This is a genomic window from Enterococcus plantarum (genome assembly GCF_001730295.1).
Lineage (GTDB): Bacteria > Bacillota > Bacilli > Lactobacillales > Enterococcaceae > Enterococcus_L > Enterococcus_L plantarum.
The window spans coordinates 1-52,389 of record NZ_MIKA01000014.1 but is presented as its reverse complement, the minus strand read 5'-3'; the positions used below and the strand labels follow the sequence as shown (position 1 = coordinate 52,389).

Annotated in this window: 48 protein-coding genes; 15 read left to right on the top strand and 33 right to left on the bottom strand. The window is 35.6% G+C overall.

Going from position 1 to position 52,389, the window contains the following annotated elements; translation table 11 throughout:
- Positions 1–387: 387 nt before the first annotated feature.
- The 8 genes from BCR22_RS07395 to BCR22_RS07360 all read right to left on the bottom strand — a co-directional run bounded on the left by BCR22_RS07395 (position 388) and on the right by BCR22_RS07360 (position 8,279).
- The gene (locus BCR22_RS07395; RefSeq protein WP_069654311.1) at positions 388–1,572 is read right to left on the bottom strand and encodes a spr1629 family repressor/antitoxin; all 1,185 of its coding nucleotides are present in this window, start codon (positions 1,570–1,572) and stop codon (positions 388–390) included.
- A 32-nt stretch (positions 1,573–1,604) separates the two neighbouring features.
- Entirely contained in the window at positions 1,605–2,369 is a 765-nt protein-coding gene (locus BCR22_RS07390) for a spr1630 family ClpXP-sensitive toxin (RefSeq protein ID WP_069654310.1), read from the bottom strand.
- A gap of 625 nt (positions 2,370–2,994) precedes the next feature.
- Complete coding sequence (locus tag BCR22_RS07385; protein WP_069654309.1) at positions 2,995–4,068, bottom strand: ABC transporter substrate-binding protein; 1,074 nt, start codon at positions 4,066–4,068, stop codon at positions 2,995–2,997.
- Positions 4,065–4,901 carry an ABC transporter permease gene (locus tag BCR22_RS07380; protein ID WP_069654308.1) on the bottom strand — a complete coding sequence of 279 codons (837 nt, stop codon included), beginning with the start codon at positions 4,899–4,901 and terminating at the stop codon, positions 4,065–4,067. Before BCR22_RS07380 ends, BCR22_RS07385 begins: the two co-directional genes overlap by 4 nt.
- Positions 4,898–5,707 (bottom strand): ABC transporter permease, encoded by an 810-nt coding sequence (locus BCR22_RS07375; protein WP_069654307.1) that lies wholly within the window; start codon positions 5,705–5,707, stop codon positions 4,898–4,900. The genes BCR22_RS07380 and BCR22_RS07375 overlap by 4 nt, the downstream gene beginning before the upstream one ends.
- Before the next feature lie 11 nt (positions 5,708–5,718).
- Positions 5,719–6,804, bottom strand: a complete 1,086-nt coding sequence (locus tag BCR22_RS07370) for an ABC transporter ATP-binding protein (protein WP_069654306.1) — start codon at positions 6,802–6,804, stop codon at positions 5,719–5,721.
- Positions 6,805–6,920: 116 nt separating this feature from the next.
- Positions 6,921–7,463, bottom strand: coding sequence for a helix-turn-helix domain-containing protein (locus BCR22_RS07365; protein WP_069654305.1), 543 nt, complete (start codon positions 7,461–7,463; stop codon positions 6,921–6,923).
- Between the two features lie 273 nt (positions 7,464–7,736).
- Positions 7,737–8,279 (bottom strand): FUSC family protein, encoded by a 543-nt coding sequence (locus BCR22_RS07360; protein WP_069654304.1) that lies wholly within the window; start codon positions 8,277–8,279, stop codon positions 7,737–7,739.
- Between the two features lie 243 nt (positions 8,280–8,522).
- Here BCR22_RS07360 and BCR22_RS07355 point away from each other — a divergent pair, with 243 nt between their 5' ends.
- Genes BCR22_RS07355 through BCR22_RS07340 form a run of 4 tightly spaced genes read left to right on the top strand, consistent with a single transcriptional unit; the run spans position 8,523 to position 11,504 of the window.
- Complete coding sequence (locus BCR22_RS07355; protein WP_069654303.1) at positions 8,523–9,515, top strand: oxidoreductase; 993 nt, start codon at positions 8,523–8,525, stop codon at positions 9,513–9,515.
- A gap of 15 nt (positions 9,516–9,530) precedes the next feature.
- The gene (gene coaB, locus BCR22_RS07350) at positions 9,531–10,301 is read left to right on the top strand and encodes a phosphopantothenate--cysteine ligase (protein WP_069654302.1); all 771 of its coding nucleotides are present in this window, start codon (positions 9,531–9,533) and stop codon (positions 10,299–10,301) included.
- Entirely contained in the window at positions 10,301–10,843 is a 543-nt protein-coding gene (gene coaC, locus BCR22_RS07345) for a phosphopantothenoylcysteine decarboxylase (protein ID WP_069654301.1), read from the top strand. Before coaB ends, coaC begins: the two co-directional genes overlap by 1 nt.
- 16 nt (positions 10,844–10,859) lie before the next feature.
- The gene (locus BCR22_RS07340) at positions 10,860–11,504 is read left to right on the top strand and encodes an ECF transporter S component (protein WP_069654300.1); all 645 of its coding nucleotides are present in this window, start codon (positions 10,860–10,862) and stop codon (positions 11,502–11,504) included.
- Between the two features lie 36 nt (positions 11,505–11,540).
- Here the strand turns inward: BCR22_RS07340 and BCR22_RS07335 are convergent, their stop codons facing one another.
- Entirely contained in the window at positions 11,541–12,746 is a 1,206-nt protein-coding gene (locus BCR22_RS07335) for an aminoacyltransferase (protein WP_069654299.1), read from the bottom strand.
- Positions 12,747–12,919: 173 nt separating this feature from the next.
- Positions 12,920–13,426, bottom strand: a complete 507-nt coding sequence (locus BCR22_RS07330) for a QueT transporter family protein (protein ID WP_069654298.1) — start codon at positions 13,424–13,426, stop codon at positions 12,920–12,922.
- Between the two features lie 247 nt (positions 13,427–13,673).
- On the opposite strand from BCR22_RS07330, the gene BCR22_RS07325 reads away from it, so the two are divergent.
- The gene (locus tag BCR22_RS07325; RefSeq protein ID WP_069654297.1) at positions 13,674–14,633 is read left to right on the top strand and encodes a diacylglycerol/lipid kinase family protein; all 960 of its coding nucleotides are present in this window, start codon (positions 13,674–13,676) and stop codon (positions 14,631–14,633) included.
- Between the two features lie 55 nt (positions 14,634–14,688).
- Here the strand turns inward: BCR22_RS07325 and BCR22_RS07320 are convergent, their stop codons facing one another.
- The 3 genes from BCR22_RS07320 to BCR22_RS07310 all read right to left on the bottom strand — a co-directional run bounded on the left by BCR22_RS07320 (position 14,689) and on the right by BCR22_RS07310 (position 19,185).
- Positions 14,689–15,804: a PLP-dependent transferase gene (locus BCR22_RS07320; RefSeq protein WP_069654296.1), complete on the bottom strand. Its 1,116-nt coding sequence runs from the start codon at positions 15,802–15,804 to the stop codon at positions 14,689–14,691.
- A 145-nt stretch (positions 15,805–15,949) separates the two neighbouring features.
- Positions 15,950–18,529, bottom strand: coding sequence for an SF1B family DNA helicase RecD2 (gene recD2 / locus BCR22_RS07315; protein WP_069654295.1), 2,580 nt, complete (start codon positions 18,527–18,529; stop codon positions 15,950–15,952).
- A gap of 32 nt (positions 18,530–18,561) precedes the next feature.
- Positions 18,562–19,185 (bottom strand): histidine phosphatase family protein, encoded by a 624-nt coding sequence (locus tag BCR22_RS07310; RefSeq protein WP_069654294.1) that lies wholly within the window; start codon positions 19,183–19,185, stop codon positions 18,562–18,564.
- Positions 19,186–19,392: 207 nt separating this feature from the next.
- On the opposite strand from BCR22_RS07310, the gene gloA2 reads away from it, so the two are divergent.
- Positions 19,393–19,773: an SMU1112c/YaeR family gloxylase I-like metalloprotein gene (gene gloA2, locus BCR22_RS07305; RefSeq protein ID WP_069654293.1), complete on the top strand. Its 381-nt coding sequence runs from the start codon at positions 19,393–19,395 to the stop codon at positions 19,771–19,773.
- Between the two features lie 76 nt (positions 19,774–19,849).
- Here the strand turns inward: gloA2 and trmL are convergent, their stop codons facing one another.
- Entirely contained in the window at positions 19,850–20,356 is a 507-nt protein-coding gene (gene trmL / locus BCR22_RS07300; protein WP_069654292.1) for a tRNA (uridine(34)/cytosine(34)/5-carboxymethylaminomethyluridine(34)-2'-O)-methyltransferase TrmL, read from the bottom strand.
- Between the two features lie 243 nt (positions 20,357–20,599).
- Positions 20,600–21,445 carry a methyltransferase domain-containing protein gene (locus BCR22_RS07295; RefSeq protein WP_069654291.1) on the bottom strand — a complete coding sequence of 282 codons (846 nt, stop codon included), beginning with the start codon at positions 21,443–21,445 and terminating at the stop codon, positions 20,600–20,602.
- A 138-nt stretch (positions 21,446–21,583) separates the two neighbouring features.
- Here BCR22_RS07295 and BCR22_RS07290 point away from each other — a divergent pair, with 138 nt between their 5' ends.
- Positions 21,584–22,219 (top strand): copper homeostasis protein CutC, encoded by a 636-nt coding sequence (locus BCR22_RS07290; protein WP_069654290.1) that lies wholly within the window; start codon positions 21,584–21,586, stop codon positions 22,217–22,219.
- Positions 22,220–22,284: 65 nt separating this feature from the next.
- Here the strand turns inward: BCR22_RS07290 and mgtE are convergent, their stop codons facing one another.
- Genes mgtE through yjbM form a run of 4 tightly spaced genes read right to left on the bottom strand, consistent with a single transcriptional unit; the run spans position 22,285 to position 26,055 of the window.
- Entirely contained in the window at positions 22,285–23,646 is a 1,362-nt protein-coding gene (mgtE, locus tag BCR22_RS07285; RefSeq protein WP_069654289.1) for a magnesium transporter, read from the bottom strand.
- Between the two features lie 19 nt (positions 23,647–23,665).
- Positions 23,666–24,559, bottom strand: a complete 894-nt coding sequence (locus tag BCR22_RS07280) for an RluA family pseudouridine synthase (protein ID WP_069654288.1) — start codon at positions 24,557–24,559, stop codon at positions 23,666–23,668.
- A gap of 7 nt (positions 24,560–24,566) precedes the next feature.
- Positions 24,567–25,364 carry an NAD kinase gene (locus BCR22_RS07275; protein WP_069654287.1) on the bottom strand — a complete coding sequence of 266 codons (798 nt, stop codon included), beginning with the start codon at positions 25,362–25,364 and terminating at the stop codon, positions 24,567–24,569.
- A gap of 10 nt (positions 25,365–25,374) precedes the next feature.
- On the bottom strand, positions 25,375–26,055 hold the full coding sequence (gene yjbM, locus BCR22_RS07270) for a GTP diphosphokinase (protein ID WP_069654286.1): 681 nt from the start codon (positions 26,053–26,055) through the stop codon (positions 25,375–25,377).
- Positions 26,056–26,250: 195 nt separating this feature from the next.
- Between yjbM and BCR22_RS07265 the strand changes: the two genes are divergently transcribed.
- On the top strand, positions 26,251–26,835 hold the full coding sequence (locus BCR22_RS07265; RefSeq protein ID WP_069654285.1) for a CYTH domain-containing protein: 585 nt from the start codon (positions 26,251–26,253) through the stop codon (positions 26,833–26,835).
- Between the two features lie 117 nt (positions 26,836–26,952).
- Positions 26,953–27,603, top strand: a complete 651-nt coding sequence (locus BCR22_RS07260) for a DsbA family protein (protein WP_069654284.1) — start codon at positions 26,953–26,955, stop codon at positions 27,601–27,603.
- 44 nt (positions 27,604–27,647) lie between these two features.
- On the opposite strand, the gene pepF is transcribed toward BCR22_RS07260, so the two are convergent.
- From pepF to spxA, 4 genes are all read right to left on the bottom strand, one after another.
- Positions 27,648–29,465 (bottom strand): oligoendopeptidase F, encoded by a 1,818-nt coding sequence (gene pepF, locus BCR22_RS07255; RefSeq protein WP_069654283.1) that lies wholly within the window; start codon positions 29,463–29,465, stop codon positions 27,648–27,650.
- 36 nt (positions 29,466–29,501) lie between these two features.
- On the bottom strand, positions 29,502–30,692 hold the full coding sequence (locus BCR22_RS07250) for a competence protein CoiA (RefSeq protein WP_069654282.1): 1,191 nt from the start codon (positions 30,690–30,692) through the stop codon (positions 29,502–29,504).
- A 96-nt stretch (positions 30,693–30,788) separates the two neighbouring features.
- The gene (locus BCR22_RS07245) at positions 30,789–31,439 is read right to left on the bottom strand and encodes an adaptor protein MecA (RefSeq protein ID WP_069654281.1); all 651 of its coding nucleotides are present in this window, start codon (positions 31,437–31,439) and stop codon (positions 30,789–30,791) included.
- A 253-nt stretch (positions 31,440–31,692) separates the two neighbouring features.
- On the bottom strand, positions 31,693–32,091 hold the full coding sequence (gene spxA, locus BCR22_RS07240) for a transcriptional regulator SpxA (RefSeq protein WP_069654280.1): 399 nt from the start codon (positions 32,089–32,091) through the stop codon (positions 31,693–31,695).
- Positions 32,092–32,455: 364 nt separating this feature from the next.
- On the opposite strand from spxA, the gene trpS reads away from it, so the two are divergent.
- Positions 32,456–33,472, top strand: coding sequence for a tryptophan--tRNA ligase (trpS, locus tag BCR22_RS07235; RefSeq protein WP_069654279.1), 1,017 nt, complete (start codon positions 32,456–32,458; stop codon positions 33,470–33,472).
- 121 nt (positions 33,473–33,593) lie between these two features.
- Here trpS and BCR22_RS07230 read toward each other — a convergent pair whose 3' ends face one another.
- Positions 33,594–35,309, bottom strand: coding sequence for an ABC transporter ATP-binding protein (locus BCR22_RS07230; RefSeq protein ID WP_069654278.1), 1,716 nt, complete (start codon positions 35,307–35,309; stop codon positions 33,594–33,596).
- Positions 35,310–36,112: 803 nt separating this feature from the next.
- Here BCR22_RS07230 and BCR22_RS07225 point away from each other — a divergent pair.
- Positions 36,113–36,823 (top strand): HAD family hydrolase, encoded by a 711-nt coding sequence (locus BCR22_RS07225; RefSeq protein WP_069654277.1) that lies wholly within the window; start codon positions 36,113–36,115, stop codon positions 36,821–36,823.
- A gap of 50 nt (positions 36,824–36,873) precedes the next feature.
- On the opposite strand, the gene BCR22_RS07220 is transcribed toward BCR22_RS07225, so the two are convergent.
- The 4 genes from BCR22_RS07220 to BCR22_RS07205 all read right to left on the bottom strand — a co-directional run bounded on the left by BCR22_RS07220 (position 36,874) and on the right by BCR22_RS07205 (position 45,155).
- The gene (locus BCR22_RS07220; protein ID WP_069654276.1) at positions 36,874–40,071 is read right to left on the bottom strand and encodes a DEAD/DEAH box helicase; all 3,198 of its coding nucleotides are present in this window, start codon (positions 40,069–40,071) and stop codon (positions 36,874–36,876) included.
- A 20-nt stretch (positions 40,072–40,091) separates the two neighbouring features.
- Positions 40,092–43,235 (bottom strand): AAA family ATPase, encoded by a 3,144-nt coding sequence (locus tag BCR22_RS16080; RefSeq protein WP_069654275.1) that lies wholly within the window; start codon positions 43,233–43,235, stop codon positions 40,092–40,094.
- A 1-nt stretch (position 43,236) separates the two neighbouring features.
- Complete coding sequence (locus BCR22_RS07210; RefSeq protein ID WP_069654274.1) at positions 43,237–44,376, bottom strand: exonuclease SbcCD subunit D; 1,140 nt, start codon at positions 44,374–44,376, stop codon at positions 43,237–43,239.
- Positions 44,377–44,534: 158 nt separating this feature from the next.
- A complete protein-coding gene (locus BCR22_RS07205; RefSeq protein WP_069654273.1) occupies positions 44,535–45,155 on the bottom strand; it encodes a lysophospholipid acyltransferase family protein in 621 nt (206 codons plus the stop codon).
- A gap of 215 nt (positions 45,156–45,370) precedes the next feature.
- On the opposite strand from BCR22_RS07205, the gene BCR22_RS07200 reads away from it, so the two are divergent.
- Together BCR22_RS07200 and BCR22_RS07195 are read left to right on the top strand one after the other, a co-directional pair.
- Complete coding sequence (locus BCR22_RS07200) at positions 45,371–46,105, top strand: tRNA1(Val) (adenine(37)-N6)-methyltransferase (RefSeq protein ID WP_069654272.1); 735 nt, start codon at positions 45,371–45,373, stop codon at positions 46,103–46,105.
- Positions 46,095–46,391 (top strand): GIY-YIG nuclease family protein, encoded by a 297-nt coding sequence (locus BCR22_RS07195; protein ID WP_069654271.1) that lies wholly within the window; start codon positions 46,095–46,097, stop codon positions 46,389–46,391. The genes BCR22_RS07200 and BCR22_RS07195 overlap by 11 nt, the downstream gene beginning before the upstream one ends.
- 178 nt (positions 46,392–46,569) lie before the next feature.
- On the opposite strand, the gene BCR22_RS07190 is transcribed toward BCR22_RS07195, so the two are convergent.
- The 5 genes from BCR22_RS07190 to BCR22_RS07170 all read right to left on the bottom strand — a co-directional run bounded on the left by BCR22_RS07190 (position 46,570) and on the right by BCR22_RS07170 (position 49,726).
- Positions 46,570–47,118: a cysteine hydrolase family protein gene (locus BCR22_RS07190; protein WP_069654270.1), complete on the bottom strand. Its 549-nt coding sequence runs from the start codon at positions 47,116–47,118 to the stop codon at positions 46,570–46,572.
- A gap of 30 nt (positions 47,119–47,148) precedes the next feature.
- Positions 47,149–47,841, bottom strand: a complete 693-nt coding sequence (locus BCR22_RS07185; RefSeq protein WP_069654269.1) for a 5'-methylthioadenosine/adenosylhomocysteine nucleosidase — start codon at positions 47,839–47,841, stop codon at positions 47,149–47,151.
- 16 nt (positions 47,842–47,857) lie between these two features.
- Positions 47,858–48,154 carry a cell wall synthase accessory phosphoprotein MacP gene (gene macP / locus BCR22_RS07180; protein ID WP_069654268.1) on the bottom strand — a complete coding sequence of 99 codons (297 nt, stop codon included), beginning with the start codon at positions 48,152–48,154 and terminating at the stop codon, positions 47,858–47,860.
- Positions 48,151–48,735, bottom strand: coding sequence for an NUDIX hydrolase (locus tag BCR22_RS07175; RefSeq protein ID WP_069654267.1), 585 nt, complete (start codon positions 48,733–48,735; stop codon positions 48,151–48,153). Before BCR22_RS07175 ends, macP begins: the two co-directional genes overlap by 4 nt.
- Positions 48,736–49,042: 307 nt before the next feature.
- A complete protein-coding gene (locus BCR22_RS07170) occupies positions 49,043–49,726 on the bottom strand; it encodes a hypothetical protein (protein WP_069654266.1) in 684 nt (227 codons plus the stop codon).
- Positions 49,727–50,001: 275 nt separating this feature from the next.
- Here BCR22_RS07170 and BCR22_RS07165 point away from each other — a divergent pair, with 275 nt between their 5' ends.
- Together BCR22_RS07165 and BCR22_RS07160 are read left to right on the top strand one after the other, a co-directional pair.
- Positions 50,002–50,667: a 5-bromo-4-chloroindolyl phosphate hydrolysis family protein gene (locus BCR22_RS07165; protein WP_069654265.1), complete on the top strand. Its 666-nt coding sequence runs from the start codon at positions 50,002–50,004 to the stop codon at positions 50,665–50,667.
- Between the two features lie 144 nt (positions 50,668–50,811).
- Entirely contained in the window at positions 50,812–52,002 is a 1,191-nt protein-coding gene (locus tag BCR22_RS07160) for a toxic anion resistance protein (protein ID WP_181429559.1), read from the top strand.
- Positions 52,003–52,389 lie beyond the last annotated feature (387 nt).

The window sequence follows — 52,389 nt, the reverse complement described above, 5'->3', positions numbered from 1 at the left end:
GTTTTTTTCCTTCAGCAGAACGAATAATACACGCAACAATTACTTTTTGATGGATGTCTAATCCAGCACAACAAGAACGAAGTACATCTTCCATTTTCAACATTCCTCCTTGAAAAAAAGTACAGAAGAGGCTATTCTACTTATAGAAACAATTTATTTTTATACGCAGGTTCTACGACCTAATGATTGGTGCAAATAAGTAGAATGATCTAGTTTGTCCCTCAAGGTTACTTGGAGAAGAACCTCAATAAGCGATCGACCTACAAGCCACTTCTGTCATCTCTAGTATGACAGGAAATAGCCTGTAGGTCGATCACTTTATTTTCATTCTGTTTGGTGAGGGCGGTAGCCCTCATGAGTGTTTGTCCCAACCTCCTTCAATGTTAATTAGTTTTCCTTAGTGAACAAAGAAACAACATTTGGGTTATTAAAATATTCTCTATTAGACTCTTCAGAGTACTTGCTTAGAAATTTATTTTCAATCCCGAATAGAGATTCTAAAAATGAACGGTCAATATAATAGTCATTTAGAATATCATTTAATGAAAATAAGTGATTTTTAAAAATTAAGTCTAGCAAAGAACGAACTTTTCCGGGTCTAATAATCGCGATATCTTCATCCAAAGGTTCATTTTTTTTGTAGTCTTTTCGATTTAGAGTCGCGTAAAAGTAACGATTTTCTTCAAATGTTAGTAGTCCCATTTTATAAGCACGATACTCTAAAGCGCCAATTGAAACCATATATTTCATTTTCAAATCCAGATATGATTCTGGATTTGATTTCTTTGAAATAGTTGCAAAGTCCGTTAAAAATTGCTCTTTCGGAAGAAGGAAAAAAGAGGCAAAGTCATTGGCTTCTTTTTCAATTATTTTATGTTCATCTTTTGTTAAGCTATCCATATCAATCTTGTAATGCAACAACAAGTGCCCTAATTCATGGGCTAAATCAAAATTTCTTCGAACTGCTGATTTTTTTTTGTTACCAAGAATAATAAACGGTTTTTCTTGACGAGTCCAAGTACTATACGCATCAATACTTGTTCCCATATTTTTTTCTAAAATATATATTCCTGAAAGTTCAAGCTTGTAAAGAAGCTCTGAATTTGATTGTACATCCAATTTTTTTCTAGCATTTTCAGCAATATTCTCTAGTTGTAAAAGCCTGTCATTTGTTTCCATTGACCTATTATAAAGTGGAATTGATTCGTCTCTTAATAGTGGAAGGGGACTAGTTGGCAAATTGAGTTTACTTTCAAACTTATCTAAAAAATAACTAGCAAAATCAATAAAAGTTGTTTCCATTTTTGTTTTTTTACGAGCCTCTCGATCCTCAGCACGGTAGGCAATACTTTCAACATTGGAAATATTAGTTACAAATGGTTCTGTATAGAAAAATTGAGCTTTTACATTAAAAACTTTTTTTAATTCATTAGCCACTTCAAATTTTGGTACAGTATATTGATTTTCATACTGCCAGATTGCTTGTTCACTTAAACTTAATTTGTCAGCAAGTTCCTTTCTGGAGAGACCATTTAATTCTCTGACACTTTGTAATTTCTCTCCGAAAAACATTGTAATCACATCCTTGCTTATTTGTTGGAAAATTAGTTTCCAGATGCTTCTTTTTCTTCTTCAGGGATGGAATAACCAAATGCGTTTGAATCACCTGAGAAAATAGTCTGATCAGACACTTTTTCATTCATAATTGGTTCTACATCTTCAGTAGTAATTTCATACTCACTATCTTGAATAAGATAACTTAAATCTTCAATTAGCTCTAAGTTCATCGTTTGACGATTAGGCATGGTTAATCGAATGGATTCAACGAATTTAGTTTCATCATCAATTTCGTAAGTCACAATATAAAAACGTGAGTATTTTTGAGTAACGTTCAGTTGCTTGCCTTCTATAACAGCCCTTACTTCTTCTGGGTCATTTAATTCAAGTTGAATTTGTTCTGGTTGAGCAACAAAGTTTTGGTCGCTATTTTTTAAAACATTTGTATTTATGTCAGCTAAATTTACCAAATAATTATCTTCATTGGCTTTCTTTTTTTGATCATTAAAAGATTTTTTCACTCGTCTAGCGTTTTTTACGATAACCATATAATTTTCAGCATTTTCGCTAACTGTAAACTGTAAATATTCCCAAGTATAGCCAGCTTTTTCAATTTTAAACTGTACATTGTGGTTTTGTCCAATTTTAGAAACTTGATCATCGATGTGATTTCCTTTTGTCCAAGCGTATGCACCACTAACACTCATTGACTCTTTTTTGCTTTTTCGTTCTTCAAGATACTGTAAGTACCCTTTCAAAGTACCATCAACTATTGCTTTACTAATTGTTTTATCTAATTTAAATTCATCCATACATAAACCTCCAATCTATTTGACTCTGTTAGTATACAACATTTTTAAAGTAAAAACATTAATTTCCGTTTTTTTTTAAAGTAGAAATATTGGATTAAAAATTTGGATGAATAAAACGCTTATTTTCAAAGTGATGAAACAATGATACAGAGATAAAGTACAATTTTCTCTGTTCGCTATAAAAACTTACTACTCAACTAGTTACTCTACCTCATAACATTACCTCACTAATACACTTCTCAAAATATTCTTACTCCCTTAGTTAAAATAATATAAAGCGAAATCAAAACTACCTAATTTGATAGAATTCAGAGGATACAATATTATTAACTAGAAAAACTTAATTATTTATTTCTAACATATTCTATTAATAGAATATGAACATTTTCAGCGTTTACAGTAGATGTTTTTAACCCCCTTTTTAAATGATGGTTTTTCTCTTAAAGAGTATCTACGTTTTACTCTACTTACATCAAGCTTTCTAGCTAAAAAATCTCTGATAGAAAACACCAAAAAAGCGACAATTTCGTCGCTTTTGGTAGAATTTTGGAAAACTGGCAGTAAAAACGGTAGCTTACTCTCCTAGATTTTTGTTGGTTTAACGCGTTTTTACTGAGTTATCCAATCATCGGCGGTACATCTTAAACTCAAGGAACAAGTCATTATAAATACCCAAATATTTCCCACCTAAGTCTTCATAAACTTCCAAATGCTTAATCACTTCATCACTGGGATAAAACTGTTCATCGCTTGAAATTTCTTTAGGTAACAACGTTTTCGCTGCTTTATTAGGTGTAGAATAACCAATATACTCTGCATTTTGAGCAGCATTCTCAGCTCGTAGCATAAAATTGATAAATTCGTAGGACCCTTTAATATTTTTTGCTGTTTTAGGAATCACAATATTATCAAACCACAAGTTAGAGCCTTCTGATGGAATCACATAATGTAAATGTTCATTTCCATCAAGCATTTCAGCGGCTTCACCCGAAAAGGTTACAGCAGCTGCACTTTCCTCGTTGATCATATACATTTTGATTTCATCTGCAACAATTGCTTTCACATTCGTTGTTAGTTTGTTTAATTTATCCGTTGCTTTACGCAACTCTTGATTATTTTTGCTGTTCAAAGAATACCCTAAACTATTTAAGGATAATCCTAATACTTCACGAGCACCATCAATCAACATCACATTATCTTTCAATTCTGGTTTCCACAAGTCGTCCCAATGCTTAATTTGATCTTCACCGATAAATTTGTCATTGTAGATAATGCCTAATGTTCCCCAAAAATAAGGAATCGAGTATTTATTTTGTGGATCGAAATCCAAATTTAAAAAACGTTCATCAATATTTTCTAAGCCTTTCAGCTTCTTATGATCGATCGGTAATAGCATTTTTTCTTTCATCATTTTTTGAATCATATATTCAGAGGGAATCGTGATATCATAGGCCGTACCACCTTGCTGGATTTTCGTAAACATGGCTTCATTCGAGTCAAACGTTTCATAATTGACCTTATATCCTGATTCTTGTTCAAATTTACGTAATAAATCTGGATCGATATAATCGCCCCAATTATAAATCGTCAACGTATCAGCTCCAGCCATACCACTGGCCTTTTCTAATTGACGAACTCCAAAAAATAAAATCAGAATGATGGCTAAAATACCGATAAACAAAGATTGTAGTTTTCTCATTTAAGGTTCGCCACCTCACTTTGTTCTCGCCGTATTTTTTTGACACGTTTAGACGTATTATCTTGACTGATAAAATAATAACCAATCACTAAGATCATAGAGAAAATGAAAACTAGTGTACTTAAGGCATTTATTTCTAAACTGATCCCTTGTCTTGCTCTAGAGTAGATTTCAACGGACAGTGTTGAAAACCCGTTTCCTGTAACGAAAAAGGTCACGGCAAAATCATCTAGCGAGTAAGTAAATGCCATAAAATAACCAGCGATAATGCCTGGTGATAAAAACGGCAAAATAATATTTTTGATTACTTGTAGGTTATTGGCACCAAGATCACGAGCAGCATCTACCATCGAATCATTCATCTCTTGTAATTTCGGTAATACCATCAATACAACAATCGGAATACTAAATGCAATATGAGACAATAGCACACTTGTAAAGCCTAAACTAATAAATCCAACAGCTGTGAAAAAGATCAAGAAACTGGCACCAATAATAACATCTGGTGACACCAATAAAATATTATTGAAACTCATTAGTGTTGTTCTTGTTTTTCTTCGTCTTGTATAATAGATTCCCATCGCACCAAATGTTCCAATGATCGTTGCTAACAACGCAGATAAAAAGGCTAACAAGAACGTATTCAACATAATAATCAACAAACGAGTGTCTTCAAAGACCGCTGTATAATTTGCAAGTGTGAAACCTGTAAAGGTATTCATTGTGTCTGTATCATTAAATGAATAGAAAATCAGGTAGAAGATTGGCGCATACAGTAAAGCAAAAACGATGATCAAATACAAGTATGACCATTTAAATTTTTTCTTTGTCATTTCACCCGCCCCTTTTTCTTCTTCTCACCGGTCAGTAACATCACAATAAACATTGCCACGATCAAAATCACACCAATCGTTGAACCCATCCCCCAATTTTGTGTCACCATAAAATGCTCTTCTATGGCAGTTCCAAGTGTGATCACACGATTTCCACCAATCAAACGGGTCAACATGAATAAAGAAAGTGAGGGTATAAAAACCGCTTGAACCCCACTTTTCACTCCATTTAATGAAAGAGGAAAGATTACTCGTTGGAATGTCTCAATACTATTGGCACCCAGATCACGACTAGCACTGATCAACGAAGGATTTAACTCTTCTAACGCATTAAAAATCGGTAAAATCATAAATGGTATCTCAATATAGGTTGCAACAAATAGAAAACTAAAATCTGTAAATAAAATTTGGTGAGAACCGATACCAAGAAAACTTAAAAACTGATTCACATTACCGTGAATACTAAAAATTCCAATAAATGCGTAAGCTTTCAGTAAAAGATTGACCCACGTCGGTAAAATCACCAACATCAACCACAATTGTTTATGCTTTAATTTCGTTAAAAAGTACGCTGTTGGATAACTGATCAAAAATGTAAACAATGTTATCAAAAAGGCATACCAAACTGAATTAAGTGTCATAGTCAAATAAGTTCCTGAAGTAAAATACGTTTGATAATTTTCTAACGTAAACTGCCCATTCATATCAAAAAATGACTGATAAATAATCATCAAAACGGGCGCAATCACAAACAATAACAGCCACATCATATAAGGAATCGAATAAATCCGACGCATTGTTTTCATTAATATTCCTCCTATTCTTCGTAGCTTTCTAAACGAGCATCAAAATCTTCCTCCGACTCATTAAAGCGCATCACGTGAATGTCCTCTGGTTCAAAAAAGAGACCCACTTTCGCGCCTTCAGTGGCTTTTCTAGTTGAATGAACCATCCATTCATTATGGTCTTCATCGTAACAGATGATTTCATAGTGAACCCCACGGAACAATTGTGTATCCACAGTAACGACTAATTTCCCTTTATCCGCAGTGGTGATCGTTAAATCTTCTGGACGTAGCATTATTTCAACAGGCTCAGCTTGACGCATACCACCATCCACACATTCAAAACGTTTGCCGACAAACTCAACTAAATTATCTTCGATCATCGTGCCGTTAACAATGTTACTTTCTCCTACAAAATCAGCCACAAAATGATTGATTGGTTCATCATAAATATCCACAGGGGTGCCACTTTGTACGATATGGCCTTTGTTCATAACAAAAATTTCATCACTCATTGCCAAGGCTTCTTCTTGATCATGCGTAACAAAAATGAAAGTAATCCCTAAACGTTGCTGTAGTTCACGCAATTCATATTGCATATCGGTCCGTAATTTTAAATCCAACGCAGAAAGTGGTTCGTCTAATAACAACACTTTTGGTTCATTGACGATTGCACGAGCAATTGCCACCCGCTGACGTTGACCACCAGACATTTCACTGATTTCACGTACTTCATAACCAGGCAATTGCACCATGCGTAGTGCATCTTTGACTTTCTTTTCAATTTCTTTTTTCGGTATTTTTTTGATTTTTAACCCGAACGCGACATTATCAAACACATTCATGTGAGGAAATAAGGCATAATCTTGAAATACGGTATTAACCTGACGTTTATTCGCTGGAATATCATTGATTCTTTGCCCATCAAAATAAATATCCCCTTCGGTGGCATCGGCAAAACCTGCTAAAATACGCAAAATCGTTGTTTTCCCACAGCCTGAAGGACCCAATAGCGTATAAAATTTCCCTTGTTCAATTTCAAAACTGACATTTTTTAACACTTTTTCATCATCATACTGTTTAACGACATTTTCAAATGTAATAATATTTTTTTTCACCCGCTGATGCCTCCTCTATTAAAATTGAACTATTTTTTTAACACAGTCACAACGTTCCGCTTCGCTATAACTTGTACTTTTTAACATCTGCTCATTTCACTTCGCCTTACCTATACTTATAAATAAGATTCTGTCGCTACAATCAATACTCGACTTTTTCCTTTTGAATGATTGATCAATTGATGAGGTTCTGCTGCTTGATAATACATTGCTTCCCCTTTTTTGGCTGAGTAGGTTGTTTCACCTAGTATCAATGATACAGAACCATCGATTACATAAATGAACGTTTCAGATAAAGAAGGCTCAAATGTTTTATACTGACCACCTTTGTCAAAAGTTAAAACAATGGGTTCCATTTCTTTTTCATTGGATTCAGGAATCAGCCATTTTAATTCATAACCATTTTCTTCATCATAGTAAAGCGTACTATCTTGATCTTTATAAACAATTTTCTGCTCTAAAGTTCGTTCACTAAAAAATTGTTCGGGGCTAATACCCAGAACTTCTAAAATATTAAAAAAAGTTTCCATAGATGGCGAGCTTAAATCACGCTCCAGTTGAGAAATATATCCTTTCGTCAGATCTGTTCGTTCGCCTAACTCTTCTTGCGTTAAATTTTTCTGTACACGTAAATTCCGCAACTTCTCACCAATTTCCATCAGACCACCTCATTTCTTTTAAAAAAACATATAAAAGTTTGCTAATACTAAACTAGAAGTTTAATTTTACTTTTTCTAGTATACGAATTTTTCAAAAAATAGCAACAAATTTCTACAATAATTTTGTATTTTTTTAATTCAATCTCATACTAGTATACTAGCATCGATCGAGTTATTTTGACAAAATAAAAAAAGGGGTGGGACATGACTCTATTCGTCACACCCCAGCCCTAAGCAATCTGGATAAATGGAGGAAGCAGGAGCAACTTCCTCTTATTTCTCAGAGTTAACCACTTCTACCCCAACCTCTTCCTTGTCTTCTATCGTTTGGCTACCCCTTTTTCTATCAAGTTTTAACGGAATCAAGTAATTTACCAACAAGGCAATCCCCATTCCAATAAAACTATCTACTACTCTAGCAAATGCATAACCATAAGAGCGATCAGCAGGAATCATAAAAACGATCGTCAACAAAGTTGCACATGCCCCAACGGTTCCTTCTTGGTAACCTAAAGTAGCTAACAAAGCGATCATCAGAGTGATGATTACAGGAATAAAAATCAACTGCACAAGCTCTGTTCTACCTAACAAATTAAATACACCAATCACAACAACCGACATCAGTGCGCCCATTACATTGCCAATAATACGATGCTTACCATATTTCAGCGTATTCTCCATATCTTCTCTTAACGTAAAAACAGTGGTAATTGCCGCAACGACATATGTTTCTCGTTTTAACAAGATACTCACTAAAATACAAAAAAAGACACTCAACCCTGTTTTAAATGTTCGCATACCAATTTTTAATTTCACCAAACTATATTCCTTTCAAACGTTATAAAACTATACTATAAGATATTTTCAGCTTATGACAACTAAGCTTGACTCCCTTATTTTAACTTATTTTGCGGTTATTAAGAAGGGGTCTTCAAGAAGAATTTGCTAAAGATAAAAAGAGAATATGTTATGATAGTAACAATCATACTAAATTGTTTAAAAGACATGCTATCTCTAAACTAAAGTTAGCCTAATTTTTTAAATACAAGGAGGATATTTATGGACCAATTTTCTGGATTTCGTGTTAATGAAATAGATGGTCAAGTTACGACAACGATAGAAAAATTAGCACTCAATGACTTATCTAAAGGGGATGTGCTCATCAAAACAGCCTACTCCTCAGTCAACTATAAAGATTCATTAGCGATCAAAGAAAATGGCGGTGTTATTCGTGATTACCCGATGATTCCTGGAATCGATTTGAGCGGAACTGTTTTATCTTCCAAAGATGATCGCTTTGAAGCAGGTCAACCTGTTTTAGTCACTGGTTACGGTCTAGGTGTAACCCATACAGGAGGATTTGCCGAAGTCGCTCGTGTTCCCGGTGATTGGATTGTTCCTTTGCCTAATGAATTAAGCTTAAAAGAAGCTATGATTTTTGGTACGGCTGGCTTTACCGCTGCTTTGTCTGTACAAGCACTTGAAAATCATGGATTAGCGCAAAATAAAGAGGCAGAGATTTTAATTACAGGAGCCTCAGGTGGTGTAGCAAGTTTAGCAATCGCGATGCTAAAAAAAAGAGGCTATCACAATATCACTGCGTTAAGTCGGAAAAAATCAGCAATCGATACGTTAAAAAAAATCGGTGCAACTAGGGTGCTTTTAATGAATGAATTTATGCCTGACAAAATAAAACCGTTAGCAAAACAAACGATCGACTTTGCAATCGATACAGTTGGTGGTGAAATTTTGGCAGCAATATTACCTCAACTTCGATATGGTGGCTGCATCGCAATGTGCGGCAATGCAGCTGGGATCAAATTAACTACAACTGTTTTACCGTTTATCTTAAGAGGGGCGAATCTACTTGGAATTGATTCAGTTAATGTGCCCATGAAACAACGTCTAGCTATTTGGCAACGTTTAGCTACCGATTTAAATGTTTGTCATCATGAACTGGTCAATGAGATCACTCTACAAGCCCTACCTCAAACCTTAGAACAATTACAAGCTGGCACTCACGTTGGCCGTACGATTGTTAAAATAAGCTAAAGGAGCAACCCATAAATGAATATTTTAATCACAGCAGGTGGAACTTCTGAAAAAATTGATACTGTCCGTTCAATCACGAATCACTCAACAGGACGTTTAGGAAAAGAAATCGGTGAACTGTTCTTAGCACAAGGTCATCGTGTTACTTACATTACTACACCTCAAGCTGTCCAACCTAAGAAAGAATCAAACTTAACTATTATTGAAATCGACTCTACAAAAGAACTAGAAACGACTTTACTTGAACAGTTTGACCACCAGAAATTTGATGGGATCATTCACAGTATGGCGGTTAGTGACTTTACGACTGAAACAACCCTTTCGGAAGATCTTTTCATTGAAAAACTTGCAGCTAAATTAACGGCAGATGGGCACTTACCTGATGCAACAGATTTAAGAGAAACACTGTATCGCAGTTTAGATGAAATCGGTAAAACGATTCAACAAGAAAAAAAAATTCCTTCTGGAACTGATCGCCTCTTGCTTTTTTTGAAGAAAAACCCTAAAATAATTGCAATGCTGCGAAAGCAACAACCACACGCGGTTCTTGTTGGTTTCAAATTATTAGTTGGTGTTTCTACCGAAGAATTGATTCGCGTGGGACAATCGATCTTAATTAAAAACAACTGCGATTTGGTTTTAGCCAATGACCTTGAAGAGATTCAGGGCAGCCAACATAAAGGAATTTTGATCGACGCCTTGGGGCAAACAGAAACTGCTCAGACAAAAAAAGAAATTGCCCAATTAATCGTGAAAAAGGTTGAAGAAAAATGGAGGAACCAATGATGAAAACAATCTTATTAGGTATTTCCGGTAGCATTTCTGCCTATAAAGCAGCTGACATCACTAGCCAATTAACTAAATTAGGTTACAATGTCGATGTAATCATGACCACCAATAGCACAAAATTTATCACGCCATTGACATTGCAGTCTTTGTCAAAAAATCCAGTTCATACAGACGTTATGGAAGAAATCGCACCTGAAAAAATCAATCATATCGAATTGGCAAAAAAAGCTGATCTTTTTTTAGTTGCTCCAGCGTCAGCTAATAGTTTAGCTAAACTAGCTAACGGTATTGCAGATGATATGCTTTCTACTGTCGCTTTAGCTTTAAAAGAGGACGTACCTAAATTTATTGCACCAGCAATGAATACTTATATGTATCAAAATCCGATCACACAGCGAAACATAGCAACTCTAAAAAAAGTTGGGTATCATGAAATCGATCCCCGAGAAGCATTATTAGCTTGTGGTGATTTTGGTCGCGGCGCTCTTGCAACAGTTGAAGAGATCGTTGCTACAATCAATGACGTATTAACGAAATAATTTTGAGGAGTCATTTATGAAAAACACAAAAACATTCACATTAACCGCTATGTTTTTAGCGATCTTGATTTTATTGTCTGCGGTTCCTTTTTTAGGCTTTATTCCAATTGGACCGATCAATGCAACCACGATGCACATTCCAGTAATCATCGCTTCAATTGTTTTAGGCCCAAGAATCGGTGCTTTTTTAGGAGGCGTTTTTGGTATCATCAGTATGATCCGAAGTACCATCATTTTGTCGCCTCTGTCATTTGTTTTTTCACCGTTTATCCCTGTTATTGGAACGGACCAAGGTAGTTTTAAAGCGATCATCGTTGCCATGGTGCCAAGAATTTTGATTGGAATTGTTCCTTATTTTGTCTTTATGGGATTAAAGAAGCTCACGAAAAACAAACCAACTTCTCAAACGTTTAGTTTGTTTATAGCAGGTTTTCTAGGCTCCGCAACAAACACGATTCTCGTAATGAATTTGATTTATTTTCTCTTTAAAGATTCTTATGCACAAAGTATCGGTGCTAGCGGTACAGCAATTTATACAGCTATATTAACAGTTATTTTTACTAGCGGTGTTGTGGAAGCAATCGTTGCGGCTGTTGCAACAGTTGGAGTGACCTCTGTGTTATTACGATTAGTAAAAAATAATGCGACACAAAAACTATAAAAAAGATTGGAGCCGTTTTAACTGCTCCAATCTTTTTTATTTCATCTGTTTTTTTAATTTATACGCATACTCACTTGCTTTGAACAGCAAGCCATTAACAGGTAAATCAAATTCGCCGATAAATTCATTGACTGTTGGATTGAAATTAGACTTAAATTTAATCAAACCATCACTCAAACTGCCTTCTAACCCACCCATATTACAAGATGTACAGCCTCTTTCAAAACATTCATTGATTGCATCAAACCAAGTAAGATATGCAGGCATATAGCGTTTATAACGATCATCCATTCCAGCATAAAGAATTTCACTCGTTGAGCCAAACGTGATTGCTAACGCTCCAGCAACAATAGCTACATCACCTGAATGTGCGATATTTTCTTCGAGTTCAGTCATTTCACGTGTTAAAGAAAAATCAAGTTCTTCTAAGTTATGACGTTTTTTTACTTGATTTTCTTTCAAATTCGCCAGATCTTCTTTGTTTTTTTCAAAACGGATTTTGGTTTCTTCATAACGTTCTTTCAAGTTTACTTGCGCTAACATTATAAAAGAATTTTCAGGATAAATTTTCAATAGCTTTTTAAAATAATCACTATTTCTAAGCGAGATATTTTGACGCTCTGTCGTTAATTCAATAACTTTAGCAAAATCATCCACTAACTCAGTGTGCCCCATCTTAACAGTGACCCCTTTTTTCTGAGCTTGTTTCATCATTTTCTTTGTGCTTTTTGACAATTGTTCTTCACTGAAATCTTCTTTATAGATATTGGCTTGAAAACGTGGTTGGATGGTCGCATCCATTGCCATCGTCAATCCTTGATGTTTCGCACCACTTGAGATCATATTCTCGATGATCGATTGGGCCATTGGATCGATGGTTTGCTCTTCGCCTAAATGAAAATCTTTATAGTGAACAGTTGGGTCCATTTTTACAAACAATGCACGTTTTTTCTTACCGAATTTCTTTAGTTCTTTAAAAAAGAATGCAACAAGTTCTGCATTTGTGTAATCCATGATTGGACCACGTGGTGTATAGAGCATTGAAAATTTCATTGGTAATGGTCGAATCAAAACCAAACTTGAGGCCACTAAAGTCCCATTTTCGTACACCCCAACGATTTCAGATCCCCAGTTATCTTTCACTTTAGCCCATGCAGACGATTGTAATAAATTGCATAAGGGATGATGTTCCACAAATTTATCGTGTTCTTTGGCATCAATGCCAATTTTAAATTCAAACATTATAGAAAACTCCTCTACATTTTTGCTTCTGTATTACCATATCATAATTTATTCTACAGGAACAGTAAAGTTTTTCATGAAATTGGTTAAAAAACTTTAAGAGACAGAATCAAAACGATAGTTGTCTTGAATCAGTCTCTTAAAAATAAATACTTATGACACTTCATTATTGATTAAAGTCGTTTTTCAAAGTGAACGGATTTATTGATCCAGTACATAATCGGTGCAGCTACCGCCATAGTCGCAAATTCACTTAGTGCTAGTGTTGCGTAGTTCCCCCAAAAGGCTGCTCCGCCAGCTGGTGCCAGCATAAATGCAATAATGCACATGGTTGCAGTGAAAAACAAGGTATTCAATGCTAAACGTGCGATAACATTAGGGACTCTTTTTTGTAATAAGGCAGTTAGCCCTAGCGAAATAAAGGATTGTAGGCCGCCATACAGGGCATCCATAGCACCAAAGCCAAAGAAAAAATTATAGACAACGACTCCACCTAAAACGCCCCACATCAATTTCCGATTGAAAACAACTAAGTGATTCAGACTTTCAGAAATTCTAAATTGGATTGGTCCTGACGAAACGGGTGCTACTAAAATCGTTAAGCCAAGATATAACGCCATTACAATACCATTCATGGTAATTGCTTTTACCTTACTGTTTGTTGAAACAGTATATTGCATAGTCTCCCCTTCTTTCTCCGAGTTTTTTTACAAGGGATGGTTGATGAACCTTGTCGAGGAAGATTTTCCCTCAAAAAATGATACGTAGGCATTATATCTCATAATTGATCGTTTCACAATGATAAGTCCGCTTTTTTTTAATCTTTCAACAAGTTATTTCTTATTTTGATTTTGTTTTTTCAAGCATCCACCATTCTTAATTTTTCACATGTCTGTTATAATAAGACTTTGTACAAGGAGGAAAGAAATGAAGAAACATTATTATCTCGTCATCAATGAAAATGCTGGTGGCGGTACTGGAGGCAAAGTTGCCGAAAAGATTATCAAACAAATGCATACTGCCCACATTGAATATACAACTTTCTATACAGATCACGCTGGACACGAAAGAGAAATCGTTCAAACTTTAGCACAGAATACACTGATTCCTTGGAGCAATGATTTGGAAATTAGTACTTTTCCACTTCTAGTAGTTCTAGGTGGAGATGGTACTTTGCATAGCGTCACCAATGCTTTATTGTCCTTTGATTCCAAAATTCCTATCGGCTATATTCCATGTGGTTCAGGAAATGATTTTGCCCGTGGTGCGGGGATTGCTAAACAAGCTGAAAAAGCTTTTTTCCAATTACTAAAGGCTGAGACACCGCAAGAAATCCAAATTATTACATATGCTGAATCGATACAAGATGAAGTAGGACTTGCGGTTAATAATATCGGTATTGGCTTAGACGCAGCAATTGTCAATGCAGCCAATACATCTGCGTCAAAAAGTGCTTTAAACAAATTCAATATGGGGTCTTTATCTTATATTTTTTCTATTTTAAAGGTATTATTCACTCAAAAAGGCTTCCCGATTCTTGTTGAGGTCAATGGTAAAAATGTTGAATTTGATCGCGCTTTTCTATGTACAGTAACAAAACACCCTTATTTTGGCGGTGGCGTGCCGATTGCGCCAATGGCTGATCCACGCAAACCTGTTCTGGATTTTGTCTTGGTCGAACGTATCAACATGTTTAAAATTTTCTGGCTGATTTTATTATTACTTCGAAAAAAACAGATGCATTCAAAATACTTTCATCACTTTCAATCCAGCAAATTTCGAATCGTTTCAACGTTTCCTGAATATGTTCATGCCGATGGTGAAATTTTAGGGGAGAGAAGTACTGATATTTCTTTTGGAACTGAAACGAGATTATTTTGGTTCTAGGTACATTAAACTGAGGCTGGGACATCCCAGCCTCTATTACGTATTATTCTCATTTTTAATTTAACGATTCAAATGCTTGTTTCAAATCTTCAATCAAATCCTCACTGGCTTCAATTCCTGTCGAGATCCTCAATAAATCAGGTGTTAATCCGTACGACTCTCTTAGCTCTTTTGGAATATCAGCATGCGTTTGCGTTGTTGGATACGTAATTAAGCTTTCAACTCCACCCAAACTTTCTGCAAAAGTAAAAATCGACAAGTTTCGTAAAAAGTCTTTGATCTTTTCGTGATCCTTTAGTTTAAAACTCAGCATTCCACCACGACCTGGATACATCACTTCCTTGACATATGAGCTGGTTTTTAAATACGCCACCGCAGATTGCGCATTTTTTTCATGTCTTTCCATCCGTAACGCTAGAGTTTTCATTCCTCTGATCAGTAACCAACAATCAAATGGAGACAAAACTGCACCAGTAGTGTTTAGACTAAATGCCAATCGCTCTCCGACTTCTTGTGACCGAGCTATTACAGCACCTGCCAGTAAATCGTTATGACCACCTAAGTACTTTGTAGCACTATGCAAAACGATATCTGCACCTAAATCTAATGGGCGCTGGATCAATGGCGTATAAAATGTATTATCAACAATTAGTTGCGCTTGATGTCGCTTTGTGAAAACAGCCACTTCTTCAATAGACACTTCACTCATCAAAGGATTGGTCGGGGTTTCAATAAAAACTGCTGCCGTTTGGTCCGAAATTTCTCGTTCAAAACCAGCTTCGTCATCAACATAAATAAATTGATAGATTCCTTGCGTTTCTAACTCTTTAAAATAACGGTAACTACCGCCATATAAATCTCTAGATGCGATAATTTGACTCCCAACAGGAAATTGGCTAAGGACTAATTGGACGGCACTCATTCCTGAGCTAGTTGCTAAACCAATCGCACCATTTTCTAACACCGCCAATGCAGATTCTACAACTTCTCTTGTTGGATTTTTAGTTCTCGTGTAATCATAGCCCGTCGACTCACCTAGTGTCGGATGTTCATACGTTGTTGAAAAATAAATAGGCGTATTGATCGATCCGGTCACTGGGTTTTGATGATTCCCAATTTGTGCCAAAAATGTATCAGTTTGGACTTTTCCCGATTGTGATTCTTTTTCCATTAATTCCCCTCATTTCTACCAAATAATCTACCTTCATTTCTAGTAAACCATGTTGCTGTGTTGTTTTTCATTATATACATCGTCATCCTCTTAAAGCAAGAAAAAACTGAGATAGCCGTTTTGGCTCATCCCAGTTTGTCCACTATCACATAAAATCATAGGGTGTAGTTTGATTCATTCCAATCATCGGATCGATCGTTTGAGCGCTGACTAAACTTGGTGTCAACAGTCTATCTAACTCTGCTTCAACTTGTTCCGCACTTTCTTCAACAGGTTCGCTAAACAACGAAATTTCTTCTGATTCGGGTTTCACTGAAATAGGCTCTGCTACTACTTCAGTCACAGCTATTTTATTTTCCTTCGCTGCTTCATACACAATGGGTTCTTTTTCTACAGTATCCGAGAAGGGAGCTTCTTTATTCAATCCTTCTTCATACTCTTCCAACTGAATCCTTGTCGTCAAAGACATCTCGTCCGCACTAGTGATTCGTTCTTTCAACATCGTTAAACGGCTAGCAGTTTCATGTGCAACGCACGTATTGAACGCTTGAACTTCGCCTAACAAAATCAAAATTTCTTTGCTTCTAGTGACAGCTGTGTAGAGTAAATTACGCTGCAGCATACGATGGTATTGATGAACCATAGGCAAAATGACCATCTTGAACTCGCTACCTTGCGCTTTATGGATCGAGCAACAATACGAAAGCGTAATTTTGTTCCATTCATTTCGTTTGTAACTCACTTCATTATTATCAAATTGGATCACTAATTCATCGACTTTGTCTTCTGAATCTTTAGCTAAAATAATACCCACGATTTCGCCCATGTCACCATTAAAAACATTCAGTTCTGGTGTATTGACTAAATGAAGCACTTTATCCCCAATACGATAGACTGATTCATTCCACTTCACTTCTTTTTTCGTTCCATCATTAGGATTGAAAATTTCTTGCATCATTCTATTCAATGCATCGATACCAGCTGCGCCTCGATACATGGGAGCTAGCAACTGGATGTCTTGTGGCGAGAACCCTTTTGCTTTGGCTTTAGTCACAATTTGACGGACATAAGACTCGATACGAGAAACATCACTAGGAAAAAATGAACGATCTTTTTGATTCACAGTAAAATCTTGCGGCAGTCTACCTTGTTTGATTTCATGCGCTAAAGGAATAATACTTGAGCCATCGCCTTGGCGGTATATTTCAGTCAATTCCATTTGTGGTATTTCATTGATTTGCAATAAATCATGCAATACTTGACCTGGTCCAACGGAAGGAAGTTGATCTTTATCTCCAACAAAAATAACTTGCATATTAGTTGGAATCGCCTTAAATAAGGTATTCGCCAACCATGTATCAACCATCGACATTTCATCAACTATCAATAAGCCACCTTCTAGTTCTTTTGCTGTCATACTAGGATTTTTTTCCCTACCAGTTAATCCTAATAAACGATGTATCGTACTTGCTGGGAGCCCAGTTGTTTCATTCATTCGTTTAGCAGCACGACCTGTTGGTGCTGCTAATAAGATTGGAAACATTTCCTGCGTGTAGTCCTTACTATCCAAAGAAAGTCCATTCAACTCTGCAAACAGCGAAACAATCCCATTGATAACGGTTGTTTTCCCTGTTCCTGGACCACCAGTCAAGATGAAAAGTGGGGCTTTGATTGCTTCCTCAATAGCCGCTTGTTGAGAGTCGCCATAAAGAATTCCTAATCGTTTTTCGATCCCACGAATATTTTTTTCAATCTCTTTCTTATCGTACTTGATTTCTTTTTTTCGTGAAAGTAGACGTTGAATCGATGTTCCGATTCCCCACTCAGAAAAATATAAACTATTTTCAAAAAGTTTAGTGCCTTCTTGCTGGATTTTTCCTTCTTCGACTAAATGAATAATTTGTTCCGCCACTTGATCAATGGAAATCTCAACTGGACGGCTTGCCTCCAAAGTATTGATCGTTTCTCTAAGCAGCATTTCTGCTTCTACGTACGTATTTCCGGAACGAACAGAATGTTGAAAAATTTCATGAGTGATTGCAGCTCGCACACGTTTATCTGAATCTGCTCCGATCCCTAATTGTTCCGCTATAGTATCTGCTCGCTTAAAGCCAATCCCTTCAATATCCTCTACTAACTGGTACGGATTTTCATGAATAATATCCAAAGTCTCTTCTTTATAGGTTTGATAAATCGTAAATGAAAGCTGACTACCAAATCCATAACGATTTAAGCCCACAATTACTTGCTCCATACCATGATTTAAGCGAATGGTTTCAATGATTGTCTGGCGTTTTTTTTCATTTAATTGAGGCACTTCTTCGAGAACATCTGGGGTTTCGATAATGCGATCAATAGCATCATCACCTAAAATTTCGACGATTTTTTCAGCAGTTCGTTTTCCAATTCCAGGAAATTTTTCGCTTGATAGATAGTTTACAACACCACTAGCAGAAGTTGGTCGCTCTTGCTGATAACTATCGACTTGGAACTGCTTGCCATAACGAGGGTGATCAACGAAATGTCCAAAAAAGCGATAGATTTCTTCTTCCTGAATTTGGCCGAAACTACCTGTCGTAACGATTTCCTTTTCTAAATAGTCTGTATTTGTGTCAGTGATTTTCACTAATAAAACTTTATAAAAATTACTGGGATTTTGAAAAAAGATCGCTTGAACCTGCCCAACTACGTATTCTTTTTCCCCTTCTCCAAACAACGTATCCATGGATTTCACCTCGCTTTATCCCAAAAAATATATTACTGTAAAAAAGAATCATCATTCCATAATGTTAAAGTATATGCTTCTTCATCTTCTGCTGCTTCTAAGATTGATAAACTATTATTTTTAAGGCCGCCCATACTACGCAGTTCGCCTAACTCTTTCCCTGAAAGTGATTGGATTGCCGCAGTTAAAGAAGCACCATGGCCTACAAAAAGATACGGTCCATCCCCATTATCAACTGCTGCTTTTACAACAGAAGAAATGCGTGTTATTGCGTGTTCAATTGGCTCACCTTGAAATACTTCAGGATTATATCGGTCCAGCTGATAGCGCATATGATCTAGTTCTTGTCCATATGTTTTTCTCATTTCCTTGATAGACTGACCTTCTAACTTACCAAGGCCTAATTCTTTTAACTCATCTGTATAAATTATTTCTACTGGTCGCTCTAGCTCTTGATTGATCCCTTCCGCTGTTTTTCTTGCACGCGGTGAAGTACTTGAAAAGATTTTTTTAAAGGGCACTTCTTTAAGAGTTTGACCTAACCGTTTTATTTCCTCATAGCTCGTTGGAAGCAACGGTGAATCTCCCGTCATTCCTTGAAACCTAAGTTCCTGATTCCATTCCGTTTTTCCATGGCGAGTAAAATATAATTTCATGCGTCCGCTCCCTTGATTCGAATTTATTAATTTTTACTTTTTAATGTCCATTTATTTATCTTATCTAGTGTATCATTTTCACTGGCAAAATTCCATTTAACTACGAGGTTTATAAAAAACAGTTTCCTCCGTGTGTGTTTCTAAAAAAACTACGTTATAATAAAAGAGCTTCAAGCTTGTATCGTGATATTGAAGGAGGAAACTGATTTGTTTTTTGAGCACATTCATCATATTGCCATCAATTGTTCTAACTACCAAAAAACGAAAGAATTCTATGTAGAAAAAATAGGTTTTGAAATCATTAGGGAAAATCATCGAGAAGAGAAAAATGATGTTAAACTAGATTTAAAATTAGGAAATCATGAATTAGAAATCTTCATTTCACCTAATGCACCAAAAAGACCCTCTTATCCTGAAGCTTTGGGTTTACGCCATTTAGCGTTTAAAGTAGAAAATATAGAGGAAGTCATTGCCTTCTTGAACACTAAAGAAATTGAATGCGAACCAATTCGGATAGATACATTTACAGGAGAAAAAATGACCTTTTTCTTTGATCCAGACGGTTTACCTTTAGAGTTACATGAATAATGTACTGATTTCTCTTTATTGTTGAAAAAAAACTGTTCTCTTCAATCGTAAGGAGAACAGTTTTTTAGTATTATGTTTAATCTAATTTATCCTTTTCATAATGATGCTGTAATTCCAATGCTGGAAAATTTTGTTGACGCAACGCTTCATAAACCACTAATGCTACCGTATTTGACAAATTCAACGAACGAACATGTTCATCATTCATCGGAATTCGTAAACATTTTTCTTCATTTTCTCGCATAAACTCTTCTGGTAATCCAGTCGTTTCTTTCCCAAACATAAAATAATGATCTTTACCATCAGCATAATCCATTTCACTATACGTTTGATTTGCAAATTTTGTGATTAAATGTAGCGGTTGCTCACCTAAATAAGTTAAAAATGCCGTCAAATCTGCATGATACATGATAGTAACGTCATTCCAATAATCCAATCCTGCTCTTTTTAAGTGTTTATCATCGGTCGAGAAACCTAACGGCTCAATGAGATGTAAGGGGGAATTTGTTGCTGCACAAGTCCGGGCGATATTACCGGTATTTGCTGGGATTTGAGGTTCAAATAATACAATATGATTGGTCATGATTTCACTTTCCTTTCATTTGAATGATTCATCATTTATTTTTTTGTTCACAAAAATCGGCATAAAAAAAACGTATCGCCTCGGTGTCAATCACTGCGAGTCGCTACGTTAGTGAAGCTCTTTTCACTAACTTTTATCAGAACAGGAACCTGATAAAAACCAATGAAAAAACAACTTGTATGTAATATAACACCATTACCAGAGCTTTGCAATACCTTTTAGCAAATTTACCGATTGTAAGCGCTATTTCATTTTTCCTTTTAACATGCGAACGTCAATTGTGATGTCAGATAATGGATTTTTTTGAATCGCTTCTTTTACTTCTTCAGCTACGCCCCATTCCAGTGGAGACATCTCTAATAAATCTAGGCGATTTTCTTTAGGTATGGAGAAGCTATAGGTTACGCGTTCGTCGGACAAAATATCCATTTCCTTATAAAATTTTGCCAAAACTTTTTCATTGGAATAGGTTTGCTTCGTTTCATCACCTGGATAAAAGGCTGTCCTCAACTCTTTTAGATAATCTGTTTCAGGCACAACTTTGATAAGTGTTCCCTCTTGTTTTAAAACACGCTGAAATTCACTATAATGAGATGGCGAAAAAATATTTAAAACAGTATCCATCGATTGGTCTGCAAATGGCAAGTTTGTCAAATCAGCGACGCACCAAAAAGCTTCGATTGGTTGGTTGCTGGCTAAATAAATCCCATCCTTAGAAATATCAAACCCAAATTTTGGCCCCACTAAGCCTAAACTAGAAAGCTCAGACAAAAAGCTTCCCTCACCGCATCCAACATCTAACGTATTTCCAGTCAAATCCATATCACCAATAATTTTTTCCAATAAAGGCTGATACATCCCACTTTGAATCATCTTGCTTCTATGGATCAACATTTTTTTATTATAGTCTGTTTGAATACTATGAGAAAGAAAATAAATCGTTCCCTTTTTAGATAAATCAAATTGATGGTTTTCTGCACAAATCAAACTATATCCTTCAAGCTGAATTGACTTTTTACATACTGGGCAAAGAAATTGTTCTTGATGTGTTTCTAAAAAATTACGAGCAAAATCAATTTTTTTCAACATAAGGTTACTTCCTATTCGCTATAAATTCTGACACTTGTTGATTAATCGTCGCTATTTATCTTACAACGGGAAGAAGACTTTGGCAACTGCCATAATTGTGGTACAATGCCTGTGAAGAAAAAACAAGGAGTGAATCGAATGATCAAAGAATTTTGTGCTGAAAATTTCACAAATATCCCGACTGCCATCCGCAACGGAGCAGGACGAATCGAATTATGTGATAATCTAGCTGTAGGTGGTACTACACCTAGTACAGGTGTTATTGAAGAAGTTGTTGCTTATGCTGGAGAAAAATCAATTCCCGTTATGACAATCATCAGACCACGAGGTGGAGATTTTGTATACAATGATATTGAACTTAAAATTATGCATACTGATCTAATCGAAGCAAAAAAAATTGGAACTGATGGTGTCGTTATAGGTTGTTTAACAAATGACGGCTGGTTAGACGAAGAAGCATTAGAATTATTGATCGAAACTGCAGAAGGGCTGCAAATCACCTTCCACATGGCTTTTGATGTATTAAATAAAGAAAACCAACTTAAAGCAATCGATTGGTTAGCAGAACATGATGTACATCGTATTTTAACACATGGCGGGCCTTCTGGAACAGCAATCGAGGCTAATTTTGATCATCTAAAAGAACTGATCAACTATGCTAATGATCGAATTACTATATTACCTGGCGGTGGAATTACTGATAAAAATGTTAAATCTGTAGTAATGGCCTTGCAAGTTGATGAAGTCCACGGGACAAAAATCGTAGGAGAATAAAACGAATAAAGGAAAGCATTAAACTTCGTTACATAAAGTTTAATGCTTTCCTTATTATGATCATTTCAAATAAAATACTGCATAAAAAGACTGGCAATATTAAAATAAATCAAGACACTGGTCAAATCACTTAGTGTTGTAATAAAAGGTCCACTGGCAACGGCCGGATCAAATCCTAATTTGTCCATGAGCATCGGAATCAAACTACCAGCTAAATTTGCAACGGTAATAGCACATAACATCGCCATTCCGATTACAAACCCTAATGGAAAATTATGTTGCCAAATCCCAACAACGATAAAAATCGCCACACCCGTAACAGCCCCTGTTACTAAACCAGTCAACACTTCACTAACAATTAACCGGCCAAAATTATTATCTTTTTCGTCTGACACCGCTAATCTTCTGACTGCTACCGCTAATGATTGTGTCCCTGCGTTTCCAGCAGTTCCGGTAATCAATGAAATGAACACAGCTAAAATACTTGCTTCACTAACTAACTCTTCATAATGGCTGATTAAAGTAGCTGTAGACATTCCTAAAAATAATAATGTAATCAACCAAGGCAGCCGTTTTGATGCTGCTTTGATGGGATTTTCACTAACCTCTTCCACATTGACCCCAGCTAAACCAGAATAATCACTTGCCGCTTCATCATCAATAACGTCAATAATATCATCAACTGTTACGATCCCTAAAAGATGGTCCTCATAGTCTGTAACTGGCAACGCTAAGAAGTCATAATCTCGAATCGTTTGCGCAACATCCTCTTGATCATCTCCAACATGAACAGAAATTACCCGTTCACTTAACACGTCTGAAATCATTGTATCATCATCATTTACAATCAAATCACGCAAAGATATAACGCCAACTAAATGGTTTTCCTGATCTACCACATAGACATAATAAATCGTTTCTGCCATATCAGCTTGATTTTTCAACACATACATTGCAGAACGAACCGTTTGATTCGCAACAATAGAAACAAATTCTGTCGTCATGATCGATCCGGCTGTATCATCTTCATAATGAAGTAATTCTTTGATCTCACCAGCATCTTCGGTACTCATTAAACTTAGATATTTCGCCTTCTGGCTTTTCTCTAACATATTCAGTAAATCAACTGCGTTATCCGTATACATCTCTGATAACATTTCAGCCGCATAACTCGGACGCATTTCCGCCAGATAATCCTTCATGTTTTCGTTATCTTCTTCAATAACATCAAACATGTCAGCTAATTCTTTTGGTGACAAATAATTATACATTTGCTTTCTATCTGCTTCATCGATCGATTGGTAAAATTGTCCTTGTTCGTAAATATGGAGCGCCAAAAACAACTCACGAAACTCCGCCATCTGCTGGTCTTTTAATTTCTCTAACAGCAATGAAAAATGGTCTTCCATTTCTTGTCCTTCGTTCACCTAAACCGCTCCTTTCAATCTAAAGTTGATCTACAATTTTCTTCATATCTTCTTCTAGAGGAGAAGTTAATTCTAATCGTTGCTTTGTAAAGGGATGGATAAAACTCAACTGACAGCAGTGTAACGCCTGTCGCTCGATTCCGCTATCCATTTTACCTCCATACATCGAATCACCTAATAATGGACAACCAATAGCTTCAAAATGGACTCTGATTTGATGGGTTCTACCTGTATGAAGTTGAATATTTACTAATGCTTGATCCTTTTTACGTTTCATCAACCAATATTCAGTCTCAGCCTGTTGTCCCGTTTCAACAATAGTTCTTTTCAAAATAGAAGATAAATCACGGCCAATTGGTAACTTTATTGTTTCATGTTTCTTTAGTCGCGATACATCACCACTAACTAAGGCTTGATAAATCTTGATCACTTCTTTTTTTCGTAGCTCCTGATCTAACATCGCGTGAGCAAAACCGTGTTTAGCAAACAACATCAAGCCCGTAGTGTCTCTATCTAATCGAGTCACTACATGAATCACCTGATCTTGATATTTCTGTGCTTTAAAATAGGCCTTAACCCGATTCGCCATCGTACCATTAGGATGATATTGAGCAGGAATCGATGCAATCCCTACTGGTTTATTGACCACTAAATAATGGGCATCTTCAAAAACAATATCGATCGGTACATCGTCAACCAGTAACGTCTCATGCTCTTTCTCGTCCGGGATCGTAATTTTCACCTGATCTCCCAAGGATAACTTAAATAATACATTTTCAACAGACTGATTGACTTCAATTTTTCCACCTTGAAACTTGATCTTGGCTAAAAGTCCTTTGGAAATTCCTTGCTCCTTTAAGAACATTTTTACTTGCTGCGGTTCTTTGTTTTCTACTGTCCAATTAAATTCCATTGATTTACTAATCCTCACTAATAAAGGCATCTTTAACACGATGCCAAAAATGCATATGTCGATACGATGCAAAATGAATACGCTCATCCGCAATACGATAGTAAATCGACTTGATATCATCTTGATAGATATCTAATTGATCAACTGTAATCAGATAATCATTACTTTCTTGCAACTTGATTTCTACCCATTCGGTGTGCGCAATCACGATTGGTGAGCCCAATGTTCTAAAAACACGATTGTTCAATGATGCAATCTCTGCAAGTTGAAATGCATTGATACTCGGATGAAGTACTGCTCCCCCAATACTTTTATTGTAGGCAGTCGATCCTGTCGGAGTAGAGACGGATAAACCATCTCCACGGAAACGTTCAAATAATTCATCTTTGATGAAGACATCCGCAACCATAGTACGATTAGCACGTTTGATTGTTGATTCATTCAATGCTAGAAAATGTTTATCTGGTTTATTGCCATGAAAACTGATTTTCACATCCAACAAAGGATAACTGATGCTCTGTTCTTGATGAACCAATAGACTTTGAACTAATTCTTCCAGTTCATAATCCCGCCAATCCGTATAAAAACCAAGATGTCCTGTGTGGACACCTAAAAAGCTAACGTCATCCAGTCGATGGCTGAAACGATGAAACGCTGATAACAATGTACCATCTCCACCTACAGAAATCACAAGATCTGGTTGATGGTCATCCATTTCGATTTTATTTTTTTTTAAAAGCAGGAGTAAACGGCGTGTAACTTCATTAGATTTGTGCTCATGGTTATGAACGATTGCAACTTTCATCCTACTCCTCCTAGTCTTTATCTTTCTTCTCATTATTATCATTAAATTTTTGATAATAATTATCTTTCGACTTGCCCCGTCCGTGTGAAAACAGATGTTGCGCTTCTTGAATTTCTTCACGAATTGTTGACATTTCTTCGTCTAATTGGTAAGCTGCTTCGGCTGCACGTTGCAACCGCTCTTTCATTTCTTCTGGAAAAGCGCCTTGATACTTATAATTCAATGAATGTTCGATCGTAGCCCAAAAATTCATGGCTAACGTACGAATTTGAATTTCAGCCAAAATCTTTTTTTCACCCGTTATCAATTGGACCGGATATTCAATTACTAAATGATACGAACGATAGCCGCTCTCTTTTTTATTTGTAATATAATCACGTTCTTGAATAATTTTCAAGTCCTTACGATTGCGAATGATATCCACTACTTGCCGAATATCCTCAACAAATTGGCACATAATCCTAAGTCCTGCAATATCTTGCATTTCTTCTTCTAGACGATCAGCAGCAATATTACGCAAGGCAGCCTTTGTTAAAATACTATCAACAGGTTTCACTCGACCTGTTACAAACTCAATAGGTGTATGTTTATTTTGTTCTCGAAACTGCTTACGAATACCGCGCAGCTTAACTTTCATTTCTCCAACAGCCTGTTCATACGGTGCCAGAAAAAGCTCCCACTCTTTCTCCATCCTAATCCCTCTATTTCTTTGAATTTGATTCACAGCTTATTTTACCATAGAGCTATCAAAAATAGGGTAATTTGAGAAATTGTCTATAATTTTTCGACAATAGCGAATTTTTTAACTTCTAGTTCACTTTTCTTGACGTAAATGGGTAAAGTATGCAAAAATTGAATTAAATTAAAGAAAGTGGGTCAAATAAACGTGAGTGAGAATTTAGAAATAGAATTTAAAACACTAGTATCTATCGATGATTTCCCACGAGTAGTAGACTACTTTCAACTAAAAGAAGAGAATTTCTTTACACAAACCAATTATTATTTTGATTCAGCCGATTTTCAATTAAAAAAGAAACATATCGGTTTAAGAGTTCGTATACTATCCAATGATGCAGAAATTACTTTGAAAATACCTCAAAAAGTTGGTCTCCTCGAAATCAACGATACGCTTTCTCTTGAAGAAGCTCAGCAGATCGTTGAATCGGCCTCACTTCCAGATGATGGGTATGTCTACAACAAGTTGACTGCTTTAGGAATCGACAAAGATAATTTACGTTTAATCGGAAGCCTAACAACTAAACGAGCAGAAATAAAACTTCCCCAAGGTTTACTCGCGCTAGATGAAAGTTGGTACAATAAGCAACATGATTTTGAATTGGAGTTAGAAGTAGATGACGCTACTAACGGAAAGAAAGATTTTCTTACCCTATTGGATACTTTGAATATCAAAGAATCCCCATCACCAAACAAAATTCAACGTATGATGCGAAGCTCAAAAGTAAAAGATTAAGAAGTTATTATAGCTAAAACAAATCATTTCATTTTTCCCATATTTTCTGATAAATTAGGGACACTTAGTTGAGAAATGATGTCTAGTCGCAAAAGAGTCAAATTGGAGGAATTATGAATGATTGAAATCTATCTGTTCGTTAATCCTTTGGGGGGCATTTGTCTCAACGTAGAAAAGGATATTTTAAAACTGGTTGAAACTGAAAATAAAAAAATCCAATTTCGTTTCATTCCACTCGTTAATATGAGAACCATTAACCATCTTATACAGTTGTTCGATATTCCAACACATGACATTGAACAACGTAATCAATTGTTTGAAGATATTTATTCAGCAGCATTGGATTATAAAGCAGCACAATTACAAGGAAAGAAAAAAGGACGTCATTTACTACTAGGCTTACAACAAGCCGTAGCAGTTGACATGCTTCCCTACTCTACAGAGTTAGCTGAAAAACTATTAGTAGAGGCTGGTGGCGATCTGGATATGTTTAAAATGGATCGTCAATCTGATTTTGTAAAAGAATCTTTTCAAACAGATCAACAAATTGCTCGTGAAATGGGCATTACAAAACACCCTTCAGCAGTAGTTTACAATTATACTTGTGATCGGGACTTCGGTGTACTTGTAGAAGAGTGTGAGTCTATGGATGAAATTAAAAGACTTTGTGAAACATCTGAAGATAACTTACAGTATTTTCATGAAAAATTTGAATTAAATCATTACAATGAACCTCGAGTTCCACATGGACATTTACATTTGCTTTAATAAAATAAACTGCTCCCCTCGACATATGAGAGAAGCAGTTTATTTTATTTTTCTAAAGAAGCTACAAGTTCTTCTAGTTCACCTAATCTTGTTTCGAAAACATGCATAGCATCTTTAATGTATTGTGGTTTTGTCATATCTACGCCAGCTTTTTTCATCACTTCTATTGGATAATCACTGCTACCTGATTTCAAATAAGTCAAATAATTCTCTAATGCAAGCGGCTCTTTCTCCAAAATTTTATTTGCTAAAGCTGATGCAGCTGAAAATCCTGTCGCATACTGATAAACATAGTAGTTGTAATAGAAATGAGGAATACGAGACCACTCTAAAGCAATTTCAGGATCTTTCTTCACTTCCGGACCATAATATTTATGATTTAATTCTCCATAATACTCTCCCAAATACTCACTTGTTAATGGTATTCCCTTTGCATCCTCTGTATGAATAAAGTGTTCAAATTCAGCAAATTGAGTTTGACGGAAAATTGTTCCTTTAAAGCCATCCAAATAATGATTCAACACATAGGCACGAATTCGAGGATCTGTTTCCGTCTCCAATAAATACTCTGTTAGAAGATTTTCATTCGTTGTCGAAGCTATTTCCGCTAAGAAAATAGAATAGTCTCCATAAACATACGGCTGATTGTTACGCGTAAAATAACTATGGACACTGTGTCCCATTTCATGAACCAATGTGTACAATTGATCTAAACTATCATGCCAGTTCATCAAGATATATGGTGCTGTATCATAGGCGCCAGATGAATAAGCACCGCTACGTTTCCCTTGATTTTCGATAACATCGATCCAACGGTCACTAAATGCTGTTTTTACTACATTTAAATATTCTTCTCCCATCGGATTTAGAGCAGTGATTGCTTTTTCTTTTGCTTCTTCATAAGAATACTTGATTGACGCTTCACCTAATATAGGGGTATACATATCGTACATATGAAGTTCGTCTATGTTCAATAAACGTTTTCGTAAAGATACATAACGATGCAATAACGGTAGATTTTGATTGACTACATCTATCAATGTATCATAAACGCTTTCTGGGATATGATTGTTACTCAATGCAGCTTCTCTGGCAGAAGAAAAATTACGAACTTTCGCTTTATAATTATGCGCCTTAACATGTGAGCTTAATGTTTGAGCGAATGTATTTTTGAACTGATCATAAACGCTATAAAGTCCTTTAAATGCTTCTTCCCGAACACTTCTATGGACGTTTTCCATTAACTGACCATATACACCATGAGTCAATTGGATTTTTTCACCGTTTTCATTTTCGATTACTGGAAACTTTAAATCTGCATTATTCAAAATAGAGAACGTATTACTGGATGCTTCAAAAATTTCACCAGCACCCGCTAATAAAGCTTCTTGGTCAGCAGATAAAATATGTGGTCGATCACTCAAAATATTCTCAATAAAGTGACGATACATCTCTAATTTAGAATTTTCAGCAAAATATCCCCAAATCTTGTCATCACTCAACGATAACACTTCTGGTTCAAACCAGGCTACAGCTTCACTTGCTTGCGCTAATAAAGAACTTGCTCTAGCGTATAATGCTTGATAGGTTGTATTGGTAGTGTCTTGATCATTTTTTAAATGAGCATATACATAAATGACTTCGATTTTACGATAAATACTTAATAACATCTCAATACTGGCTAAAAATACCTCGCTACCATTCTCTAACGTTCCCTTAAATTGTTCAACTTCGTTTAATTCCTCTGACAACGCTTGAAAAGCTTCATCGAAAGCTTGATCATCCTTAAAAATTTTCGTCAAATCCCAAGTCTTCTCTATTGGTAAACTCGCACGTTCTGGTAACTGTTTTGCTTCACTCATTACATCGGCTCCTTTTCAAATTATTCCTACCTAGATTTATCTTATCACATTTTTTAAGGGAGTAGCAGTGATTAAACAGTTATTTTCAATTTTTTTTAGCCAGTCTCCCACATCAGATATCGTTTGATCTGACGACCCTATCTGAACCTTCCAACCCTTTTCGACGTTGACTAAATGATTACAGGCAATTAAATAAGTCAGTATTTGATTTAAACAGTACGTTTGAACTGTCTTAAAAGGAATATTTGGCAAGTCATAAAACAACTCAGCTGACTGCACCAACTCCACCTTTAATAAACAGATTAACGCTGAGTGATCAAAAACATTCTGATCAAAAAACTGTACGAAATTCCAGATTCGAACTTTCAATAACATATCTGAATCTCTACAACAGAAAATACGAAGACCTGGATAATAAAACCAATTTGGCAATTGAAGTAAATGAAGCCGATTGTTATATAATTCAGCTTGTAACATTCTTATCTTCTCATCTCTTGTATATAATTTTCTATTCAATTCAGAATAATACTCTGCTATCAGCGATCCAATTTCAAATTTTCGTTGAGTATAAATTTTTGATTTCTGAGGAAAATCCAAAATTTCTAGCAAAAAATCGCTATAAAAAGACCAGATTTTTTTTGAAGAATAAATCCTCTTTTTAAAATCTTCTTCAATATGAGAATGTATCGCCAATTCTTCTGTTTCCCAATCTGCTGTCCATAAATAAAATCCTAATCCCTCAGAATAATAACATAAGTTTTTAACTACTTCGTTTAATTTATAGCGGTTAGAAAATAACTTTTTACCGCATATCCAAATTGGAATATAGCCATGTTGCTGATAACTCTTGGTCCGTTCAACTAATCGTTGCGTACTTAATGGACTGCATTGAATCTCTAATGCAATATTTCCTATCAAAAGATCAGGCCGCTGATTCAGTGCTGGTAGATATTTTTCTAGTTCGTATCCAATTCTATTTTTCTCACACCACTTCACAAAGACTTCTTTTAATGCCAAATGTTCTCTTGTCTCACCTTCTGAATAAATACTACAACTACTCTGATTGTAATGAGAAAAGTGCGGTAACTTTATTTTCCCATTCTTGATTCGAACCGGCTGACAACAAACAGGACAAAAATACTTTCTACCTTTTAATTGCTCGATCTCCTCTCTTGATAAATTTAACAGTGTTACAACTTCTTTATTTTTTGAATATGCATTCAACATACCTCTCACCTCACAAGTAAGATACGCAGAAATTATGTTGATTCATTAAAAAAAACTGAAACAAAGCATTATCACTTTGTCACAGTTTTTTACTGTTTATTCAAAATAGTATCTTGTTAATTCTAACGCATTGCGTTCCATAATACACGTTCCATATTCATTTAATTTCTCAGGTGTCACCACAGATAAATCAGCAAATTCTAGTAACTGAGCTAATTCATTTTCTACATCTGCTTTGCCTAATTCATCCAATAAGAAAATGACTTGGAGATAATATGTTCCTTTGAATGTATATAAATTCGCTATCACAGACTGTAAGAATACTTCATTTGCCAATTGAACCATTGTGTCAAAATCAGTCAACTCAAACACTAAATTTTTCACTGTATTATCAGCGAATTCTTGTGTCTCATCAGCAAAATCTTCTTCGATTTGTTTGCGAATTATATTACTAACTTCTTCTGAATTAAGATCATTGAATCCTTCAAAATTAGAAACTTCATCAATCGATGCATTCTTACTAATAAATAGTTCCAATCCATCACTTTTTGGCAGAACCTGAAAGGTAACAGCTTCGCTGCCCTGAAATTCATCTTCCACATCAACCTCTTCTAAAATACTGTAGAAAAAGTTTTCTACATCTTTGTGATTGCCGAGTAAATCTAAAAAGGTGATTCCTCTATCAGCTAAATCTTCATTACCGATCAACACACGTATGGTATTCTCATTGATATGTTCCATTTCCATGTCGCTACACCTCACTTTTGCTAATCAGGAAACTTATTCTTACGTACATTGTAGCGGAATCACGCCAAATGTAAAGGGAAAAGTAATAATATTTTTAAATAAACAACTGTCTTAGTATATTCCTAAAAATTTGATCTGAATGCTTATATACACATTTATATAATTTCAAAAAATTTAAATAAACCATTTTCTATGTAAAATCGAATAAAAAAAGAAAACCCTTGTCACACAGTCAAAGGTTTTCTTTTACATTTTATAAACCTGCCATCAATTGCGCTTGACGTAATTCCAACTGCCTTACTCCTCTTGGCAAGAAACGTCGAATTTCATCCTCATTAAAACCAACTTGTAATCTTTTTTCATCAATCATTATTGGTCGACGCAACAATCCAGGATTCTCTTTTACTAACTCTAGCAAGTCTTGCAACGGAAGTTCATCCAAATCCATATTAAGTTTTTGGAAAACCTTAGAACGAGTAGAGATAATCTCTTCAGTACCGTCTTCTGTCATTCGCAAAATTGCCTTCAATTCTGAAATATTCAATGGTTCTGAAAAAATATTTCTTTCTCTGAATGGAATCTCGTGTTCTTGCAACCATGCACGAGCCTTACGGCAAGACGTACAACTTGGGGAAGTATAAAGTGTCAACATGTGCATCACTCCTTTTTGTGATTTTTTATCACTTTTTTGAAACAGGAAGCATAACTGTTTTCCTATTTAAATTAAGTATACCCAATTTCTAATAAAAATACTAGCTCTTTTTGCAAGAAAAAATATTTTTTTTCGTTATTTTACGTGTTTTTTTTAAATATTGAAATAAAATTCGTTTTTTTTCTATATAAGAATGGAACGTTTTCATATCTCATTAAACTAATACAGTTTTCTAAAACTGATACAACTGTGCTAGTTTAAAAATTCTGACATTTTATTTTTTTTCGGTAATCCTGTTTTTTTTTATTTTTAGCTGTATAATGATATCAATGACTTTTTATTAATAGATTAAGGTGGTAACTATATGGAAACAATTTTTTCGGGCATTCAGCCTAGCGGAATACCAACTATTGGAAATTATATTGGTGCAATGAAACAATTTATTGAATTACAAAATAGCTATAACTGTTATTTTTGTATCGTTGATGAACATGCCATCACTGTTCCTCAAGATCCATTGAAGCTTCGTCAACAGACACGTGGTTTAGCTGCGCTGTATTTAGCTGTAGGATTGGACCCAGAAAAAGCAACAATCTTCATTCAATCAGAAGTATCGGCTCATGCTGAAGCTGCATGGATCATTCAATGCAATACAACGATTGGCGAATTAGAGCGAATGACTCAATTTAAAGATAAATCACAAAAAAATGGTCGTACTGGAGTAAGTGCTGGTCTTTTAACTTATCCGCCTTTAATGGTAGGAGATATTGTTTTGTATAATGCAAACCTCGTTCCTGTCGGAGATGACCAAAAACAACATTTAGAATTGACACGAGACTTTGTTGAACGCTTCAACAAACGTTATGGACAAGCAAATCAAGAGATTTTAGTCCTCCCAGAAGTTAAAATCGCTGAACAAGGCGGACGTGTGATGAGTTTACAAAATCCAACAAGCAAAATGAGTAAATCAGATTCAAATGCGAAAGGCTTTATTTCAATGCTGGACGAACCCGCTGTCATTCGCAAGAAAATTAAGTCTGCCGTAACCGATTCAACTGGAGTTATTGAATACGATCCGGAAAACAAACCTGGTATTTCTAATTTACTAAATATTTTCTCTGCTTCAACTGGTCGTTCAGTTGAAGAATTAGCTGAAGCCTATTCAGGTAAAGGATACGGTGAATTTAAAGCCGACTTAGCTGAAGCTGTTGTTGACCTACTAAGTCCGATCCAAGAGCGTTACCATGCATTACTTGCTTCTGATGAATTAGATGACATCCTAGACAAAGGTGCTGAACAAGCTCGTCTAGTTGCTAATAAAACCTTACAGCGAATGAAAAATGCTATCGGTTTAGGAAGAAAACCTCGTAAACGAAAATAAAAAAAAGAGACTAAGACATAGCTCTACGAGTCATATCTCAGTCTCAAGTAATCCGACTAAATAGTTGGAGTAGAAGCGTCCCCTTCTTATTTCTCAGGGTTAACCTTCTGCCCCAACTTTTTTAATCCCTAAATTGTGCATCATGCAAGCGACGATAATGGCCACCTTTTACTAGTAATTCTTCATGTGTTCCTTCTTCTAAAATCCCTTTATCACTGACAACAATGATCCGTGTCGCGTGTTTGATCGTTGCTAAGCGATGAGCAATAATTAACGTCGTTCTACCTTCTGCTAAAGAATTCAATGATTCTTGAATGACTTGTTCTGTTTCCGTATCTAAAGCAGATGTTGCTTCATCAAGAATTAATATCGGCGGATTTTTAAGAAACATTCGAGCAATTGCCACTCGTTGTTTTTGCCCACCAGAAAGTTTAACCCCACGTTCACCGATCATCGTATCTAATCCTTCTGACATTTGATCCACAACTTTTCCCAAATGAGCTAATTGAACAGCCTTTTGGATTTCTTCTTCTGTTGCATCTAGCTTGCCATAAGCAATATTTTCACGAATCGTTCCAGGAAACAAGAAAACGTCTTGTTGGACAATACCTATTTGACTTCTCAATGAAGCGAGTGTCATGTCTTGAATATTGATTCCGTCAATGGTAATTTGCCCTTCTGTCACCTCATAAAAGCGCGGCAACAAGTTGCATAGTGTTGTCTTTCCAGAACCGCTTTGACCCACAAAAGCGACAGTTTCACCAGGTACGATCCGCAAATTGATATGATTCAACACTTTCGTAGAATCCGCATAAGAAAATGAAACATCTTCATAAATGATATCACCGTGCAACTGATTTACCTTGAGTGCATCCGGCTTATCTTGAATTGCAGGTTCTTTATCGATTTCTTCAGTAAAACGTCTAAATCCAGCGATTCCTTTTGGGTAACTTTCAATCATATTATTCACTTTTTCAATCGGACGAACAAAGACATTGGATAAAAGAATAAACCCAACAAACTGCCCATCGGTAATTTCGCCTTTAATCGTATAATACGCCCCAAAAATTAGTGTAAACAAGTTGATCAAACGGATCAAAAAGTAATTGTATGCTGAACTGATCCCCATTACTTTATAAAATGTAATCTTAGATTGGCGATACGCTTGATTCAATCCTTCAAAACGTTGACGTTCAAATGGTTCATTCGCAAAAGACTGTGTCACACGAATCCCACTGACCGAAGCTTCCACGCCAGCATTAAAGTCTCCAAGATTATCGTAAATTTTTGTGTTGACCTTTGTCATTTTCTTATTAAAGAAAACCAAAGCGATGGTAATAAAAGGTAACACAATAAACGTTGCCAAAGCCAGCTGTACGTGGATACGAAGCATCAAGTAAAACGAACCAACTACGGTCATTACCGTAATAAATATATCTTCTGGTCCGTGATGAGCGACTTCTGAAATTTCAAATAAATCTGTTGTTAAACGACTCATCAACTTCCCTGTTTTTTGATTATCGTAATATTCAAACGGCTGCGTCTGCAAATGCCCATACAGCTCACGGCGCATATCTGTTTCAATATTTACCCCTAATTTGTGACCAAAAAATACCACGATATACTGTAGAAAAGTATTCAGTATATAAAATAAAAGCAAACCGATGCTAGCCAAGGCAATCAATCGGAAATTCCCCTTTGGCATAATTTTATCGATAACTTGATTCACCACAACTGGAAATGATAATTCCAATAACCCTGCAAAAACTGCACAACTAAAATCTAAAATGAATAAGTGCTTATACGGTCGATAATAACTAAAAAATCGTTTTAACATAAACGCCCCTTTCTCCTGACACCATAACTATTATACGCAAAGAAAGTAGTGGATGCAAAGTTTGAACATTCTTACTATTCAACAAAAATCAATGAATTAGACGAAACTAATTACTGTATGAAAATTTCAATTTTGATTGGCGAAATCAGCAACCCTCCTAAATATTAGATGCAGAAGTTGTAAACCTACGATTATAGCGATTTATATAGCTAGTCTGTCTTTTCATAACTTTTTAGCGCAACTTTTGCTATTAAGGAAGCGAAAAAAGGGATACACAATCAAATTAAAAATTTGAAAAAGACATTCGATCTGGTTTTTTATACATTTTGAAACATTCAACATAGTGTTATGTCAATCACTTGAAAATATAAAAAGGATTTGTTAAATTATACGTATACATGTACATCACGATAAACACCGATGAGTTGCTTATGTCTTGGGGAAGATAGGCCTGATCGGTGTTTCTGTTTTTTATTATACTAAATGTATACATTTTTTTCCACTTCAAAATTCTACTAACAACATTACTTTTTTGAAGAACCGATTCTAAATATATGTTTTTTTATTCATATTCCAATTACGAAACATTTGTTTTTTTATGGTTATTTTTTACTCTGAATAATTTATAAAATCTTCATTGCTAGCCCCTTACTTTTTCCTCGCTATCCTTCTAACTGTTTATCCCTTTCTGCATTCTAATCTAAATTAAAAATTTCTTTCTGTTCTTTTGTATGGAAGTTCGCTACAATGGAAAAGGATTTTGAAAATCTTTCTGAAAATTATTAAGGGGTGCAATTTTTTTAATGAGAACAATTGTTTTTGATGTTGATGACACAATTTATGACCAGCAACAACCATTTAGAAACGCAATTAAATCGAGCTTTCCTTGCGTGAAAGAAGAAGACATGCATGAGCTATATATCCGCTTTCGTCTTCATAGCGATGAAACTTTTCCAAAGGTCATGGCAAATGAATGGACTCTGGAGTATATGCGCTTTTTCCGTATTAATGAATCTTTAAAAGATCTAAAATATCAAGCTATCTCACAAGAAGATGGTCTTACATTCCAAAAAACGTACGAAGAAGAACTGGATAACATCGTTATGCATCCAGAAGTAAAAAAAGTTTTTGATTTTTTGAAAGAGAAAAATATTCCGATGGGAATCATAACGAATGGTCCAACAGATCATCAATTCAAAAAAGTAAAACAACTTCAATTAGAAAATTGGGTTCCAACTGACAACATTATCATTTCTCAAAGTACTGGCTTTCAAAAACCAGAAAGAGAAATTTTTGATCTTGCCGCAAAAGAATTTGGTATGGATTGTGAACGCACATTATATGTTGGAGATAGTTTTGAAAATGATATCTGTGGCGCTAAAAATGGCGGCTGGAAATCTTTATGGTTCAATCATCGTTTACGCGAAATGCCTGCTAATGAAGAAGCCTATCACGTTAAAGAAGTTACTTCATTTGACGATTTGTTTCCGACGATCCAATCTTTATTTTCGTAAAAAAATACAGCGTAAGCTTAGATTTTTCTCTAAGCCTACGCTGTATTTTTCTATTCACCGATACTCAAGATCATCCGAATATCTTCTTCTGTCATCTTCGCTAATTGCTCTTCGTTTCCTTGGATCACTTTTTGGAACAACTCACGTTTTTCTTGTTGTAAAGAATTCATTTTTTCTTCAACGGTGCCTTCTGCTATCATTCGCCACACTTCTACAACATTTTTTTGACCGATTCGATGCGCTCGTCCAGCTGCTTGTTCTTCCACTGCTGGATTCCACCATAAATCATAGAGAATCACAGTATCCGCTCCAGTTAAATTTAATCCTGTTCCACCTGCTTTTAAAGAAATTAAAAAGACATCTTTTTCTCCTGCATTAAATGCATCTGCCATCTCCATGCGTTCTTTAGGTTTCGTACTTCCTCTTAAATAGAAGGTTGATAAATCTAAGTCGTGCAATTCTTTTTCGATGATCGACAGCATACTTGTAAATTGAGAAAAAAGCAACACCCGTCGGTTATTTTCTTTCGCAGCGACTAACAGATCTTTAACTTGCTCTAATTTTCCAGAGCCACCTGTATAATCATCTATAAACAAGCTAGGATCACAACAAATTTGGCGCAAACGAGTCAAACCAGCTAAAATACTCAAGCGATTCTTCTTAAAAGCATCTTGGTCCATCTGGCTAACATTTTCCTGCATTTGTTTTAAATACGCTAAATAGACAGTTTTTTGTTCTTCTGTAAGGACACTGTACAGATTACTTTCGATCTTATCTGGTAAGTCTGCTAATACCGTTTTCTTATCTCGTCTCAAAATAAACGGCTGGATTATTCTAGCAATTTCTTCTGGTTTCATCGATCTAAATAACGTTTTAGATGGGAACAATCCTGGTATGATCATTTGAAAAATTGACCACAGCTCATCTAAATTATTTTCAATCGGTGTCCCACTTAAAGCAAATCGTTGTGGGACCGTCAAACTTTTTAAAGCTTGAGCTGTTTTTGTACCACTATTTTTCACCATTTGGGCTTCATCTAAAATCAAATACCCTAAATTTAATCCTTGATACATGTCAATATCTTGTCTAAGACTAGCATACGAAGTAATTAAAACATCCAGATCAGCTTGATTAGCCAACCTTTCACGTTCAGATTTATTTCCAGCAACTACTTCTGCTTGTAAGTCTGGAGCAAATTTCTTTAGCTCAGCAGCCCAGTTATAAATCAAACTAGCCGGTGCCACGATCAAGGCAGCTCCTGTTTGTTTTTGTTCCTCTTTTTCTGATAATAAATATGTGATTGTTTGAAGTGTTTTTCCCAGTCCCATTTCATCCGCTAAAATTCCACCAAATTGATAATAGCTAAGCATTTTTAACCATTTATATCCGTCAATTTGATAACTTCTAAGCGTAGCATTGATTTTTTCAGGTAACACAGCATCAAATTTTTCTGGATGCGTTAAGTTTGATACCATTTCTTTAAAGGAATCTGAAAAATGTGCTTGCGTATTATTTTCAAGCATACTTTCGATCATTAAGCCTTGATTTCTCGGAACTTGTATTGTCCCTTGAACGTTTTTCATATTTTTCCGTAACAGGGTCAGAACTTCACTTGTCTGCTGAAATTCTTCCGAATCTAAGGATAGAACTTCTCCTGTTTCCAACGTATAAAAACGATCGTTTCGTAACAGACTCGCTAACACTTCGTCAATTTCTTGTTCGGCTATTCCGGTAATGTCAAAACGCACGTCTAACCAAGAATCTGAATCAGAAACTTCAATCAGTGGTTGATGATGGGCAGCATCTAAATAGAGTTCCCGCAACTTCTTGCCCATGCGAACTTCACCTAAATGACGGAAAGTTGGAACTTCTGCTTTAAAGAAATAGTACAAGCGTTCACCTGCTGGTAACGTTTTTTCATAACCATCCGTCGTTTTTTGGTAACCAAAAGCGATTAACTGTTCTATAATTTCTTGTTCTTTTTTACCGTCACGAACAACTTCTTGATTTTCTCCTGAAGCAACTGAATACGCTTTTTCCGTTGAGAAAACAACCTTGCCATAAGTAAAATCGACTCTGACTTTGATCATTCCCTTGATTTTCCGAAAAATAAAGATTGGTTCTAACGGATGGTAGACAACTTCTTCTGTCACTTCTTCCGTGACATTGACTGTTCCTATTTTTTTCAGTAATGGGATCACCCCGCCGAATAAATCTGATAACTCAGGCTTTTCATAGATGATCTCAGGTTTTTCGACTCGTTTTAATAATTGTAATAACGTCGTATAGATTGCTTCTTGTTCTTGTGTAAAAATGTAGACTTGGTCTTTGCTGAATCCCCATTGATAATGAGATAAAAAGGTTGTGATTTGATCATCGATCAACAATTTATACTGATTATCTGGTTGCTTACTGATATCGAAAAAGATCGGTAGTGCTCCTTTTACGAATGAAAGATGCCGATATTTTTTTCCCTCATCATTTAATTGAAAGTGCGGGATCAGAGACATTTTTTCAAGTAGTTTTTGGCCTTGATCGATTGGTAGTACAAGGTATCGTTTATCGATTTTCCCTTTGACTTGGATTCCATTCGCGCCAAGTAATTGACTGGTTTGGTAAATTGCCGAAAGTTGCTGCAGTAGCTCTTGATTTTCAACAGAAAAGGCATCTTTCACTAAATCAAAACGATGCTGCTTATTGATTAAAAAGCTCCCTTCTTTTTGAAAGGTCTGGAAAAATTCTCCAATATTTTTGATAATATAAGTTTTAGGTTTGACTCCTTGATTGCCAAGGCGTAATGAAACACCTAAAACGGCTAATTCTGGATAATAACTGTTGGTTTCAATAACATCCACGATGTATTCAACTGTCAGTGGTGTAATCTTACTTTTTTCTTCCACTTGATTCAACTTAGCGAATCCTTTGGTAAACATCTCTGAAATAGACAAAGATCGTTTTTCAAAGGTAATAGGTTGATCTGCTTTGATGATTCGTGAAGTTCCTTTTTGGCGTAGATATAACTCTACTGCAACGGTGTGCTTGCAATAACCATGATCTTTCCAATAAGGACACTCACAAATATCATTTTCTTTAGCAGTTCCATCTAGTTGCACACGGTACAATTCATTACCTAGAACTTCTGCATGCCAGATTTTTTTCTCTGGATCTTGTATGACAGATAAGACTCTGCCTTCTTTCATATACTCTCTACCACGTTCAACGATTCGTTCTGGAATACTCCACTTCATACTTTCACCTCCTGGGCTGTTTAAGCCGTTTGATAGGTCACTTGACTTTGACCATTTCCGTTTGTTTTGATTTGTAATTGCTGTGGAATTCTTGCTTTTAGTTCACTTACATGGCTGATAATACCGATCATTCTTCCTTCATTTTCGATTGTTTCTAACGCCTCCATTGCCATTTCCAAGGCTTCTTCATCTAAAGAGCCAAATCCTTCATCAATAAACAAAGCTTCTATTAAAACACCACCAGCCTGTTCTTGAATCACTTCCGCTAACGATAAAGCTAAGGCTAGTGCCGCAATAAAGCTTTCACCACCAGATAATGTATGTGCACTGCGGGTACTGCCGGCATCGTCATCATACACATTGATTTCAAGACCCGTTTGATTTTTATAACTCCCTGAATCTTGATTCAATTCAAATTGATAACGATTATTCGTCAATAAACCTAAACGTTGATTCGCTACTTTTAACACTTCTTCTAAATAGGTTTGCAGCACATATCTCTCCAAGCTGGTTTTTCTTGGGTTATCACCATTGACAGTCGTTGCCAACTGATGCAAGGCAGTTACCTCTTCCCACTGTTGTTCAACGGAAGAAATCAGCTCTTTGACTTGTTTTTGAACGGTTTCATTTGCTTGGATTTTTTCTTGCTGTTGATAATAGTTTGCTTCTTTCATTTGAAGGGAAGCTGTGACTGTTTCGATTTCCTCAAGTAAGCTCGTTATTTCTGGCTCTTCTTTATTTTCAAGCTTTTGTTCTAGTTCGGCTAATTGAAAAATTAATTGATCTTTTTTCTTATCAAAATCTGTCAATTCTTCTTTAATAGCTTCTAATTTCGGTACTTCTCTCAATAAAATACGAACTATATTTTCGTCTAGTTCAAAACTTGATTCTTTTAAGACCTCTAAAAATTGTTTTTCTAATGCTTGTTTCTCACTTAAATTTGCAGTCTGTTCTTTTGCTAGGTGCGTTTCACTATTTTTCAATAACAATAGATGTTCTTTGTGTTTCCTTAATTGTGTGTCGATTTCTTCTTTTTGAGTTTCCCATTGACTAATTTGTTGTTCCAATTGTTTTTGGTCATTCTTTATTTCTACTAACGTAAGTTCCTCATTAATCAATTGTTCTGTAATTGTTTTTAGTTTGGTCTGATTTGCGGCTTGTTCTTGCTGCTTTTCACTCACGATTATTTCTTGTTCAGACACTTTAGCTTGTTGCTCTTTGAGTATTTTTTCTAATTCAATGATTCTATTTTTTGCCGCTTCAATTCGTTCCAACTCATCTTCAAGTTTAACTGATAACGTTTGAAAATCACTTGTTGTTTGCTCTATCCCTTCGGCGGTCAATGGTTCTTTGAGAGCGATGATTTGTTTTGCTTGTAATTGTTCAAACAGTGAATGAATTTTTTTGTTTTGTCGTTCTAATTCTTTTTTCAACTCTTCTTCAGTATTCTTCGTTTGACTTACTTCGGCTTGTAATTTTGCAACTTTTGCCTCTTGTTTTTGAGCAATTTCCTCGATGTCATTCAGCTGATTTTCTATAGCCTGAATTTCCTCTAATGAAAATTCTTGATGTTCGTTTTGATTTGGATGCTCTACTGAACCGCAGACTGGACATGGTTCACCCTCTACTAGAAATAAACTTAAACGACTAATCTGCATTTTTGCCCATTCGCTTTTTTGTTTTGCGACATCCTGATAGATTCTCTCTTTCTCAATGACTGCTAGCTTGAGCTCTTCATTCTTAGTACTTAACTGTTCATTGATTGTGATTTCTTTTGCTTTAAGTTGCTGCTGCATTTCAAAATTTTCTAAAAAAGTCTGCCATTGTTCTTGATGGCGCTCTAATTCTAGCTGTTCTTTTTCAATTTGATTCTGTCTTTCTATGACACTTCGCTCTAGTTGATACTCTTGTTCTGTTTTGAGTTGTGTTCCTCGTATTTCAGTGAGCTTTGACGTTACGACTTCTAGTTCTAAAGAATCTTTTTTAAGTATACTTGATACTTTTTCCTGCTCTTCATATAAAGGAATTTGGAATTGTAATGTTGTGACTCTTTCTTTCGCCCTATTTATGTCCGCGATTTGATCTGAATTTTCCTGTTGCGCACTTTCCCATTCCTGGATTCGTTGTTGTTGCATTTCTTGATCTGTTCGATTTTCTTTCAGCTCTTTTTCGTAAGTTAAAATTAATTTGGTTTTTTCATCGATTTTCTCAATCAAGCCTTGATGATTTTTTACCCATTGAAGTTGCTGTTCTTCCGTTCTTAATTTTTCGATCATTTCAGTAGCTTGATCAAGTTCTTCTTTTTGTTTTTTTAGCTGGCTTTGTTTTGCAAACGTATTGGCAAGTTCCTCTAAAACGAATTTTTCTTGCTCTTTGCTTGATTTTTGTTTTTTTAGAATCGTTAACTCTGATTTTCCATTCTCTTGTTCTTTGATCATCATTTCTTGTTGTAGCTTCAACTCTGCTAATTGTTCTTCTACAGACAGGTCTTCTGGTAATGGTTCTTGCCAATAAAGTTGATCTAATTTTGCTTGAATCAGTTGTTGCGTCGCTTCAATTCCTTTATTGACAGCTTTCAGTTGTGTCTTTAACTGTTCATTTAAGTTCTGATACAATTGGGTACCAAATAAATTTCGTAACACTTTTTCCTTATCGTTACTATTTGCAATCAAAAATGTTCGAAATTCTCCCTGAGGTAAGAGAACGATTTGAGCAAATTGGGTTGCATCCAAATGCAACAATTCTTGAATGAAGCTATCAACTTCTCGGCGTTTCGTATATTCCCTTAGCTCTTTTCCAGAAGAATCTTTGACGATCAGGGATATCTTAGCACTTTGCGTTCGTGTTCCATCTCCACGTTTTTTATACAATTCTTGTTCGGGTTTTCTCGTGATCTCATATAAATGGTCCCCATGTGAAAAAGCCAAATGAACTTCTGTTGGTTCCGATGGATCAGCAAATGTTGACCGCATTTCTTTGCCTTGACGTAATTTCCCTGAACTTTCACCGAATAAAGCATAACTCATCCCATCAAAAATCGTCGTTTTTCCTGAGCCAGTCTTCCCACTAATTAAAAATAATGAAGAATCCTCAAATTTATTAAAATCAATCGTTTCAGCAATATAAGGTCCAAAGTTTTTTAAGGTTAGTGTTAATGGTTTCAACTTATTTCCCTCTTTCTGCTTGATGAAGCGCTTCTAAATTGTCTTTGATCCACACTTCTTGTTGTTGAGTCATTTCTTCTCCAGTTACTTCTGAAAAAAACTGATTCACTAATTCAGTAGGTGCTAATGTTTTGATTTCTTTTTTTGTTTCGTTCTTTTTCTGTCGTTCTTCTCTTGCAAATAACCGTTCGACACCGATGACTCTAGGATAGATTTGACGTAGTTGATTCATCATATTGGGAATGACAGCACGATCTGTCAATTGAATGTGTAAATAATTTTCGCGATCGATCGACTCATAAAAATCTTGTGCCATCAGCTCTTTAAAACTACCTTCGATTTGTAAAACATCTCTTAACGGTGTGATTTCTTTAAATTTAACTGTTGATTTATCCACCTCAGTATCTACGATCCAAACACCTTTCTTCTGATTCATTTCTGATAATGAAAATTTTAATGGTGACCCACTATAACGAGCATTTTCAGCTTGCAACGCATTTTTCCCATGTAGATGCCCTAACGCAACATAGTCGAAAGGCTCTAATAATGATAACGGTACTGTATCCAAACCACCGACCATCAATTTTGTTTCTGAGTCAGATTTTTCGCTGCCTGCCACAAAAAAATGACTAACTAAAACATGTGCCCTATCTGGTTTAAATCGTTTTTCCATAGCGCTGATCACTTCTTTCATCGCCTGTTCGATCGTCCGAATTTCTTCATTATCAAAATACAATCGAGCTGAAATAGGTTCAAAATAAGGCAATAAGAAAAATTGAGTATTCCCCATTTCCACAGGCTCAAATGCCTGATCTAAACGAGTATTTAAATGGAAATCCGACTGAACAAACCATGGCCCTCCCGTTTCTAAACGAGTACTACTGTCATGATTTCCAGAGATTGCCAACACTGGGAATTTTTCTTGTAAATTCATTTCTACAATCATGCGATTGAAAACGTCAATTGCCTCAACAGATGGAACTGACCGGTCATATAAATCACCTGCAATGACAATTACCTCTACTTCTTCATTCTTTGCAATTGTCAGAATCTGTTGGAATGCATCTGCTTGCTCCTCTAATAAATCATAACCATGTAATTTTTTGCCAATATGCCAATCGGCTGTATGTAAAAAACGCATGTTTCCACCACCTAAAAAAGTCCTTCTTACTATTATACCAAATTTACGGAAAAATATATTGTTCAAACGTATAGAATTTATTGAAAGTGAAAAAAGCCTGAAATACAACTCTTAAAGTCATACTCAAGCTCAAAATTTTTAAAATGCAACACTATCTGCTATTTCTTCACTTCATAGTTAAAATTAGGGTCGATTTCTTGATCTAAACTGTCAAAGCTTGTTTGTAATCTACGCTCAACCTCAGCAATTCCTTCTTTATCCATTTTTGCAATGTCACTAACATCGATTGGTTCTCCAAAGCGAACGGTCACTCGACGGCGTTTAAATAAGTCTTTCAACGATAACGGGCCTTGATAAACAGCTGGAACGATCTTCACTTTAGCCATTTTTGCAATCAGTGCTACGCCACCTTTTAACTCAGATGAATGACGTGTTCCACTAGGAAACATCACCAAGCTTAAATCTGTGCTTTTCAATGTTTTTACAGGTGTCTTGATAGCACTTGGTCCTGGTTTTTCTCGATCAACAGGAAAAGCATTGGCGTGTTTCAAAATGAAACGTAGGAAAGGATTTTTGAATAATTCTTTTTTCGCCATAAAACTAAACTTTTTGGGTGATCCCCCGACAGCTAAATATAAAGGCTCCCACCACGTTCTATGAGGGGCAACTAAAATATAATTTTCATTTTGAGGAATGCGGTCTTTCTTTTCATAGTGTGCATTGCCGTTTATAATGAATAAAACAACCCGGACAACGCCACGCATAAATGTAAAAAACATGTCTTTCTTCCTTTCTTTTCACTAGCTATAAGTATGCCGAAAACGAACGCATTTGACAAGTCTTTTTCACAGGTTTCTTCTCTCTCTTAATCGTAGTATAATATAAGGATACCTTACGTTCCATCAAAGAGCTTAGGAAGGCTGATTCCCGGGAGGAGAAACAATCCCTTCGGAAATAATGTTAAACTGAATAAAAATAAAGGAAGGGATTATATATGTTATTACCAGGAGAGAGAATCGATCAGTTATTTGCAGATGATATTCAAATCATTCAAAGTAAAGAAGTGTTTTCTTTTTCAATAGATGCTGTCTTACTAGCAAATTTTCCTTCTTTTCCAAAAAACGGTAAAATTGTTGACCTTTGTGCTGGAAATGGTGCTGTTGGTTTATTTGCCAGCCGTAAAACAAAAGCTCAAATCATACAAATCGAATTACAACACCGTTTAGCAGATATGGGAAAAAGAAGCATTCAACTAAATCAATTAGCAGAACAAATGACTATGTTCGAATTAGGTTTAAAAAACGCGACATCTGTAGTTAAACCCGACTCAGTGGATTTGGTTTTATGTAATCCGCCCTATTTTAAAGAACTACCAACCAGTCAAAAAAATCCGAATCCTCACCTAGCAATTGCCCGCCATGAGATCCATACAACATTAACAGAAGTGATCGATGTATCGGCAAAGCTTTTAAAAACAACTGGACGTCTAGCAATGGTGCATCGCCCCGATCGTTTTTTAGATATATTACATGCCATGGAATCAGCAAATATTGCTCCTAAACGAGTTCGCTTTGTTTATCCTAAAGTTGGAAAAGAAGCAAATACATTATTGATTGAAGGCATCAAACAAGGGAAAAAAGATGGCTTTCGAGTTTTACCACCCTTATTCACGTATGACGAACAAAATAATTACCTACCAGAAATGAAGGCGATGTTGTATGGAGACTGATCACTATTTTTATGTACTTCACTGTAAAGATGATACTTTTTATGGTGGGTATACAACAGACCCTGCTCGACGTTTAAAAGAACATAATAGTGGAACTGGTGCAAAATACACCCGACTCCCTTCTAGATTACCTGCTAAAATGATTCATGTTGAAAAATTCAGTAGCCGTAGTGACGCTACAAAAGCAGAATATGCGTTTAAAAAACTGACAAGAAGACACAAAATTGCTTATTTAAAAGAGAAAGATGCCGCTGGATGTGATAAAAGATCCGGTCCATTCTTTTAACTCATGCTACAAAAAATAACATACTTTTACTAATATAACTTGATTGTCTACTTAACACAAAAATAGTGACGCTTTTAAGCTATTTTATACAAAAAGGAGTGTGGTGTGACTCTAATAGTCACACCACACTTCTAAGAAAGCCTGACAAACACTGGGAGCAATAGAAATTCCTTCACATTTATTCAATTATTTCTGCTCCTAGCGTTTGTTGGAAATGGTTCAATGCCCACTCATGTCCAACTGGATCAAAACTCGCAACCGCATGTTTCTGAATGACGATTTTATATCCTAAATTATAGGCATCCACAGCAGTATGCAACACGCAAATATCCGTACAAACTCCGATTAAATGAACCTCTGTAATGTTTCTTTCACGAAGACGAATATCTAAATCTGTCCCACTAAAAGCTGAATAATGGCGCTTATCGATCCAATAAACATTAGGTTGTTCACATGTCTTCTCATAAAAATCCGCAAGTTCTCCGTAAAGCTTTCGCCCAGTTGTACCAGCAATATTATGAGGTGGAAACAGTGTATTCTCCGGATGATATTGATCCTGTTGTTCATGGCGGTCAATTGCATAGACTACAAAGTCATTATTCTTCGTGAATATCTTCGTTACCTCAACTACAGCTTGCTCGATTGCTTGACCTGCACTCCCTGTAGTTAAAGCACCTTCTGTTGCAACAAAATCATTTGTATAATCAATCGAGATCAACGCTTTCATACTTGGTCCTCCACTTAAAAGCACCTTAAATTAAACAAGCTGCTCCACAAAATTAATTACCATTTGTGCCGATTTTTCTCCTGCTTCTTCGATAAACTCATCAAAGGTTTGAGATGCTTCATTATCAGCTGTATCACTAATTGCTCTGACAACTAGAAATGGAATATTGAATTGCGCTGCTGCTTGAGCAATTGCCGCACCTTCCATTTCACAAGCCAATGCTTCTGGAAATTCGGCAATGATTTCTTTCACTTTTTTCTGATCATTGACAAAAGAATCTCCTGTTACGATCAACCCATTATGAATAGACATACCCGTTTTCTCAGCAGCTTTTTTCATTTCGATTTTTAAATAGTCGCTTGATTCATAATACAACGGCATGCCTGGTAATTGTCCAGGTTGATACCCAAATCCAGTAACATCTACATCAAAATAAGCTAATTTATCAGCAATCACTAAGTCTCCTACTGATAAGCCTTGCCCAATGCCACCGGCTGATCCAGTGTTGATTACCATATTCACACCATATTGATGAATCAACAAAGCAGTTGTAACGGCAGACAAGACTTTACCAATTCCTGAACGGACCACAATCACTTCATGACGCCCTAAAGAACCTGAAACAAAAACTGCCCCAGCTCGTTCCCAAGATTGAGTATCAGACAAAGCTTCTTTTAATCTTTTTACTTCTTGATCCATTGCACCGATAATTCCAATTTTCATTGTGACTTCCTCTTTTCTATAAATTCAATACTATAAATATTACAATGGCCAACAAAATTGCTACAACAACAATCGCTTTCGTTAACGTATTGCTGCGTTCACGGATTTTTGTTTGCTCATTTGAACGTGATTTTGTAATTTCTTTTTGCTTCTTGTGTTCTTTTCGATAAAAACTAGAAATTTCTTTTTCTTTTTTACGGTACTCTTTATCAGCTTCTTTTTGTTCTTGCTCAAATAATTTTTGCGCTTCTTTGTCAGCTTCTTCTTTTCGTCTCCGTAATTCTGTCCGAGTGACCAGCGGACCTTTACTCATCGTTTATCCTCCTTAAGCAGCGTTTTTAATTGCTGCAGTTCCCAGTATTGCACGGCGAAAATCGTTTTTGCATCACAGATGAGTCCGCTAGCTATTTCTGCTTTTGCTTCTTCTAATGTTAATGTATATAATTCTAAAATTTCGTCATCATCTTGAGGACGAGGATTAGGAACTTTTTCTAAATCTTCGGCATAATAAATATGAAGGAGCTCGTTAGCGAATCCAGGAGAAACATACATAGACGTTACAAAAGTAAACATATTCGCTCGAAAGCCTGTTTCCTCTTCTAATTCTCTTTCAGCAGTATCTTTTGGATGATCATGTTCACCAGGATCGATTTTCCCAGCTGGAATTTCTAAAAGAACTTTTTCCATTGGTTTTCTAAATTGCTTCACCATAATCATCTTATTGTCTGCTGTAATAGGAATGACTGCAACTGCTCCTGGATGAAAAACTAATTCACGTCTACTTGTCTCTCCATTTGGCAAGCGTACTTCATCCAAAACAACATCAATCATATGTCCCTTGAATATCTCTTTTCTTGAAATCGTCTTTTCTTCAAAGTCTTCAAAATTCATCATGCAAGTTCACCAATCTTTCTATGGATATAATACCTTAATTTTGAAATTTTATCACTTATCGTTCTTTTTGTGAATCCTTTCTTCGCTACAAACAGCTATTTTTACGATGTTGCCTGTATTTATTAACAATTAATTAAACATTTTAAGCCTCTTTTTGTCTCCTCTAATTATACCAGTAAATTAAAATGGGTACAGTCTCATCCAATAATAACCTAAAAAAGGTGAAGCTAAACTAGATAACAACTAGTCCTACTTCACCTCTCATCATTTTAATCCCATTAATTAGTGTTGCTTTATTCAACTATTTTTATAATTCAGCTAGTGAGTTCATAATGTTGATCAAATCAGCTTTATTACTCTCTTTTTGATCTGCTAATGTCCAGCTGATGCATTGTAAAAAATGATCCTTACTTTCCATCAAATCATACGTATAATAAACGTCCACACCCTCTTTACTCGCAGTAAACGTCCGGCGCTCTCCTTTTAAACCATTGTACTTGATAGATTCTTTCTTTTCATCTGTTCTTTCCCCTAGGTCAGACAAATCAACAGAGCTCTTGAATGCATCAAAGCTTTCAAAGTCTTTTTTAGCTTCACTTAAAACCATATAATATTCTTCATTTGAGGCATTCTTTAAACTAACATCCGCATTGTCACTTAATTCTTTCGCTTCAACTGACTGCCAACCATCTGTAAGCTCTACTTTGAAATGCCCATTTTTTGTTTTAATTACTTCTACCTTACCCTTAGCTGGCTCTTTGGTTTCTTCGGTAGCTGCTTTATTTTCATCCATTGAATCATTTGTCGAAGAGGTATCTCTAGGTTCATAAAATACTTCATCATCTCCATATGAACTTGATTCTTCTACGCTAGAACTACTTTCCTCTATATAAACGTCATCATCGTCAAAATCTTCTACAACTTTACGCCCAGAACAACCTGAAATTATTAATCCAACTAACAATATGGTAATGATTTTATATTTTTTCACAAGATTTCTCCTTTTTCCTAATCATTATCTTCTATTATACCTCACGACACTCTATTTTTCTTAAAATTCTTTTTGACTTTTTTGTGAACTGATTTATTCAGCCTACATCTAAAGTAGGAAAAAAAGGGATTTTCCCTAGGTATTCCTTACATTTTCTCTAAATAATTAAAATCAACCTTTGGACTGATATTCTTTCTGGTCTAGAATGTGCTAAAATAGCTTATATAGCGAAGGATAGTACCTTTCGAGGAAATAAATGATTGGAGGGAATTTAAATGAGAAAAGGAAAATTTATCCAAATAATTGCTTATTTGATTTTAGCAGGTTTCATTCTGCGTTTTATTACAGGTATTCACGTACCAGTGGTGGCGGTCGTTTTTTTACTTCTTATCGTCTTACTTTTTACTGGATCAAAGAAAAAGTCTGGAAAAAAAGAAGAACAATTGCCTACTCTTACCAAGTCTAAAGAAGAACACTATGAAACACTCGGCATGACGAACCAAGAAATCGTCTTCTTCCGAGATACGATGAACACTACGAAAAAAAAAATCATTCAGTTGCAAGAAAATATGAATGCTTCTACTAAATTAAGAGCAATCGACTTACGTAACGATACTTTACGAGTATCAAAAGCCTTGTTTAAAGAATTAGTCAAAGATCCAAAGAAATTACACTTAGCGAATCACTTTCTTTATACGCACTTACCTAATTTAGTCGATTTAACTGGAAAGTATTTAGAAATTGATAATCATGAAATCAAAACGAAACAAACATACGAAAAATTGGAAGAAAGTGCCCAAATCATTGATCAAGTTTCAAAGCTGATTAAAAAAGATTATGAGCAATTTGTAGCAGAAGATTTAGAAGACTTAGATGTAGAGATTTCTCTTGCTAAAAACAGCTTAAACAGAGATAATGAACGTACTGATAATCAGAAATAGTTACCTTGAACCTAGTAAATAATAGGAACTTTAGTAAAAATAGAACAAACTAGAATGTTGTATCATTTTGCTCTTAATCCTAAATAGGTACGCTATACTTTTAATATTAGTTAATCCATTCATCTTTTAAATTTAGGAGGAATCATGATGGAAAATAACCCAAAAGACATCACACCAGTTAATGATACACTGGATGATCTATTAAATAACCCATTTTCAACACCTGTTGATTCGTTAACAACTACACAGCAAAGTGAAATTTCTGCTTTGAACGATCAACAAGTTGCCACTCGTTTAGTCGATAAATTGCCTGCAGACAGACAAGCACAAGCGAGAGAACTGGCTTCAAAAATAGATGTTCAAGACTCTCAAGCTGTCATCACTTACGGCTCTGCAGCACAAACCAAATTAAGTGAATTTTCGCAATCAATGTTAAATCATGTTCAAGCACAAGATATTGGTCCAGTCGGTGATTCTTTAACTGACTTGATGTTTCGTCTAAGTGAAGCCAATCCTGATCAGCTTAGAGCTGGTGAAGGGAATTTCTTTTCAAAAATGCTTGGTAAAGTAAAAAAATCCGTTTTTGAAATCACTGCGAAATACCAAAAAATCGGTGCTCAAATCGATAAAATTTCGATTAAATTAGAGCACGAAAAAAATGGTCTCTTGAAAGATAATTTAATGCTTGATCAATTGTACAATAAAAATAAAGATTATTTTGACGCATTGAACATTTACATCGCAGCTGGTGAGTTGAAGATGGAAGAGTTACAAACTACGATCATTCCGGAAGCGATGAAAAAAGCAGAAGAATCCGGTGATCAAATGGATGTTCAAATCGCTAACGATTATACACAATTTTTGGATCGTTTAGATAAGCGAACCCACGATTTACGTTTGGCTCGTCAAATCACGATTCAACAAGCACCTCAAATACGTTTGATTCAAAATACGAATCAGGCTTTAGCAGAAAAAATTCAAGCTTCTATCAACACTGCCATCCCGCTTTGGAAAAACCAAGTGGTGATCGCGTTGACACTGTTACGTCAAAAAGAAGCAGTCACAGCACAACGTCAAGTTTCTGAGACTACAAATGATCTCTTGAAGAAAAATTCTGAGATGCTTAAAATTTCTGCAATCGAGACAGCGAAAGAAAATGAACGCGGAATCGTTGATATCGATACATTACAAAAAACGCAAAATGATTTAGTTGAAACGATCCAAGAGACTTTACGGATTCAGCAAGAAGGAAAAGAAAAACGTCGTGCTGCTGAAATCGAGTTGGGGCATATGGAAGAAGATTTAAAGAGCAAGTTATTGGAATTAACACAATAACATCAAAAAGAGGGGTGTGGGACAAACACTCATGAGGGCTACCGCCCTCACCAAACAGAATGAAAATAAAGTGATCGACCTACAGGCTATTTCCTGTCATACTAGAGATGACAGAAGTGGCTTGTAGGTCGATCGCTTATTGAGGTTCTTCTCCAAGTAACCTTGAGGGACAAACTAGATCATTCTACTTATTTGCACCAATCATTAGGTCGTAGAACCTGCGTATAAAAATAAATTGTTTCTATAAGTAGAATAGCCTCTTCTGTACTTTTTTTCAAGGAGGAATGTTGAAAATGGAAGATGTACTTCGTTCTTGTTGTGCTGGATTAGACATCCATCAAAAAGTAATTGTTGCGTGTATTATTCGTTCTGCTGAAGGAAAAAAAC

What these genes read in the sequence shown, in the direction of transcription:
- BCR22_RS07340 (WP_069654300.1), top strand. Translation starts at nt 10,860, where the DNA reads ATGAAAAACACAAAAACATTCACATTAACCGCTATGTTTTTAGCGATC.
- pepF (WP_069654283.1), bottom strand. Translation starts at nt 29,465, where the DNA reads ATGAGTGAAGCAAAACAGTTACCAGAACGTGCGAGTTTACCAATAGAG.
- BCR22_RS07175 (WP_069654267.1), bottom strand. Translation starts at nt 48,735, where the DNA reads ATGATGAATTTTGAAGACTTTGAAGAAAAGACGATTTCAAGAAAAGAG.
- BCR22_RS07365 (WP_069654305.1), bottom strand. Translation starts at nt 7,463, where the DNA reads ATGGAAATTGGTGAGAAGTTGCGGAATTTACGTGTACAGAAAAATTTA.
- BCR22_RS07250 (WP_069654282.1), bottom strand. Translation starts at nt 30,692, where the DNA reads ATGTTGAATGCATATTCAAAAAATAAAGAAGTTGTAACACTGTTAAAT.
- BCR22_RS07380 (WP_069654308.1), bottom strand. Translation starts at nt 4,901, where the DNA reads ATGACAAAGAAAAAATTTAAATGGTCATACTTGTATTTGATCATCGTT.
- BCR22_RS07335 (WP_069654299.1), bottom strand. Translation starts at nt 12,746, where the DNA reads ATGTTTGAATTTAAAATTGGCATTGATGCCAAAGAACACGATAAATTT.
- BCR22_RS07220 (WP_069654276.1), bottom strand. Translation starts at nt 40,071, where the DNA reads ATGAAGTGGAGTATTCCAGAACGAATCGTTGAACGTGGTAGAGAGTAT.
- BCR22_RS07160 (WP_181429559.1), top strand. Translation starts at nt 50,812, where the DNA reads ATGATGGAAAATAACCCAAAAGACATCACACCAGTTAATGATACACTG.
- BCR22_RS07280 (WP_069654288.1), bottom strand. Translation starts at nt 24,559, where the DNA reads ATGGAATTTAATTGGACAGTAGAAAACAAAGAACCGCAGCAAGTAAAA.
- BCR22_RS07395 (WP_069654311.1), bottom strand. Translation starts at nt 1,572, where the DNA reads ATGTTTTTCGGAGAGAAATTACAAAGTGTCAGAGAATTAAATGGTCTC.
- BCR22_RS07195 (WP_069654271.1), top strand. Translation starts at nt 46,095, where the DNA reads ATGGAGACTGATCACTATTTTTATGTACTTCACTGTAAAGATGATACT.
- yjbM (WP_069654286.1), bottom strand. Translation starts at nt 26,055, where the DNA reads ATGGAGAAAGAGTGGGAGCTTTTTCTGGCACCGTATGAACAGGCTGTT.
- BCR22_RS07390 (WP_069654310.1), bottom strand. Translation starts at nt 2,369, where the DNA reads ATGGATGAATTTAAATTAGATAAAACAATTAGTAAAGCAATAGTTGAT.
- BCR22_RS07245 (WP_069654281.1), bottom strand. Translation starts at nt 31,439, where the DNA reads ATGGAAATGGAACATATCAATGAGAATACCATACGTGTGTTGATCGGT.
- trpS (WP_069654279.1), top strand. Translation starts at nt 32,456, where the DNA reads ATGGAAACAATTTTTTCGGGCATTCAGCCTAGCGGAATACCAACTATT.
- macP (WP_069654268.1), bottom strand. Translation starts at nt 48,154, where the DNA reads ATGAGTAAAGGTCCGCTGGTCACTCGGACAGAATTACGGAGACGAAAA.
- BCR22_RS07260 (WP_069654284.1), top strand. Translation starts at nt 26,953, where the DNA reads ATGATTGAAATCTATCTGTTCGTTAATCCTTTGGGGGGCATTTGTCTC.
- coaC (WP_069654301.1), top strand. Translation starts at nt 10,301, where the DNA reads ATGAAAACAATCTTATTAGGTATTTCCGGTAGCATTTCTGCCTATAAA.
- trmL (WP_069654292.1), bottom strand. Translation starts at nt 20,356, where the DNA reads ATGACCAATCATATTGTATTATTTGAACCTCAAATCCCAGCAAATACC.
- BCR22_RS07205 (WP_069654273.1), bottom strand. Translation starts at nt 45,155, where the DNA reads ATGTTTTTTACATTTATGCGTGGCGTTGTCCGGGTTGTTTTATTCATT.
- BCR22_RS07200 (WP_069654272.1), top strand. Translation starts at nt 45,371, where the DNA reads ATGTTATTACCAGGAGAGAGAATCGATCAGTTATTTGCAGATGATATT.
- BCR22_RS07295 (WP_069654291.1), bottom strand. Translation starts at nt 21,445, where the DNA reads ATGTTGAAAAAAATTGATTTTGCTCGTAATTTTTTAGAAACACATCAA.
- BCR22_RS07210 (WP_069654274.1), bottom strand. Translation starts at nt 44,376, where the DNA reads ATGCGTTTTTTACATACAGCCGATTGGCATATTGGCAAAAAATTACAT.
- BCR22_RS07185 (WP_069654269.1), bottom strand. Translation starts at nt 47,841, where the DNA reads ATGAAAATTGGAATTATCGGTGCAATGGATCAAGAAGTAAAAAGATTA.
- BCR22_RS07385 (WP_069654309.1), bottom strand. Translation starts at nt 4,068, where the DNA reads ATGAGAAAACTACAATCTTTGTTTATCGGTATTTTAGCCATCATTCTG.
- coaB (WP_069654302.1), top strand. Translation starts at nt 9,531, where the DNA reads ATGAATATTTTAATCACAGCAGGTGGAACTTCTGAAAAAATTGATACT.
- BCR22_RS07330 (WP_069654298.1), bottom strand. Translation starts at nt 13,426, where the DNA reads ATGCAATATACTGTTTCAACAAACAGTAAGGTAAAAGCAATTACCATG.
- recD2 (WP_069654295.1), bottom strand. Translation starts at nt 18,529, where the DNA reads ATGGATACGTTGTTTGGAGAAGGGGAAAAAGAATACGTAGTTGGGCAG.
- BCR22_RS07375 (WP_069654307.1), bottom strand. Translation starts at nt 5,707, where the DNA reads ATGAAAACAATGCGTCGGATTTATTCGATTCCTTATATGATGTGGCTG.
- BCR22_RS07225 (WP_069654277.1), top strand. Translation starts at nt 36,113, where the DNA reads ATGAGAACAATTGTTTTTGATGTTGATGACACAATTTATGACCAGCAA.
- BCR22_RS07325 (WP_069654297.1), top strand. Translation starts at nt 13,674, where the DNA reads ATGAAGAAACATTATTATCTCGTCATCAATGAAAATGCTGGTGGCGGT.
- BCR22_RS07320 (WP_069654296.1), bottom strand. Translation starts at nt 15,804, where the DNA reads ATGGAAAAAGAATCACAATCGGGAAAAGTCCAAACTGATACATTTTTG.
- spxA (WP_069654280.1), bottom strand. Translation starts at nt 32,091, where the DNA reads ATGTTGACACTTTATACTTCCCCAAGTTGTACGTCTTGCCGTAAGGCT.
- BCR22_RS07275 (WP_069654287.1), bottom strand. Translation starts at nt 25,364, where the DNA reads ATGAAAGTTGCAATCGTTCATAACCATGAGCACAAATCTAATGAAGTT.
- BCR22_RS07310 (WP_069654294.1), bottom strand. Translation starts at nt 19,185, where the DNA reads ATGAAATTATATTTTACTCGCCATGGAAAAACGGAATGGAATCAGGAA.
- BCR22_RS07165 (WP_069654265.1), top strand. Translation starts at nt 50,002, where the DNA reads ATGAGAAAAGGAAAATTTATCCAAATAATTGCTTATTTGATTTTAGCA.
- BCR22_RS07230 (WP_069654278.1), bottom strand. Translation starts at nt 35,309, where the DNA reads ATGTTAAAACGATTTTTTAGTTATTATCGACCGTATAAGCACTTATTC.
- BCR22_RS07190 (WP_069654270.1), bottom strand. Translation starts at nt 47,118, where the DNA reads ATGAAAGCGTTGATCTCGATTGATTATACAAATGATTTTGTTGCAACA.
- BCR22_RS07290 (WP_069654290.1), top strand. Translation starts at nt 21,584, where the DNA reads ATGATCAAAGAATTTTGTGCTGAAAATTTCACAAATATCCCGACTGCC.
- BCR22_RS07355 (WP_069654303.1), top strand. Translation starts at nt 8,523, where the DNA reads ATGGACCAATTTTCTGGATTTCGTGTTAATGAAATAGATGGTCAAGTT.